Origin of the sequence: Paraburkholderia steynii, assembly GCF_900100565.1 — a bacterium.
GTDB lineage: Bacteria > Pseudomonadota > Gammaproteobacteria > Burkholderiales > Burkholderiaceae > Paraburkholderia > Paraburkholderia terrae.
Window position 1 is genome coordinate 56,264 of record NZ_FNDI01000028.1, and the last position, 57,671, is coordinate 113,934.

Sequence of the window (57,671 nt, forward strand, 5' to 3'; positions counted from 1 at the left end):
GACTCGCGATCATCTTCGCGCTGCTGATTGCGGCGGGCGCGTTCGCGATGACGTTCGGCGCGGCGCGTGGCGGTCCGATGAAGCACGCGTTGGCCGGTCTCTTGCACCTCGCGTTTCATCCGCGTCAGGAGCGTTTCGCGGCGCAAGGCGACGTGCGTCGTGAAGCGGTCGTTCCGCCGACTGCGCTCAAAGCGCCCGTGCTCGAACAGAACGAATACGGCGTCGGCAAGCCCGTCGAGTTTCGCTGGAACCAGCTGCTGAGCTTCGATGCGTGCGTGCAGTGCGGTAAGTGCGAAGCGGCGTGTCCCGCGTTTGCGGCAGGCCAGCCGCTCAATCCGAAGAAGCTGATTCAGGATCTCGTGACAGGCATGGTCGGCGGCACGGACGCAGCGTATGCGGGCAGCCCGACGCCTGGCATCAAGGTCGGCCAGCATGGCGGCGATCCGCAGCGTCCCATTATCTCCAGCCTGATCGAAGCCGATACGGTGTGGTCATGCACGACGTGCCGCGCTTGCGTCCACGAATGCCCGATGCTGATCGAACACGTGGACGCGATCGTCGACATGCGTCGCAACCAGACGCTCGTACACGGCACGGTGCCGGGCAAGGGGCCCGAAGTGCTCGCGAATCTGCGCGAGACGGGCACGATGGGCGGCTACGACAAGGCGGCGCGCTACGACTGGTCAGTCGATCTGAGTTCGCCTGTCGCGCAACCGGGCAAGGCTGTCGATGTGCTGCTCGTCGCTGGCGAAGGCGCGTTCGACATGCGCTATCAGCGCACGTTGCGCTCGCTCGTCAAGGTGCTGAACAAGGCGGGCGTCAATTACGCGGTGCTGGGTGGCGAAGAAACGGATACGGGCGATGTCGCGCGTCGTCTTGGTGACGAAGCCACATTCCAGCGCATGGCGAAGCAGATGATGGGTACGCTCGCGACGCTCGATTTCAAGCGCATCGTCACCGCCGATCCGCACGTGATGCACAGCCTGCGCAACGAATATCGCGCGCTCGGCGGCCGCTATGACGTGCTGCATCACACGACGTTCCTCGCGGAACTCGTCGCAAGCGGCAAGCTGGCGCCGAAAGCCATCGCCGCGTTCAACGACAAGACGATCACGTATCACGATCCCTGCTATCTGGGCCGCTACAACGGCGAAACGGAAGCGCCGCGCCAGTTGCTGAAGACGATCGGCATCAAGGTCGTCGAGATGGAACGGCATGGCAAGCGCGGCCGTTGCTGCGGCGGTGGCGGTGGCGCGCCGCTGACGGATATTCCCGGCAAGCAGCGCATTCCCGATATCCGCATCGCCGATGCGCGCACGATCGGCGCGGACGTGGTCGCGGTGGGCTGCCCGAACTGCACGGCGATGCTCGAAGGCGTGGTCGGTCCGCGTCCCGAGGTGCTCGATGTGGCTGAACTCGTTGCGGCCGCGCTGGAGTGAACGATGAATACGACTATCAAACGTATCGATCCGCGCCGGCCCTTCGTCATCACGGCAGCAGGACTGAAGCGCATCACGCTCGGCGCGGAGCATGTCGCGGGTGCATCGACTGATCACGCGCTGCATGCTGGCGGGCACGGCCATGCCACGGTCAAGACGCTGCGCACCACGCAAGCGCCGCAACGTACGCTGCTTGTCGTTGCGCACAGCGACCGTGGCGGTCTCGACGATCACGCACGTCAGGCGCTGGCAGCTGCCGCGCTGATCGCGGACGCGGCGACGCAAGTTGCGCTGCTGGTGCTCGGCGAACTGAAGGATGACGCCGCCGCGCTTGGCGCGGACAAGGTGATCGAACTGCCGTCGTTTGACCGCCGCACGTTCGCGCCTGAACGCGAAGTGCAAGCCGTGGCGGCATGCGTCGCGCAACTCGCGCCCGCGCACATTTTCATGCCCGACAACGCGACGGGCGACGGCGATCTCGGCCGGCGCTATGCGGCGCTGGCGGGCGCAAGCATCGCGACGCATGTGGTGCAGATCGACGCGAAGCAGGTGTCGACGTATGCGCAGGCGAAAAAGGCCTACGCGACGCGCGCACTGCCCGACGTGATTTTGCTTGCTGCAGGCGCGGTCGATACGCGGCTGCCGTTTATCGGCGCAGGCGAGCGGCTTGAACTCACGGCATTCGCTCAAACGAACGACGCGTCGAACGGCGCATACCGTGATCTGGGTATCGAGGAAATCGACGCCGCGCAGGTCGCGCTCGAAGAGGCGGACTTCATCGTGTCGGCGGGTAACGGCGTGACGGATGTTGCCGCGTTCGAAAAGCTCGCGAGCACGTTCGGCGCGGCAATCGGCGCGAGCCGCGTCGCCGTCGACAACGGCATGTTCACGCGCGACAAGCAGATCGGCGCGACGGGCAAGACCGTCGAGGCGAGCGTCTACATTGCGTTCGGCATTTCGGGCGCGGTGCAGCACTTGCAGGGCATCAAGGATTGCCGCCACGTGATCGCGGTGAATCTGGATGGCAGCGCGCCCATCGTCAAGCGCGCGAACCTGACGATCATCGGCGATACGCAGGCGACCATCGCGTCGCTGATCGACGAGATCGACCGGGCGCGCTCGGGCCGTGGCGCGGGCGCTGCGCCCGTTGTGAAGCAGATCGTCGAAGGAGTCGCGGCATGAACGGCAAGCTCGAAAAAATCGCGGTGCTCGTGTCGGTCGGCAAGCATCCTGTCAGCGGCGTCGCGCGCTATAGCCGTAACGATGCCGCCGCGCTGGAAATCGGCCGCCAGCTGTCGAGCCAGCACGCCGCGCGACTCGACGTGCTGCATGCGGGCGATCCGGGTAATCCCGCACTCGAAGAGTACCTGGCGCTCGGCGCGGAGCGCGTCGAAGTGCTGACGTGCGCAGACAACGGAGACGCCGTGGGCCTGCTCGCAGCCCGGCTCAAAGGCTATGACCTCGTGCTGACGGGCACCTGTGCCGAAGGCGCGTTCGACAGCGGCATGCTGCCCTACCGGCTCGCGGACGCGCTGCAGGTCCCGCTAGTCGGCACGGCTGTCGAAGTGTCGATTGCAGGCGGCCGCGCGACGGTGCGGCAATTCTTGCCGAAGGGCGTGCGCCGCCGCGTCGAGGTCGCGCTGCCCGCCGTCGTCGCCGTGCATCCGCTCGCGACTGTCACGCCACGCTATGCGTACGCGCGGCTACGCGCCGGCTCGATCGCGCCTCAGCGCGTGGAGGCGGGCGCCGACGCGGAAGCGGCGCAATGGACGCTCGCGCCCGTCACGCGCAAGCCGGTCCGGCTCGCGGCCGCCGAGAAGCGCACGGGCCATGCCCGCATGCTGTCCGCGACGACCACGGAAAGCCGGGGCGGCAGCGTCGTAATTGAAGGGACTTCGGTCGAAAAAGCACAAGTGATACTCGATTATTTGCGCGAGCATCAACTCATCGAATACTGATTTTGCGCCGCACCCACACGGCCTCGGAACCCGGAGCACACATGAAAGTATCGGCAGACATTCGCGCGCTCGTCGATCGGCGCAAGAAGGGTTACAGCCTCGAAGCACCGTTTTATCTGAGCGAAGAAATTTTCTCGCTCGATATGGACGCGATTTTCCGTCAACACTGGATTCAGGTCGCCGTCGAGCCGGACATTCCCGAGCCGGGCGATTACGTGACCGTCGAACTGGGCAACGATTCGATCCTGATCGTGCGCGACGACGACATGCAGGTGCGCGCATTCCACAATGTGTGCCGCCATCGCGGCGCGCGTCTGTGCAACGAGGACAAGGGGTCAGTTGGCAATATCGTGTGTCCGTATCACAGCTGGACATACAACCTCGCGGGCGAGCTGATGTTCGCCGAGCACATGGGCGAGAAGTTCGACCGCTGCAAGCACAGCCTGAAGAGCGTGCATGTCGAGAACCTTGCCGGTCTGATTTTCGTGTGCCTCGCGCAAGAGCCGCCCGTCGATTTCGCCGTGATGCGCGCCGCGATGGAGCCGTATCTGCTGCCGCACGATCTGCCGAACTGCAAGATTGCCGCGCAGATCGACATCATCGAGAAAGGCAACTGGAAGCTCACGATGGAGAACAACCGCGAGTGCTACCACTGCGTCGCGAACCATCCCGAGCTGACCATTTCGCTCTACGAGTACGGCTTCGGCTATCAGCGCTCGCCCGCGAACGCGGAAGGCATGGATGCATTCGAGCGCACCTGCATCGAGCGCGAGAAGCAGTGGGAAGAGATGGGTCTGCCTTCTGTTGAAATCGATCAGCTGTCGGACGTGACGGGTTTTCGCACGCAGCGTCTGCCGCTCGATCGCAGCGGTGAATCGCAGACGCTCGACGCGAAGGTCGCATCGAAGAAGTTGCTCGGCGGATTCGAGCAGGCCGACCTGGGCGGGCTGTCGTTCTGGACACAGCCGAATTCGTGGCATCACTTCATGAGCGATCACATCGTGACGTTCTCGGTGATTCCGCTGTCGGCGGGCGAAACGCTGGTGCGCACCAAATGGCTCGTACACAAGGACGCGGTGGAAGGCGTCGATTACGACGTAGCGAATCTCACGGCCGTGTGGAACGCGACCAACGACCAGGACCGTACGCTCGTCGAATTTTCGCAGCGCGGCGCATCGAGCAGCGCATACGAGCCGGGTCCGTATTCGCCGTACACGGAAGGGCTCGTCGAGAAGTTCAGCGACTGGTATGTGCAGCGCCTTGCGGCGCATGTCGAGAGCCCGGTGGCGGAGCAACGCACGATCAACATCAAGGCCGTTTAAGGCCGGCTGCAGATAAAACCAACCGGATGCCTGGCGGCAAGTGGAGCAAGCAATGATGCGCGATGCAGCAACCTTCGGACCCGTCGAAAGCCGCGTGACGAAGCCCGAATTCTGGAGCGCGTTGCCGGCGCGCTGGACGAGCGATGTCGAGGAAACGCTGGTCTGCTGCCAGGTTCGTCAGGAGACGCACGACGTGAAGAGTTTTTTCTTCCGTTCGCCGGAAGGCCGTGCGTTCGTGTTCGAGCCGGGGCAGTTCATCACACTGGAGCTGGAGATCGACGGCGAGACGATCAATCGCTGCTACACGATTTCATCGTCGCCGACGCGGCCGCATACGATTTCGATCACGGTGAAGCGTGTGCCTGGCGGCAAGGTGTCGAACTGGCTGCACGATAACCTACAGGCGGGTGCGCGCGTGCGGGTGCTGGGGCCGGCGGGTGAGTTTACGTGCGCGCGGCATCCGGCGCGGAAGTATCTGTTTTTGTCTGCTGGTTCCGGCATTACTCCGTTGATGTCGATGAGTCGCGCGCATCATGAGTTGAGCGAGGATCGCGATATCGTGTTTGTGCATAGCGCTCGCACGCCGGATGACATTATCTTCTCGCGGGAGCTTGATCTGATTGCTTCTAATCAGGTTAATTTCAGGACTTCGTTTGTTTGTGAGCGGGTTGGGAGTCGGACTAACTGGCCAGGTGTTACCGGGTTTTTGACGCTGCCGCTGCTGAAGCTGATTGCTCCGGATTTTATGGAGCGGGAGATCTTTACCTGCGGTCCTGCGCCTTATATGCAGGCTGTGCGCAATCTGCTCGATGAGGCGGGGTTTGATCGCAAGCAGTATCACGAAGAGAGTTTTTCTTTCGAGACGTTGATCGAGAATGAGCCTGAAGTTGCGGCTGAAGTGCTTGAGGCTGAAGAGAAGGCTAATGGTGCTGCAAATGGCACGCAAATGTTCTCGGTGAGCTTTTCACGCAGTAATCGTTCGATTGAATGTGGGTCGTCGCAACATGTGCTGGATGCGGCCCGGCAGGCCGGAGTGCGGTTGGCCGCTTCCTGTACACAAGGGATGTGCGGCACCTGCAAGGTGAAGCTCGTGTCTGGCCAGGTGGAGATGAAGCATAACGGTGGGATTCGGCAGCGGGAAATTGATCAGGGGATGGTGTTGTTGTGCTGTAGTAAGCCTTTGAGTGATCTCGTGGTGGATAAGTGAGTTTTTTTGTCTGCGACGGCTGATTGGTTTGCTTGATTTTCTTCTGGCATCCGCGAATTGTTGGCTTGCTTCAAGCGTCGCCCCTGTGCGGGGCGGCACCTACTTTTCTTTGCCGCCGCAAAGAAAAGTAGGCAAAAGAAAGCGGCTAACACCGCTAATTCTTGTGTTTGCCTGAGGGCCCCCAAAGGGTCTTACGCTTCGCACGGCAGCCTTTCTGTTTGCGTGCGTTGCCAACGCTTCGAATGAACGCCTCACCCGCCTCGAATGCCCGTACCCGGGCAAGCGGCAGCGAACGGTATGTGCCGCCCAGGTGGCAAACTGTGTGTAGGTTGTCGCGTCGTACACGTTAGCGCTCTTACTGGTGGGACGCATGCGCTATCGGTCCGAAGTGTGGCGTGTGTGGCACTACGCCCTACACACAGTTTGCCACCTGGGCGGCCGTGGAACATCTGGCATGGCGTGTCGCAACGCGAGCGCGTGAAGCGGGTGAGGCGCACCGCAAGAGCGTTGGCAACGAGTATGGGTCACGTGATTGCCGTGTGAAGCGTAAGACCCTGTGGGGGCCCTCAGGCAAACACAAGAATTGGCGGTGTTAGCCGCTTTCTTTTGCCTACTTTTCTTTGCGGCGGCAAAGAAAAGTAGGTGCCGCCCCGCACAGGGGCGACGCTTGAAGCACGCTAACAAAACGCGGATGCCAGCGCAAAGGCAAAGAAACCAAACTGGCCGCGCCACGAAGGCATAACGCGGATGCCAGCGCAAACCATAGCGAACCACCCAGCGTCGCAGACAAAAAAACCATGCGTCGCATACAGACAAGTAAACGTCGCAAACCCGACCACCTGATGCATTCTGGTTAGCGATTCTAAAGCCACACCGCGGCAAGCGGCCACAAGGAGATCGACCATGAAGCACCTTAAAAAACTGATGTTATGCGGGGCGCTACTCGCCGCAATGAGCGCAATCGGCACGGGCACCGCGGCAGCGGACACCAAACCGACGATCAAAATCGGCTACGTCGAAGGCTGGGACGACAGCGTCGCCACATCGAACGTCGCTGCACAGATCATCGAAAAACGCCTCGGCTACCCAGTGCAACTCGTGCCCGTAGCGGCAGGCATCATGTGGCAGGGCGTGGCGCGCGGCGACCTGGACGCGACTCTCTCGGCGTGGCTGCCCGTCACGCACGGCGCGTACTGGGATCAGTTCAAGGGCAAGGTGCAAGACCTGGGCGCCAACTTCAACGACGCAAAGATCGGCCTGATCGTGCCCGCCGACGTGCCGGAAAAAACCATCGCCGATCTGCAGGCGCATAAGGCCGACTTCGGCGGACGCATCGTCGGCATCGACGCCGGCGCAGGCGTCATGAAGAAAACCTCGGATGCCATCAAGGCCTACAACCTCGACTATCAACTGATGCCGAGTTCGGGCAGCGCAATGACCGCGGAACTCGCGCGCTCGATGAATGCCAATAAACCCGTGATCGTTACAGGCTGGATTCCGCACTGGATGTTTGCCAAGTGGAAGCTGAAGTTCCTCGAAGACCCGAAGAAGGTGTACGGCGAATCCGAACACGTGGATAGCGTCATCAATCCGGGCCTCGATACGAAGGCACCGCAAGTAGTCGCGTTTCTGAAGAAATTTCAATGGAAGCCGGGCGAAATCGACAGCGTCATGCTGGCGACAGAGAACGGCGCCAAGCCTGCCGACGCAGCCGGATCGTGGATCGCCGCACACGGCGACCGCGTGAACAGCTGGGTAGGCGGAGCACAATAACCGTCCTTCCCTAACGCGTTCTGACGAGCGTTTTGTGATGGTGCAGGTGCGCTGCGCGCGCATCTGCATCACCGATGTATGTTTCGGTTGTTCGTGTTCCAGCCAGCGCGCAGGCTCCTTCTTACTACAGATGGAGACACTGGATGGATCAGGCAAGACTGCGTACCCGCAGTATCGAAGGCGCTAACGACGGCGCCGCGCATGAAGGTCATTCGCTGCAACGCGGCCTGACCTGGAAAGACGCTTTCTGGGTGACGAGCGGCGTGCCCGGCGGTGTGCTGTTTACGATCGGCGGCGTATCCGCAACGATCGGTCAACCCGCGTGGGCCATATGGGTCGCGGCGATCCTGATGGGCCTGATTCAAAGCGCGACTTACGCCGAAATTTCAGGGCTTTTCCCGCACAAGTCGGGCGGCGCGTCCGTATACGGCGCGATGGCCTGGGTGCGCTACAGCAAGACCATCGCGCCCGTTTCCGTGTGGTGCAACTGGCTCGCCTGGTCGCCGATGCTCGCTTTGGGCACGGGCCTCGCCGCCAATTACGCGCTCTCCAGCCTCTATGCGCCCGATGCCGCGATCAATACGTGGCGTCTGACACTGCTCGATCTCAGCTTCATCAAACAAGGGCTGTCGCTGCGCATCAACGCGACGTTTATCATCGCAGCGATCTTTCTGCTGATCACATTCAAGCTGCAGCATAGCGGCGCGTCGAAAGCCGCGAAGACGCAGCGCATTCTCGGCATTGCATCGCTTGCACCCTTGCTGATCGTCGGTATCGTGCCGTTCGTGACGGGCGACGTGCCCGCGGTGCATCTGTGGCCGCTGCTGCCGCTCGGACACGATGCGCAAGGCAACGTGACGGCGTCGACGTTCGGCTCGTGGAATGGCGCGGGCATCACGATGGCGTTCGGCGCGATGTTCATGGCGGGCTGGGCCGCGTACGGCTTCGAGACGGCCGTCTGCTACACGCGCGAGTTCCGCGATCCGCGCAGCGACACGGTAAAAGCAATCTTCTGGTCGGGCATGGCGTGCCTGGTCGTGATGACGCTGGTGCCGCTCGCGTTTCAGGGTGTGTTGGGCACGAAGGGCATGCTCGATCCGAAGATCGCCGACGGCACGGGCGTGGCTGCCGCAATGGCGCATATGGTCGGCGGCGGCGCGCTGATGTTCGACGTGGTCGTCATCATGCTGATGCTGACCATCCTGCTGATCGTGATGACGTCGATGATGGGCTCGTCGCGCACGCTGTATCAGGCATCCGTCGATGGCTGGCTGCCGAAGTATCTGTCGCACGTCAACGAGCACGGCGCGCCGACGCGGGCGATGTGGACCGACCTCGGCTTCAATCTGATCCTGCTGCTGATGTCGGACTACATGACGGTGCTGTCGATCTCGAACGTCTGCTACATGATCTTTGTGTTCCTCAATCTGCAATCGGGCTGGATTCACCGGCTGGATCGCGCGGATGCGGATCGACCGTTCCGTTGTCCGGCGTGGCTGCTCGCCGCGGGCGCGCTGTGTGGCTATCTGGATCTCGCGTTCATCGGCGCGGGTGCGGACATGCAGGGCGTGGGAACGATGCGCAATGGACTGATCGCGATGCTGCTGATCGTGCCCGTGTTCATGTTCCGCCACTACGTGCAGGATCGCGGGCGTTTCCCCGCGCGCATGCAGCAGGATATGGAGTGGAAAGGCGGATTGCGGCCCGCTGGCCTGCGTGGTTTGCTGCCGTATGGCGCTTTACTGCTCGCCGTGTTCGTCGTATGGTTCTCGCACTATCTGGCGAAGCCGTTCCTTTGATAGCCTTTAAGTGATGCCGCCGCCGCGTCCGTCTTGCAGCGCGGCGGCTTCTGTTTTCAGAGCACGACAGTTCGGTCGCCGTTGATGAACACACGCCGTTCGACGAACGCCTTCACGGCGCGCGCCAGCGTGATGCATTCGACGTCCCGGCCCACGGCCAACAGGCGCTCAGGCCCATACGAATGGTCGACGCGCTGCACTTCCTGCTCGATGATTGGGCCTTCGTCGAGATCGTCGGTGACGAAGTGCGCCGTCGCGCCGATCAGCTTGACGCCGCGCGCGTGCGCCTGATGATAAGGCCGCGCGCCCTTGAAGCCGGGCAGGAACGAGTGATGGATATTGATCGCGCGGCCCGCGAGCTTGCGGCTCGTTTCGTCGGAAAGAATCTGCATATAGCGCGCGAGAATCATCAGTTCCGCGCCGCTCGATTCGAACAGGTCGAGAATTTGCGCTTCCTGTTGCTGCTTCGTTTCAGGCGTCACAGGCAAATGATGGAACGGCAAACCATGCTGCACGGCAAGCGGCTCGAAGTCGGGATGATTCGATGCAATGCCGGCGATGTCCATTTTCAGTTCACCCATTCGCCAGCGGAATAGCAGGTCGGCGAGGCAATGCTCGAGCTTCGACACCATGATCAGTACTTTGGGCCGCGTGTCGAGATCGTGCATCGCCCATTGCATATCGAAGTCGGCGGCGATGGGGTGGAACTCGCGCCGCAACGTATCGATATGCAGCGCCGCTTCGGGCGCGCTCGCCACGCCATGAAACACGCAGCGCACGAAAAAGCGCTCGCTGATGTCGTCGTCGAACACCGTGAGTTCGTCGATATAGCAGTGATGCCGATCGAGAAAGCCGACGACGGCAGCAACCTGGCCGGCGGCGCTCGGGCAGGAAAGGGTCAGCGCGAACTGATGCGGGCGATCGGTGGTGGGCATGCGGGTCCTCTGTCATTCGATATGGGATTCCCGCATGACCGTGCCATTGAACCTGTAGCGCAGCGCGACGCGGCAAGCGGGATGATCAAGTAAATCAGCCCAATTTGCGCGCGCATAGAACCGATGCGCCGTGCTCGTGGTATCGGAACGTCAGGCGTGCGCGTGCTCGCCGACGTCGATCAGTTCGTTGAAAAGCCAGCGCCGGAAGAGCGGCACGGCGGCCGGCGCGGGGCGCGCGGGCGGGCAGACGAGGTAATAACCGCGCTCCGTGGTCACGGGCGTGTCGAGCAGGTGTACGAGCAGGCCGGATGCGATGAGTTCGTCTGTCAGCGGCGTCCAGCCGAGCGCGACGCCCTGGCCCATCAGCGCGGCCTGCACGACGAGCGAATAACTGTTGAACATCATCCCCTGGCTGTCTTCCGGCGCTGGCAGACCGTGCGCGGCGAACCATGTGTTCCAGGCAAGCCAGCGCTCGGGGTCGGTGGGCTGCACGTGTAGTAGCGGCAATGCGGCGAGATCCGCGGCAACGCGTACGGATGCGTGAAGTTCGCGGAACGCGGGCGAGCAGACGGGCGTGACGGCTTCGGCGAAAAGGCGCGTCGACGTGCAGGGCGGCCAATGGCCGTCGCCGAATGCTATGGCGATATCCGCGTGGTCGCGATGCGGATCATAGCCGAGTTGTGAGGTGACGATCTTCACGTTGACGCCGGGCATCGACGCCTTGAGGCGTGCCAGGCGCGGCATCAGCCAGTAGGTGGCGAAGCCGGCGTCGGTGAGGATCGTCAATGCGCCCGTTGCGCGGCGCGCGCGGATGTCGGCTGTCGCTTCGCGGATCGTGTCGAGACCGCTGCGCACGGCTTCATAGAGCAACGCGCCTTCGGGCGTGAGCGTCACGCCGCGATGGCCGCGCTCGAATAGTGGCGCGCCGAGGTCTTCTTCGAGCTGCACGATGCGCTGGCTCACGGCGGGCTGCGTCGAGCCGAGCTCGCGCGCGGCGGCCGTGAAGCTCGCGAGGCGCGCGGCCGATTCGAAGGCCGATAAGGTCTGCATCGGCGGAAGACGGTCTGGTCCCGGCATAACATCCCCTTATGGGCCGATAAGCGCACGCCGCCTTCACAACGGTTTAATGAGCGGCAATAGTGACATGCAGGCGGCGCTCGTTGCACTGCAAGCGCCCCACCTCGAAGCGTAACCCCACGATTCTAATCCGCCCCGCCCATGAGCCTTAATACAAAGCAGAATATCGTTATCCTGATGGCGGACCAGATGACGCCGTTTGCGCTGCGCGCATATGGCAATCAGGTCTCGCTGACGCCGCGCATCGATGCGCTGGCGAAAGAAGGCGTCGTATTCGATTCCGCGTACTGCGCGAGCCCGCTGTGCGCTCCGTCGCGCTTTTCGATGATGGCGGGCAAATTGCCCGCCGCAATCGGTGCTTACGATAACGCCGCCGAATTGCCCGCGCAAACGCTGACGTTCGCGCATTACCTGCGGGCGGCGGGCTACCGGACGATCCTCTCGGGCAAGATGCATTTCTGCGGCCCCGACCAGTTGCACGGTTTCGAGGAGCGCCTGACCACCGACATCTATCCCGCCGATTTCGGCTGGGTGCCGGACTGGGATCGTCCGGACGTGCGGCCAAGCTGGTATCACAACATGAGTTCTGTGCTGGACGCCGGCCCATGCGTGCGCACGAACCAGCTCGATTTCGACGACGAAGTGACCTACACGACGCGTCAGAAGCTATACGACATCGTGCGCGAGCGTGCGGCGGGCGGCGACGCGCGGCCGTTTTGCCTCGTCGCGTCGCTCACGCATCCGCATGATCCTTACGCGATTCCGCAGCAATACTGGGACCTGTACCGCGATGAAGAGATCGACATGCCGCGCGTAACACTGACGCGCGAAGAGAGCGATCCCCATTCGAAGCGTCTGCGCGATGTTTACGAAGCGGATATCACGCCGCCGACTGAACAACAGGTTCGCGACGCACGACACGCGTACTATGGCGCGCTCTCATATGTCGATGCGCAATTCGGCGCGATTCTCGACACGCTGAAAGCAACCGGCCTCGCCGACGATACGATCGTCATCGTCACATCGGATCACGGCGAAATGCTCGGTGAACGCGGGCTCTGGTACAAGATGACATGTTTTGAAGGTGGCGTGCGCGTGCCGCTGATCGTGCATGCGCCAAAGCACTATCGTGCGCATCGCGTGGCTGCATCGGTCTCGCACGTCGATCTTCTGCCGACTCTGGTCGAAATGGCAACGGGCGCCCGGTGCGTGGAATGGCCCGATTCCGTGGATGGACAGAGCCTTATCCCGCATCTGCACAACGACGGCGGCCACGACGAAGCGATTGTCGAGTACTTCGCGGAAGGCGCAATTGCGCCGATGGTGATGATCCGGCGCGGCAAGTACAAGTTCATTCATACGCCCGTCGATCCCGATCAGCTCTACGATCTTGCGGACGATCCACAGGAGCGCGTGAACCTCGCGCAAGATCCGAAGAATGCCGCGCTCGTCGACGCATTTCGCAAGGAGATCGCGCAGCGCTGGAACATTCCCGCACTGTATCAAGCGGTGATCGCGAGCCAGCGCCGCCGGCGCTTTCATTTCGAAGCGACGACGCAAGGCACGATCCGCTCATGGGACTGGCAGCCATTCAACGACGCAAGCCAGCGCTACATGCGCAATCACATTGAACTCGATACGCTCGAAGCGATGGCGCGGTATCCACGCGTCGTCAGCGGCTAATGACAGGCAAGAGAGAGAAAACTTCAATACGGGAGTCCACGATGAACATACGCTGGAGAAGTTCGCTTGCGAAGGCCGCATTGATACTTGCTGCATGCGGCATTGCTTTGACAGGTTCGTCGCATGCAGCAGAGCCCCAAAGCTGCACGCAAGTCCGGATGGCCGACCCCGGCTGGACCGATATCGATGCGACGAACGCAGTCACGGGCGTGCTGCTGAAGGCGCTTGGCTATCAGCAGAACGTGTCGAACCTGTCGGTGCCGATCACGTATCAGGGTCTGAAAAAAGGGCAAATCGACGTGTTTCTGGGCAACTGGATGCCCGCGCAAGGTCCGCTCGTCAAGCCGTTCGTTGATGAACGTTCGATCGACGTGCTGCATGCGAATCTGACCAATGCGAAGTTCACGCTTGCCGTTCCCGACTATGTCGCCGCCGCGGGCGTGCATTCATTCGCCGATCTCGTCAAGCACGCCGACCAGTTCAACGGAAAGATCTATGGCATCGAGCCAGGTGCGCCTGCCAATCAGAACATCAAGAAAATGATTTCCGATAAGGCATTTGGTCTCGGCGACTGGAAGATCGTCGAGTCGAGCGAAACGGGGATGCTGACGCAGGTCGAGCGCGCGGTGCGAGACAAGCAATGGATCGTGTTTCTCGCGTGGGAACCGCATCTGATGAACACGAAATTCCATTTGACCTATCTGTCGGGCGGTGACGCGTATTTCGGCCCGAACTACGGTGGCGCGACGGTGAATACCGTAACGCGTGCGGGTTTTTCCGGCCAATGCACGAATCTCGCCAGGCTCTTTCAACAATTGACATTCAATGTTGATCTGGAAAACCAGATCATCACGAATGTGCTGCAAAACAAGGTGGATATCAATACCGCGGCGTCGAATGCGCTGAAAGGCAATCCCGCTTTGTTAAATACATGGCTCAAAGGCGTGACGACCACGAATGGCGGCGACGGATTGCAGGCAGTGCAGGCGCAACTCGGCATTCATTGAATCGGCATTGTCGAGACTGTCAAATGGCGCGCGGTTCCGCAAGGGGCCGCGCGCTTTTCTTATGCGGTATGCGTGTTCGTTTTGTTGCGTGTGTCGCTAACAGACCAAAGTACGTCGTGTTTGGTCGAGTTGCCTGAAAAATGGATTTGTACTGTGCATTCATCGTCGTGCGAATTGCACAAGCCGCGAAGTCCGGTTCGCATCCCTATCCCCCTCAGACTCAGGCAAGAGAGAACCACACAATGAAAAAGCTGAATGCCGCCGCACTGACAGGCGTCGCGCTCGCGCTCGCTGGAATGTCGAACGCGAGTCACGCGCAGAGCAGTGTCACGTTGTATGGGATCATCGACGCGGGCATTACCTGGGTCAACAATACAGGCGGCTCGCACGTCGTGAAGTTCGACGACGGCATCTCATATGGCAACCGCTTCGGCATCAAGGGCACGGAAGATCTGGGCGGCGGCTTGCAGGCGGTGTTCGTGCTCGAAAGCGGCTTTCACCTCGGCAATGGGCAACTGGGCTTCGGCAGTGCGCTGTTCGGGCGTCAGGCGTATGTGGGGCTGAAGAACCAGTGGGGCACGCTGTCGTTCGGCAATCAGCTGGATATGACGGAAGAGATGGTGTACCTGTACAACATCTCGGCGTGGGGGAGCGGCTACGCGATTCACCAGGGCGACTTCGACCGCTTCAATGGCGACCGGCTGCCCAATTCGGTGAAGTTCCTGTCGAATGAATTCGCCGGCTTCATGTTCGGCGGCATGTACTCGTTCGGCAACGTTGCAGGCGATTTCCACCAAGACAGCGCATGGAGCGTCGGCGCACACTATGCGAATGGACCGTTCACGATGGGCGCGGCCTATACGCAACTGAACAATCCGCACGGCATCTACGCCTTCGATCCGTACGCGATGCTCGGCGTACACACTTTTCTCGGCCAGCAGACGGTTACCGTCGATCCGGCGACAGGCGCGAGAACCGATCTCTTTTCGAGCAACCCATTTCCTGTCGACAAGCAGGGCACATTCGGCGTCGGCTCGAGCTACGCGATCGGCGACGTGACACTGATGGGTAACTTCACCTATACGACGATCAAGGGCCTGGGCGTCACGTCGCACATGAAGGTGGGTGAAGGCGGCGCGAGCTGGCAGGTGACGCCGGCGTTCAGCGTGATCGGCGGCTACCAGTATACGAACTTCGAAGGACATCACTGGAATCAGGGTTCGCTCGGCGCGCACTATCTGCTGTCCAAGCGCACGGACGTCTATATTTCAGGCGATTATCTGAAGGCGTCGAGCGGCGTGGATGCGGTGATCGGCTATAGCTTCACGCCGTCCACCACGACGACACAGGCCGATGTACGTATCGGCATGCGGCACTCGTTCTGATGCCTGTTTGATTTGCCTTGTCCGCAAAGGGCAAGGCAAATCGATCAAAAAGACACTACATTCAAGGCACTGCGGTCTCTAGTGTCGTATTCGCATTGCCACCGGCAGTATGACGCAGCGGACTCCGGTCGCTGCGCGGACTCGCGCCGAACCGCGCGCGATAGGTCCGCGAGAAGTGCGACGGCGACTCGAATCCGCACGCAACACAGATGGCCGTAATCGACATATCAGTCTGCCTCAAAAGCTCGCGCGCGCGATCCAGCCGCAATTGCAGATAGAAATGGGTCGGCGTGTCCTTTAGCGACGAACAAAAAAGCCGCTCCAGCTGTCTGCGCGTGACGCCGATTTCCTGCGCGAGATCGGCGGGCGCAAGCGGTTCTTCCATGTTCTGTTCCATTACGCCGATCACCTGAATCAGCTTGCGGTTATGCACGCCGTAACGCGCGGCGATTTCCATACGCTGATGATCGGAGCGTTGGCGAATGCGGCTCACGACGAATTGTTCGGAGATCGACGAAGCGAGCGCCGCGCCGTGACTGCGCGAGATCAGGTCGAGCATCATGTCGATCGAAGCGGTGCCGCCCGCGCACGTGATGCGCCGCGCGCCGATCTCGAATAGCTCTTCGCTCGCATCCACCGACGGGTAGCGCTCGCGGAATGCGGAGAGCGCTTCCCAATGCAGGGTCACGCTGTCGGTTGCGCGCAGCAGTCCCGCTTCGGCCAGAATAAAGGCGCCCGTGTCGATGCCGCCGAGCGTCGCGTGCGCGTGGTCGAGCCGTCGGAGCCAGTCGCCGAGCGTGCGGTTGTAACACGCAAGCGGATCGAACCCCGCGACGATAAAGACCGTTCGCGCATGATCGACATCGCCGAATGCGGCTTCGGCATTCATCGAAATGCCGTTGCTCGCGGCCACGGGCGCGCCGTCCACGCTCAGGATATGCCAGCGATAAAGGTTCTCGCGAAAGCGGTTCGCGACGCGCAAAGGCTCGATAGCCGACATGAAGCCAAGAGCCGAAAAGCCCGGCAGCAGCAGAAACGAAATGTCTTCGGGCATCGCTCGATCTTCTGGATGTCAGGTTGGCCGGATTCGTCGAATCCGGCGAGCGTAGCAAGCAGCATGCAATGCGGCAAGCCGACAAAAATCCATGCTCGTATGGCGCAGCGCACCAATCGTGCCGACGCATGCTGGTTTTCCCTCATGGTCGCGCGCAAGCAAGAACGGGTCGCTGATAGTCGATTTTGCCGGAATATGGATTTGTACCTTTAATGCACGTCGCGTCTTTCCAGGGTCGTCTCACTCGCCGCCTGCCACGCGGGCGTTCTAGAACATTACGAGCTGTGTCGAAGGGGATCGTCATGAAGTTGATCATCAAAGCCGTTTCCGCATGTCTTGCCGGCCTTCTGGCCGCACTGTCGCTGCCCGCTCTCGCGCAGGACCCGCCGAGCTGCCGCGCCGTCCATTTCGCGGATATCGGCTGGACCGACATCACGTCGACGACGGCACTCGCGTCGACGGTGTTCGAAGGGCTGGGTTATCAACCGGTGACGACGGTGGCATCCGTGCCGATCTCGTTTGCCGGATTGAAGAGCAAGCAGCTAGACGTCTCGCTCGGGTACTGGTGGCCCGTACAGGAAAAGGCGATTGCGCCGTTCGTCGACGCGAAGTCGATCAACGTCTTGCAGCCGCCTAATCTGACGGGCGCAAGGGCGACGTTTGCCGTGCCCACTTACGAGTACGACGCGGGACTGAAGACTTTCGCCGATATCGCGAAGCATCGCGCGGAACTCGACGGAAAGATCTATGGCATCGAGCCGGGCAGCAGCGCGAATGCCGCAATCCAGAAGATGATTGCGACCAATCAGTTCGGTCTGGGCGGATTCAAGCTGATCGAATCGAGCGAGGCGGGCATGCTCGTGACCGTCGACCGCGCGGTGCGCGAGAAGAAATGGGTGGTCTTTCTGGGTTGGCAGCCGCATCCGATGAACATTCAGCTCGATATGAAATACCTGAGCGGGAGCGAAGGCGTGTTCGGTCCGAACGATGGCGAAGCGCGTGTCTATACGCTGACTTCACCGGACTTTCTGACGCGCTGCCCGAACGCTGGAAAGCTCGTGAGCAATCTTCGCTTTACCACGCAACTCGAGAACGTCGTGATGCAGTCGGTGATGAACAAGGAGAAACCCGCCGAAGCCGCTAAAGCGTATTTGAAAAAGAATCCGCAAGTACTCGACGAATGGCTCGCAGGCGTCAAGACGTATGACGGCAAGGATGGCTTGCCTGCCGTGAAAGCTTATCTCGGTCTTTGAGGTTCGACATTCGAATACGGAAAGTACTTTTCCATTGCAACTAATCAGACACCACAGTTAACAGGAATTGCACGCATGAACCATGAAGTGATCGTGACCTGCGCCGTCACGGGTGCAGGCGACACCGTCGGCAGGCATCCCGCCATTCCCGTCACGCCGAAACAGATCGCCGATGCCGCGATCGAAGCCGCGAAAGCAGGCGCAACCGTCGCGCATTGCCATGTGCGCGATCCGAAAACGGGACGCGGCAGCCGCGATCCGAATCTGTATCGCGAGGTCGTCGACCGCATTCGTTCCGCGGATACGGACGTCATCATCAATCTGACGGCGGGCATGGGTGGCGACCTGGAGATCGGTCCCGGCGAAGATCCGATGCGCTTCGGCGCAGGCACCGATCTGGTCGGCGGTCTGACGCGGCTTGCCCACGTTGAAGAGCTTTTGCCGGAGATCTGCACGCTCGATTGCGGCACGCTCAATTTCGGCGACGGCGACTATATCTACGTATCGACGCCCGCTCAATTGCGGGCGGGCGCGAAGCGCATTCAGGAACTCGGCGTCAAGCCGGAACTGGAGATCTTCGATACGGGCCACCTGTGGTTCGCCAATCAATTGCTGAAAGAAGGCCTGCTCGATGCGCCGCCGATGTTTCAACTGTGCCTCGGCATTCCGTGGGGCGCGCCCGCCGACACCACGACGATGAAGGCCATGGTCGACAACTTGCCGCCAGGCGCGCAATGGGCGGGCTTCGGCATCGGCCGGATGCAGATGCCGATGGTCGCGCAGGCGATGCTGCTCGGCGGTCACGTGCGCGTGGGTCTCGAAGACAACATCTGGCTCGACAAGGGCGTGCCTGCGAGCAATGGCTCGCTGGTCACGCGCGCCGTTGAAATCATCGAACGGCTTGGTGGCCGCGCGCTGACACCGGCGGAAGGCCGCAAGAAACTCGGCTTGCCTGCACGTGGCGAACGGCTGCTTGAAAAGCGTGCCGCGGAACAGTTCGCATAACGCGTTGAACTATTCGAGAGGATCATCGGCAATGGCAGTGATTACGGATATCAAGACTTTTGCAGCAATCGGCGCAGGTGTGATCGGCAGCGGCTGGGTGGCGCGTGCGCTCGCGCATGGGCTCGACGTTATTGCGTGGGACCCGGCGCCGGGCGCGGAGAAGCAGTTGCGCGACAACGTCGCGAATGCATGGCCCGCGCTCGAACGCGTCGGACTCGCGGCGGGTGCCTCACAGGAGCGTCTGCGTTTCGTTAAGACGATTGAAGCGTGCGTCGCGGATGCCGACTTCATTCAGGAAAGCGCGCCTGAACGCGAGGAATTGAAGCTCGCGTTGCATGAACAGATTAGCCGCGCGGCGAAGCCCGATGCGATCATCGCATCGTCGACATCGGGCCTGCTGCCGACTGATTTCTATGCGCGCGCGTTGCACCCCGAGCGCTGTATCGTCGGACATCCGTTCAACCCCGTGTATCTGTTGCCGCTTGTCGAAGTGCTGGGTGGTGAGCAAACCGCGCCTTCGACCGTCGACGCCGCAATGAGCATCTATCGCGCGCTCGGCATGCGGCCGCTGCATGTGCGCAAGGAAGTGCCGGGCTTTATCGCCGACCGGCTGCTCGAAGCGCTGTGGCGCGAGGCGCTGCATCTGGTCGACGAAGGCGTCGCGACGACAGGGGAAATCGACGATGCGATCCGCTTTGGCGCGGGCATCCGCTGGTCGTTCATGGGGACGTTCCTCACCTATACGCTCGCTGGCGGCGACGCAGGCATGCGGCATTTCATGCAGCAATTCGGGCCCGCGCTGGAATTGCCGTGGACGAAACTCGTCGCGCCGAAGCTGACGGATCAGTTGATCGATCGCGTGGTGGACGGAACGGCGGAGCAGGTCGGTCCGCGTTCGATCAAGCAACTCGAACGCTATCGCGACGAATGCATCACAAACGTGCTGTCCGCGATTGCGGAAACGAAAGCGCGTCATGGCTTGAGGGCCGACGAATAAGGTCGGGTAATATCTGTGCGTGTGCGGGGCATCGAAACAGATGTCCCGCGCGTGCAGTACCTCATTCAAAGCGACGGAGACATTCGCCATGCCGCGACACGCGGAATTGCCTGCGTATCACGACGTCGTGCGCGCCGAGTGGGTCGACTACAACGGCCATCTGCGCGACGCGTTCTATATGCTGATTTTCAGCTTCGCCACCGATGCGCTGATCGACCAGATCGGCCTCGACGACGCGGTGCGCAAAGCGCGTGGCCGCTCGATCTATACGCTCGAAGCGCACATCCACTATCTGCACGAAATCAAGGAAGGCGCCCGAGTGCGAGTCGAGATGCGCGTACTCGCGCATGACGCCAAGCGCATGCACCTGTACCTCGAAATGTTCGCTGGCGATGGCGCTGAAGCTGTCGCGGCGGGGGAGCAGATGCTGTTGCACGTCGACACCAGCGGGCCGCGTTCAGCGGTGTTCGACAGCGATGTCGAGGCGCGCGTGCGCGCGCTCGTCGATGCGCAAGCGGCGCTGCCTGCGCCGCGATACGCGGGGCGCGTGATTGGCTTGCCGGGGCAAACGCGCAAATAGCGCCGCGCGCATTCGCGTGCATGATCAGAAAAACACAAGCGGAGCACGCGACATGCTCGAACCTGAGATGGTTGCATTCGTCGAGCGCACGAAGGGGCTTTATCCGCGCGATCGATCTGCGTCGACGTTTGGCGAACAGCGGGCGGTGTACGAACGGTACGCCGCCGCGTTCACCCCGCCATTGCCCGATGGCGTCACGACTCACGACGCGCCTTTCACATCGCCCGATGGGCACACGTTCGGCGTGCGCCTGTATGCGCCCGCTGAGCACGCGCGGTCGGCGGGCACCGTGCTGTATTTTCATGGCGGCGGGTTCGTCGTCGGATCGCTCGACAGTCACGACCTGATCACGGCGCGCATCGCGGCGGATACCGGGTTGTGCGTGGTGGCCGTCGATTATCGGCTTGCGCCAGAGCACGCCGCGCCGGCCGCTCACGACGATTGCCTCGCCGTCACGCGCGCCGCGCTCGATGACCGCCTGCCGTTCGGTCCGCTACCGCGTTCGCTGCAACTGGCAGGCGACAGCGCGGGCGGCACGCTCGCGGCGAGTGTCGCGATGCGTCTGCGTGATGAGGGGAAAGCGGGTGTGCGCAGCGTCGCGCTGGTTTATCCGATGCTGGGCATCGAACCGCAATTGCCCGCGCGCAACTCGGAAGCCGATGCGCCCATGCTCACGCTTGCGGATGTGCGCCGCTGCGGCGCGCTGTATTGGGGCGGCCGGGCACACGGTTACGCGTGGACCGTTCCGCTCGAAGCATCACGCTATGATGGATTTCCGCCGACGCTTGCGATCGGCGTCGAGCACGATCCATTGCGCGACGATGCCCACGTCTTTGCAGAACGCATCCGTGCCGCGGGAGGGCAGGCGAGTGCGCCTGTCGGCATTGGCCTCGTCCACGGATCGTGGCGCGCGCTGGCGACGAGTCCCGGCGTGCAATGGATGCATCGCGAAGTGTGCCGCTTCCTCGTCGAACACGCTGGCGGTTGACGTCGGGAACCCCGACGATTGCCGATTGTTGCAAGAAACGTCGGTTATGCAGCGAATGCGTGCTCGAGCACTTCGGCCGCGATCATGGCAGAGGCGTTCGCGGGAGCGGGGCGTTCGGCTGGCTTGAAGACGGCGTCGCCACGCCGGATCTTTCTGCGTGAAACGGCGCACGTGCCGGACGTATGCGCCGAGCGGCGGCGCCAGCGTTGCTCGCCATAATGGCAGCGGCCGGGTTCGATCCAGCGGATCACCAGCGTCGTGTCAGAGTGTTCGAGAATCTCGATGCGCAACCCGTTAGCGCCCATCAACGGTAAACACTCCAGCGTGGTCATGGTCGGCTCCGTATTTGTGGTGTGCCGAATTTAGACCCGCGCGCGCGTGAGAGCCATTGTGCTCGCGTAGAAACACTGTTCCCGATTTAGCAATAATCAGGTCTTGGGTATGCACGCGGACGGTATAAAGCCGTTTTGCGGCTCGTTATATCGATTGCACGCAAATATGCAACGAACTGTTGTACGAACGGCAGAAAAGGGCCGGACCGTTTGCCTGGTCTGCCGGCAATCGTTGCATCCTTTAAGATGAACGGCTTGGCAACGCCGTGGCGAGCGTGCGCAGGCATTGCGCATGCGCCTATCCGCTGACGATGTTTGCCCGCCCCATCATTGCGATTCGCGGTCGTTGAACGCGCATCGAGTCCATCACGAGGTCACATGAATCAGCGCCCGCCCGACGTTCCACCCGAGGCCGACATCCCGAATCGCCGCAAGATGCAGCGGATCGCTTCGGCCGCGCTGTATGCCGTGATGGTGGCGCTGGCGATCTGGGTGATCCGCGATTTCGTGCCGGCCATTGCGTGGGCTTGCGTGATCGCAATTGCGCTGTGGCCGGCGTTTCACCGGATCGAAGAACACAGCCTGTTCAAGGGGCGTTCGACGCTTATCGCGACCGTTCTGACCATTGCCATCGGCTTGCTGTTTCTGCTGCCTGTCGGGATCGGGATTGCGCAGGCGGCGGCCGAGGCGCACGACGTGATCGAATGGGCGCGTGACGTGCAGGAGAACGGCATTCCGTTGCCGGACTTCATCCAGCATTTGCCGTTTGGCGCAGCGCAGATCGGGGCCTGGTGGCAGGACAACCTGACCCAGCCGCTGCGCGATTCGCCTGCGATGAAGGGCTTGCACGGCGGAGCTGTCGTCACGTTCGGCAGGCATTTCGGCGCGCGGGCCGCGCACGCGCTGATGCTGTTCGGCTTCATGCTCGTCACGCTGTTCGTGATCTTTCAGGCTGGGCCGAAGCTGTCGGGCGAATTGATGAAGGGCATGCGGCGCGCGTTCGGCTATGACGGCATGCATCTCGCCGAGCGGATGGCGGCGGCTGTGCGCGGGACGGTGTCGGGGCTGGTGGTCGTCGGGATCGGCGAGGGCGCGCTGCTGCTGCTTGCCTATATGCTGACGGGGGTCCCGCACGCGGCGCTGCTCGGGTTCGTCACGGCCGTCGCCGCGATGTTGCCGTTTTGCGCGCCGATCGTATTCTGCGGCGCGGCGCTTTGGCTTTTCATCGAGCAAGGCGCGCTCGTTCCTGCGATTGGCCTTGCCGTGTTCGGCTTCGTCGTTGCGTTTGTCGCCGAGCACTTCGTGCGGCCGGTGCTGATCGGCAGTTCGGCGCGGCTGCCGTTTCTGCTCGTGCTGTTCGGGATTCTCGGCGGCGCGGAGACGTTCGGGCTGCTCGGGCTATTCGTCGGCCCGGCGCTGATGACGGTGCTGATGGTGCTATGGACCGAGTGGGTCGAGCGCTGATGCGCCCTTTCTTGATGCAGTGTCTGGTTGAGTGAGGCTCGCGGAACTACCTGATCGCGAACTTCAGGCGGGGCCCGAGCCGCGTAGGCGCAGCGTCAGTACGCGCGAGATCGGCACCGATACTTTGGCGACGGCGAACAGCGAGCCGATCGCGACGGCGTCGGCGACGAGGCCGAGCGGTATGTTCAGATAACCGTCGGTGGCTGTGTAGAGCAGCGAGTCGACGACAAGCGAGATCACCGTCCCCGCGACGAAGCACAAGAGGCCTTTGCGCCCGACGAGTCCGACCCACGGCAGGCGCTGCGCGAGCGCTCTCGCCCAGCCGATGCGCACCATGTTCGCGACGAGCCATGCGATCGCGAGGAAATTCACCGCGCGCAGCCACGACAGATTCTGTTTCAGGCTGCTGTCCAGCGGCCCCACTTCCACGAACAGCTTGAACCAGGCGGCAGCTGCGATGATGCCGCAGGCGAGTACAGTCAATAGCCACCCGTGGCGGTGCGCACTTGCGCGCTGATAGACGGGCTGCGTCTGCGCGATCACGCCGAGCACGAACATCAATTGCCACGCGAAGGGATTGAAGTCCCATTGCGCGTCTTCCGCGACGGGCAGATGCGGCAGCAGCGACGGCGCAATCGACCACACGGCGAGACTGCCCGCCAGCAGCAGCCACGGCTTGCTGCGCGCAAGCGGCAGGATGGCGGGCACGGCAAACGCGAAGAACGCGTACATGGGCAGCACCGATGCCAGATACGGCTGGCGACGGAATAGCAGGATGTCGCGCAGGACCGCGGTGGGCGTGTCCATCATGTCGTCGAGATCGGTCGTGGCCATGTTGGGCGCGTCGATGCTGAACGCGCTCATCACGGCGCTTACGAGCAGCATCAGGACGGCCGTAATCAGAAACGCCCTATACAGCTCGAGCGAGCGCTTGAAGAAGCGGTTGCGCGCATCGGCTTCCGTGTGGCGCTTCGCGAGCGACGCGTAGGCCGTGGCCGTCGCGAATCCACCGAGGAAGACGAAGACTTCGGCCGCGTCGCACAGCGCGTACGCGTGCAGCGTCGCGCGCGACAGGATGCTGCCGCCGATGTGGTCGACGACGATAAATATAAGAACTAGCCCTCGGAAGAAGTCCAGTTCGATTAGACGGTTTTTGGATGTCTGCATGCGTTTTTTCGGCGAAAACGCCTCCCAAGACGGTGCGCGGGTGACGCGCAGCGCGAGCTCGGTGAGGCTGGAATTTGGGGTGTTGCTTTGTGACTGTTGCGCTGGTCGCGGTCCCTGCGGTGGGCGTGGGAGGGCTTTGGCGCGGTAGCACGGCGTTGGTTCGTGGCGGTTTCTATGGGGCTTTGCAGCATAGGAACCGAACGTGGAATCGCCGCACGACCTCATGTGGACCGACATTATCTCTCAGAGTTCCTCCGGATTGTGTTTTTCTTGGGAACGTGGTTGGCGTCCGTGAGGTCTGGTCCGAAATATGAGATGGGGGTTGGCGAAAACGGTTCGGGTATTGGCGGGAAAGGTGGTGGGTGGGTTCGTATGCTTGCGGGTCGCTGAAATGCAGCACGTTTTGAGATGCGTGCGCGGAAGCGGTGAGCCAACCGTCCACATAGACCACCTCAGGATGAATCCTGGTCGATCGACGGAAGGATACGCATCGACGCCTTGGGCTCGATGCGACAAGCCGCGGCGCGATCGCCTGAGGGCGGGTGCGAGCGAAAATAAAAGGATGGGCAATGAAAGCGGTTTTGAATACGCCGCGCAATCGTTCGAGCTTGAACTGCTGGCTTGTAGCAGTGATCGCGGCGTGTGCGGGATTGTCGGGTTGTGCAATGGCGCCTGGAATGAAGATGACTTCGCCAGTCGAATCGTCGACGAGCGAGACGGGTGCTCAACCCGGCGTTCAGGATTCGCGCGTGCCCATCTCCACCATAGATGCCGCGCTGATCGCGCGGATGAAGGAAGGCCTGTCGCGTACAAGTTCGCGCCAGATACAAAGCCTTTTGACAACAGCCGAACCCTACACGCTCGGCAAGGGCGATGTTCTTCAGATTACGGTTTGGGATCACCCGGAGTTAGTGCAGGCGCAAGGTCCCATCGGGCAAGCAGCCATACGACCTTCCGATCCCGTACCCGGATTCGTGATTGACCAGGATGGCAATCTGGATTTTCCGTACGTCGGGCCGATTCATGTCGAGGGTCTGAAACCTGAGCAGGTTCAGCGGCGTCTTGCCGTTGCGCTGGCGCAGGTGTTCGTCAAGCCGCAAGTCACGGTGCGTGTTGCGTCGTTTCGCGCCAAGCAAATCTACGTCGATGGTGAAGTACACGCGCCGGGTGCGCTGCCGCTCAACGACATCCCGATGACCCTTTATGACGCAGTCAACAGGGCGGGTGGCTTCGCGTCTACCGCGGACCAGAGCCGGATGGTTCTGGTCCGCGGCGGGCGCTCATATTCAGTGGATTTGACCGGGATGTTGGACGAAGGTCTTAATCCAGCGAAGATCCTTCTGAAGAACGGCGATCTTCTTCGCGTAGTTGCACGTGATGAGAACGGGGTATTTGTAATGGGCGAGGTGAACAAGCCCGTTACAGCAGTGCCGATGAAAAGTGGACGGCTGACCTTGAGCGAAGCGATCGCCCAAGCTGGAAGCCTGAACAACTCGACGGCAGACGCATCGGAAGTTTATGTCATTCGCGACTCCATGAGTCCGATTCCACAGATATTCCATCTTGAAGCGAAATCCCCGGTTTCGATGATTCTCGCGAATCAGTTCGAGCTCAATCCCCGTGACGTGGTGTATGTCGATAGTAACGGGCTTGTGCGCTTCTCTCGAGTGCTGAGCCTGCTGTTGCCCGCCGTTAACGCGGCGCTAACCGGTGCGATCGTGACCAAATGATCAAGTCGATATTGGTCGTATGCGTCGGCAACATCTGCCGCAGCCCAATGGCGCAGTACCTGATCAGTCGCGAAGTCTGCGGCGTCACTGTGGTGTCTGCCGGGCTCCACGCCGTCATAGGTTCGGCGCCCGATCCGATGGCGACACGCGTTGCAGGCGAAGCGGGACTCGACATCGCATCGCATCGAGCACAGCAGTTGAACGTTGAACTCGTTCGGTCCGCCGATCTGATCCTGGCAATGGAAGCGGCGCATAAGCACAAGATCATGCGCCAGCACCCAGGCGCATCGGGCAAGGTGTTTCGGATCGGCGAGATCGGGCGCTTTGACGTGCCCGATCCGTACGGAAAATCCTTGGAACACTTCCACGATGCGTACGAGTTGATCCGGATCGGCATCGGCGCATGGGTACCACGCATAAAAGCAATGGCATAACGAGAAAACAAGATGAACAAGCAGTCCGGCCTGATGGTCGAGGATCACACTGACGAGGATGATGACCTCATTCGCTACCTGGACATACTGATTGCCAGTCGCTGGCTTATCGCGAGCGTCTTCGCCGTCGTTGTGCTGCTGGGGGTCGCTTATTCATTTCTAGCGAAGCCGTCATACGAAGCGGACATCATGGTCCAGGTCGAAGAGGATAACCCGACGAGTGCGAGTTCTCTGCTCGGCGACGTGTCATCGCTGTTCGCCGTGAAGACTCAAACTGAGGGCGAGTTGGAGATCCTGCAATCGCGGACGGTGGTCGATCAGGCAGTGAATAGCATGCGTCTTTATATCGATGCGCGGCCACGTTATTTTCCGCTGATCGGCTGGCGTGTCGCTCAAAACGCAAAATCGCTCTCCACTCCGGGTCTGGCTGGGTGGGGTGGTTTCTGCTGGGGAAACGAATCGATCGACGTACGTGAATTCGACGTGCCAAAAGAGCTTGAAGGCGAACGTTTTCGGCTAACGCTACTGGGAAACCAACGCTTCCGTTTGACGCAGTCAGACCTTGATTCACCGATCGAAGGCATCGTTGGCAAGCCACTGGACATCGAGCAGAGCGTTGGCCATCTTCACCTCCTCGTCGCGGGCGTGCACGCGAAGCCGGGCGCCGCATTCTATCTGACTCGCGAATCAAAGCTCAAGACGCTGACTGATCTGCAGCAAATGCTCAAGATGCAGCAGAAAGGCAAGCAGAGTGACATCATTATTGGCGCGCTGCGTGGCAGCGATCCGCAGCAGATATCAGATATTCTCAATCGGATAGGAGACGCGTACGTTGCGCAAAACGTGAAGCGGAAAACTGCCGAAGCGGACAAGTCATCGCAGTTTCTTGAAGCATTGCTGCCGGGGCTGAAGCATGATCTCGAAGTCGCGGAGAAGCGATACAACGCCATGCGGAACCAAAGCGGCATGTTCGACGTTAGCGTCGAGGCGCAAACCTTTCTACAACAAAGCGTCGCCGCGCAAAGTGGCCTGCTCGACCTCCAGCAAAAGCGCGCCGATCTCGCAACACGATACGCGGCGGCTCATCCCGCCATTGTCGCGCTTGACGCACAGATCGATGCGATGAAAGCCAAGGCGCGCGACTTGAATGACCGCATGAAGCTCTTGCCGAATCGCCAGCAGGACGCGGTTTCGCTGATGCGTGATGTGCAGGTCGCTCAAGACATCTACGTCGGAACGCTAAACAACATTCAGCAGTTGAAGCTGGTGGCAGCGGGCAAGGTAGCCAGCGTTCGTCAGGTTGACGAAGCACGCGTCCCGGAAGATCCGGTATCACCAAAGAAGCCACTCTTGATCGGGATTGCTGCAATCGTGGGTTTAATGCTCGGCATCGGCGCCGCGTTTGTACGGGAAATGCTGTACGGCGGTGTCACGGACGCGCAGGACATCGAGCGTTTTGCTGGCCTCAACGTATACGGCACGATTCCACTCTCACAGGTTCAGAAATCGCTAAACGTGGGCATGCAGTCAGGTAGGCCGGGTAAGTATCTGCTCGCTGAGTCGCATCCCGACGAGCCGTCGATTGAAAGTCTGCGTAGCCTGCGCACCGCTTTGAGCTTCGCGATGCTCGAAGCGCCGAACAATCGTTTGCTGCTGACCGGCCCTGCACCGGGCATCGGTAAGTCGTTCGTTTCTGCCAACCTCGCGAGCGTGCTTTGCGGTGGTAACAAGCGGGTGCTGCTCATCGACGCGGACATGCGGCGCGGGCACCTCCATCAGTATTTCGGCCAGGAACGTGGTCAGGGTCTGTCAAACGTGCTTGCAGGCCACGCCGCGGCCGAAGCTGTCATTCAGCGCGAGGTGTCGCCGGGTCTCGATCTGCTGACAACTGGCAGCATTCCACCTAATGCGTCGGACCTTCTGCTTAGCGATCGCATGAACAATCTGATGGAATTGCTTGGTTCGCGATATGACATGGTAATCATTGATACGCCGCCGGTGCTTGCGGTCTCTGACACTCCAGCAATGGCTGCCCTCGCGGGTACGGTCTTCCTCGTCGCACGCTTTCAAAAGACGGTGCTCGGTGAGATCACTGAAAGCGCGCGACAACTACAACGTGCAAACGCACCGCTCAAGGGCGTGATATTCAACGGGGTAGATGCGCGTGCATTTGGATATCGATCGAAGCATGGTGCGTATCGTTACGTTGCTTATCAGTATCAGAGCCCGAAGTGCGTAAAGAGATGAGCGGAATGCGCGCGAGCCGGCGTCGAGTTCCGAAGATGCCGTTCCTCTGGCTGCTTCTGGGCGGCACCGCGATAGCGGGGCTCTTTGCCGCGCTCTATCTCGGTGGTGCCGAGACGTTGACGGTCTGTCTTCTGCTGCTTGTCGCCGCGAGCATCTGGTGCATCAAGGCCGATACCGAATTGCTCCGCCTATGGCGGCTGTTCGCGCTCGCGTATTTCTGCGTACTTCCAGCTGGCCAGTTGATCGCGCGCGACGAAATCTATCTGACGCTCTTGTCTCAGCAGAACTCCGCGACGATCGAATGGTTCGTGTTAAACATCATCGGAATCTGGGCGATGAACTTTGCGCTTATCGCAATGCGTGGCAAGCGCACGGCGTCGAGCGCTGTCCCGGACATGCGACCGTCCGTCGCCGTCGTGAGCCGCTGGGTTTATGGTTATGCGGTGCTCTCTCTGGCTGCACTCGCGTTCATTTACCTGAAGCTCGGCGGCTATGCTCAAATCGCGCAGCTCTACGCGGTTCGCCTCGAAACGTCGGTGACGAAGAATGATCCCCTGGAGGGGCTCGGTGTCGTGCAGGCATTCGCCAATACCGCTCCGCTCTGGGTTTTCGTGTGCGTCATGCTTAGGCCGTGGCGCAGTCGTCTGATAAGGATTTTTGCCTTCGTCCAGCTGATTGTGCTCGGATGGCTATCGTCCGGCGTGTTCGGTAACAGGCAAGGCATTGTGTTTGTTGTGCTATTCGCATGTCTCACCTACCACACGCTTGTTACGCCTATTAGCCGGCGCGCAGCGAAGATCGTTGGCATCTGTGTCGCCGTTGGCGGTCTGGCAATGATTCCAATGAAGTTCGGCATTGACTATTCGCAGATTGAAAATCTGTCGAAAAATTTTGCGGACCAGCGGATGCTCCAACTGTCGATGGGGCCGCTCAGCTTTTTCCTGTTTCGAGATCTCTCGCGTTTCGATGTGCAAGTGCAGGCACTCGATTCGGTGTCGAAGCCGGGATACACATTCGCCATGGGCCGAAGTCTCATTGGCGGCGTGGCTGCAATTATTCCGAAGGCAATCTGGAAAGATAAACCTGAAACGTTTGCCCGCGAGAAGAGCGATATCGTTCGAGAAACAGAGACCAACCAGTCCGACGAGACGACACTGCTGTTTGGAATGCCGGGGGAATTACTCGTTAATTTCGGTATGTTTGGCTATCTTCTGTCGTTCGTGGCACTCGCATGGCTGATCACGAGGATCACGATGATGGGCCTCGGCACGGGCTGGCGCTGGATACCCGTCAAGATTGTGTCGTACCCACTGCCTTTCCTGTTTCTCCTGTTCGATTTGAACGTCCTTGCTTACTACGGAATGCGATGGATCGTGTTGTTCGCATTTCCGATGGCACTGCTGCTGAGACAAAAAAAGTTCGGAACACGTCGTTTCCATCGAAAGGTAGAGGTACGCGTTGAAGATAGTCCACGTAGTTGAAACTTGGGTGGGTGGCATCGCCAGTTACGTGACGGCGCTGATGATCGAACAGCGCAGTTGCGGGCACAACGTGGTGCTTGTATGCGATCCAGATAACATGGATGTCGCAAAGCTCGATGTCGATGGTATTGACATCGTGCCATACCGGTCGAGTCGCAATCCGCTCAGATTTGTTGCGATCTCGCGGGCAGTACGCAAGATTATCAAACTGCTGCATGCGGACGTAATTCACTGTCATAGCTCCTATGCGGGCGTATATGTACGCCTGAGCTACTTCGGCGAGGAGAAGGTACTGTACACACCGCACGCGTGGTCGTTCATGAAGAAAGACATCTCACGCATGACCGCGTTCGCCTTCGCGCTGGTTGAGAAGTGGCTGGCGCGCCGTTGCACACGGATTCTCTGCATGTCGTTCGACGAAGTGCGCGCGGCAAACAAGTATGGTATTGGGTCGGACAAGCTGGAACTTGTGTATACGGGTATCCCGACGGACGTCGCGGCCGAGCGCATCGACGTCGAAACGGAAGCCGCCACGCAGCCCGCGCGGCACATTCATGTTGGCTATTTCGGGCGGCTTGACTATCAGAAGGGCTTTGACATCCTCGTCGACGCCTTGCCGCTGCTTAAGGACCACCTCCAGGTCCATGTGTTCGGGACAGCAGTACGCGGCGGCGTCGCGATGCCGGACGGAGCGCCGTGCGTTACGTATCACGGCTGGGTTGGCCCGGAAGATGCGAGGCGCGCGATGCGGAGGATGGATGTAATCGTGGTTCCGTCTCGTTGGGAAGGGCTTGCGCTCGTACCGATCGAAGCTATGCGAGCCGGAAAGGTGCTGGTCGTCTCGAGCGAAAGCTCGCTACCGGAGCAGGTCATTCATGGCTACAACGGTCTAATGCTGCGTCAACTCACGGGTGCTTGCCTTGCCGAGCAGCTCAACTCACTGTCCATTGACGAATGCCGTCGCATGGGCGCGAATTCGCGTCACGTGTTCGACCACGCATTCAATGCGGAAAGATTTTTCAAGTCCTTGATGAACTACTATGAGAGTGTCTGACGTCTATCTGTTGCACGCCTACAGCTCACGAAACAGTGGCGACGGGCTGTTGGTCAAACTGAGCTTGCGCGCCATTCGCGAGGCCGGTTTCAGGCAGGTCGTCACTGTCGTTTGTCTGGACCCGGAGTCGTTCGTCGACTATCTTGATGAGCCGCAAATCAATTTGATTTCACTTGATCAGTTCGTTATACGAACGATTACACATGCGTGGCGCCAGCGCGGGGCAGTATTTTTCGGCGTGGGCGGCGGCTATTTGCGCGCCGGGACGTGGAAAGAGGGCTGCAAAACGCTAATTGCGCATGGATTGCAGATATTCTGCGCGTCCCTATGGAGGCCCCGCACGCGGATCTATCTCCCACAAAGCGTCGGACCTTTTTCGACGGCGCCGGGCTACATGCTCAAATGGCTTGTGCGCCGTCATGTTGATACCATCTTTCTGCGCGACGACAAAAGCGTGCGCGAGTTGAATCATCGGCATGCGGTGCGGATCGGGGATCTTGTCGTGTTGGAAATAAGCAAGCGGCCGCATGCGATTGAACTCGCTGCCAGCAAATGTTTGACACGGAGCGCGCGACGGAAGGTGTACTTTGTATTTCGCGACCTGGGTGACAAGCCGTATTCGGACGCCTATATCGCGAAACTGCGACATCTGATCGAACTGACGCCGGACGCAAACCTCGCATTACAGAGCGCGGGGCGTGGGAATAGCGACGACCTGTTCTATCAGCATGTGTTCGGCGTTGACTCGGCGCCTTCATTGCGCGATGTTATCCGCTGTGAGGATGCGATCGTCGTGTCTGTGCGGCTGCACGGCAGTCTGGAAAGCGTGCTTGGAGGGCTGCCAAGCATTCATATCGCTTACGAGCGAAAAGGGCAGGCAGCGTACAGCGATCTGGGGTTGTCCGAATACGCGTTCCATGCGGAAAGCTTCGATCCCAATGCTGTCGCTGCTGCAATCGAAGAACTCAGGTGTGACCCAGCCCCTTTCTGGCAGAAGTTGGCTGGCTCGTCGGCGAATCGCTACGGGGAACTGGTGAAGTTACTCCAGGACGAAAGCAGTCCGTCAATCACGTTTCTGATCGATGGTAACTTCCAGAAGGTCGGCGATCAGATATATAGCCCACACATGGGATACCGCAAGTTCGCGGCTCGATTCACGGAGAGCTTCGCAAGGGTGCAAGTCGCGGCCCGGTCGTTTCCGGCGCCGCACGCACGGGGAGAACTCGTTACAGGTGAAGGCGCGCAATTCATTGACGTTGGCAGTCCACGCGGCGTCACGGCGTGGATCGTGCAGTTGCCGAAGCTGATAGGGCGCATCTGGCGTGTCATTCACAATGCGGATCTTCTGGTATTGCGTTTTCCGGGAAACCTTTCGTCGATAGCGATGTTGCTCTGCCGTGCAAGTGGCAGGCCGTTTTCCGCGGAGATCGTCGCCGATCCGGCCGACTATTTCAGTGATTCTGCTTCGCGTCATCCGCTCCGCCGTGTCGCGCGCTGGGTGCATTGCGGAGCTACGCGTCATGCGGCCAAGTACGGCCGGACCGTGCGCTACGTCACCGACCGTGCGTTGCAGATGGCTTATCCACCGCGAACGCGGGCACGCTCGTTCGGTTTCAGTGATGTGTATCTGCCGGACGAGTCGTTCGATAGCCGCGACGATGCGCGCAACACGCACGACGACGGCGGCGTGTTCCGCATCGTAAACGTCGCAATGATGCACAACGAAAGCAAGGGCCACGAGATTTTGCTGCGTGCGGTGGCCGCGCTGCGTCAACGGGCGCTGAACGTCGAGCTCACGCTTGTTGGCGATGGTATGTTGCGCACCGATTTCGAACAATTGGCAGTGCGACTTGGCCTTGAGGACGTCGTACATTTCGATGGCGCATTGAATGGGGACGATGTGCTTCGTACGGTGAGCCGACATGAACTCTTTGTGCTGCCGTCGCTACAGGAAGGTATGCCGCGAGCGCTGCTCGAAGCCATGGCCGTTGGCGTTTCCGTCATTGCGACACACGTAGGCGGCGTCGCGGAGGTGCTTGATCCCACGAGTCTCGTGCCGCCGGCTGACATTGATGCCCTGACCGAAAGAATCGCGAGTGTCGTCACGGATGCGAAATGGCGTGAGCAGCAGAAACAACGGCAGCGCGAAGCGGTGCTGCGGTTTCGCTATACGGAGTTGCAAGCACATTACAGCCGCTATTGCGAAGCACTGAAAGCGTATGGCTGACTTGAAGCGAGATGTTGTTTACGTGATGCTTACGTCTGCGTTGCCCGCCGTAGGAAATTTCGTAGCGGTGGCACTTGCGCTGCGTTATTTGGACGCAGAATGGCTGGGCAAATCGTACGCACTTCTGGCGTTCTTTTTCGTTGCGATCGACCTTTTCAACTTCGGCTCGCCTCGCATCTTCACCGTCGAGAAAGTGCGATCGCGTGTATCAACATTGATCTTCCTCGATTGTTTCAGCGCAGTCGGTTCGACTGCGGTGTTCTCGATTTTCGGCACGCTGCTCGCATATTGCGGTGTATTTGCGCGGACGCAGCTTGGCGTGCCGATGGTGCTGGCGCCGATGTGCTATGGGCTGTCGCATTACGCGCTAGGCGTTATGCGGTTTTACGGACGCAGCGGTACCATCTGCTTGATCTCGACGGTATCCGCAGTGAGCCGAGTATTGATCGTCGTGCTGCTGATCACGAATCGCTCACTTGAGCCGTTTTTCCCAGACCTGCTGTTGCTTGTGGAGGCGATCTATGGGGCGATGCTGCTCATCGCGTATCTGCATTCGACACGTCGCGGGCCTCCGTGCGGATCTGAATTCTTCCGTCCTCAAGCGGAGAATTTCAACTTTCGCACTTTCGACTATAAGACATTTTTCTTGGAGAATCGCAAAGAGATTCTAGGTAGTTGGTACGGGAACGCGATATTTTCCGGGGCAAAACACATTGACATCATGATCGTCACCTTCATCCTCGGGCCGGCGTCGGGATCTCTGTATCGCGGTGTTAAGAGCGTGCATAACCTCGCATTCAATTGCGGCCAAGGAGTCGCGCTTGTACTTACGGGCGGCTTTAAACGGGTGATGGCTGCGCTCCTGTATTTGCCGCAACGCCACGTCATGGCAGTGGGTGCTCTGGTCTTCATTGCGTTCGTGTCGATGGCGAGCTGGTTTGCATGCCGCGTTCATCTGTTTCCGACCGCAGCCCTCGGCTCCCATGTGATGCAGTTGGCCTTCATGTTTGTTGCGTTCCTCGGCGCCACGCTGATCTTCTTGTGCCGTGTGCTATCAATCATTGTGTTCTCCGCGGACCGCGCATCATTCGTCAGGATCTCAACGTTTGAAGTCGGTGCGTCGCTGCTTTTGGTTTCGGTACTATCGTATGGCTTCGGGTTAATCGGCGCGCTGGCGGGTATTGTGATCACAGGTATGCTAGTGCTGATTCTGTCGTTGCTTTTCAGTCGCCGCGTAGCGAGGCGCTCGCTCACAACGCTATAGGCAGACGCCGCGCCGACGCTCCTCACTTCCTGACCTCGCAGAAATGAAACGTAGAACCTTGCTTTTGGGATGCCTGAGTGCCCCGTCTGCGTGGATGGCTTCACGTGTATCGGCTGTGCAACCCATGGGCAAGAGAGTGTTTGCACACTACATGGTTGCGTGGCCGCGCGGTGGCCCGAACGCGAGCGTCGACGATTACATTGCTGAGTTCCGCGACGCACAGGAACGTGGCATCGACGGCTTCGCCCTGAACTGTGGCGGCTGGAATCGCAGCGAACCGCTTTATCGCGCACGCGTTCTGAAGATGTATCGTGCCGCCGAGCAATTCGGCAACGGTTTCAAGCTTTTCGTATCGGCAGATGGAAAAGCTCAAGACGAGCTGGACGACATTGTGCAAAGCACCGCCGGTCTCCCCGCGCAATTGAGGGTCGCCGGGAGGTCGGTGGTTTCGGCATATGCGTTAGGCGGCAAGAATCCTGCGCGCTGCGAAGCGCTGATCGAGCAAGCGAAATCGCTTGGCGTGTATTTCGTTCCTCACTTCGTACCTTCGACTGGCGAAGCGGAAATCAATGGTCCCGTCGCGAGGGAGGTCGCGACTCGCTGTTTTGCCGCGCAAGGGTATTTCTATTTCGGCGCAGCCGGTGCACCGGATTCGCTGGCAAGCTCCGTCAAAAATCTGAGTGCCTCGCTGAAGTCGGCCGGCAAGCTGTTTATGGCGTCTGTCACGCCGTATTACCGAGGCTTGCCCAATGGTACGAACTACCGTGCATTCGAAACCAACGGTTTCTCGGGCATGGCGACCGAATGGCTCTCTGCGATTCACTCGAATACCGATTGGGTGCAGATAGTGACATGGAACGACTGGGCAGAATCAACATACGTCGCCCCGATCAGCAGTAATACCCGCGCGCAAGTCTATAACCCGCGCTTCGGTGCTTTGCTGAACCATCGTGCGTACCTTGATGCGAGTCGCTATTTCATAGAGTGGTTCAAGAGCGGCGCCGCGCCTGAGATTAATCAGGATAAGTTCTACTACTTCTATCGCTTACATCCGGTGGGTGTAGGCGTGGGCATCGGCGCATCCTTTGGCAGTGTCATCGCCCCACGATCCCACACCAGATTGACCGAGAAAGTTCACGTAACATTGTTCCTGACCGGGCCTGCGACCCTCGCCATCGGGCAGGGCAACACGTGTACGGTGCATGATTTGCCGGCTGGCGTCAGCGAAGTCACCGCACCATCAATGCCCGGAGTACCACGCTTCACGCTTACTCGCAACGGCAGCACCATCGCCGAAAAGAAGGGCGAAGAGCCCATTCGCAAAGATGACTTCAGCGGCGCATTCAACTACTTCAGCGGTTCATGGGATCCGAACGATGTTTGACGCGCGAGCGTATCCTTTCCCGTGCCTTACCCATACTCCAGTCGAGCAAGAGCAAGGGTATCCCAATCGCCGTCACAGTATTTCGTTTTGGTCTGGTATGGGATTCCGATTCACTTACATATCTAATAGATAAATAATAACCGCATAAGAAAGTCACGGGAAGAAAGGTTGTTTTTTCGAAATAACAAGTTAAAACAAGGCATGTATTAGTACGCGCTCTTGCCAACGAACCCCTTGACGATTGTCAACGCAATAATCTTCATATCCATCCAAAACGTCCAATACTGGATGTAATGCATATCGAACCTGACCCGCGCTTCCATCTTTTCGATCTCTGCCGTCTCACCCCGATACCCGTTTACCTGCGCCCACCCCGTGATGCCTGGTTTAATCCGATAACGGAACATATAGTGCTGTACGAGATCCTTGTAGTACTCGTCATGTTCCACGGCATGCGGACGCGGTCCAACAACCGACATTTCCCCCTTGAGCACATTGAGAAATTGCGGAAATTCGTCAAGACTTGTACTCCGCAGAAAGCGTCCCACTCTGGTGACGCGCGCGTCGCCCTTGCGCGCCTGAGCAACAGTTCCGGGTTTGTCAGCCCCCTGATACATGGTGCGAAACTTATAGATCGAAAAGACATCGCCATTCATACCTTTGCGATACTGCCGGAACAAGATGGGACCAGGCGACGACAACTTCACGGCAACAGAAACTGCTAATAGCACCGGAGAAATTGCAAGCAACACGAACAGAGCAAAGATGCGATCAAATATTTCTTTAGGCAAGATATCCCAGCCACGTTCAGGCGTAGCCATTACATTCAAGACGGGGACGCCGCGATAGATGCCGACCACGTTCTCGGTGGATGGGCTACCCTCCAGAACAGGCAGTACACGAATATTGACGAAATCGTTCCGAAATGTTTCGAATAGATGCTCAACAGAGATTGGTTGAAATGGCGGATTGATAATCCAGATTTCCCTGAGGTTCTGCGCCCGCATTATCTGTTTGAACGCATTCATCTTGTGTACGACCGGGATTTGATCGACGAACGTATCGCTTGGTAGAGACGGATCGAAAATCACTTCTGGAACGAACGCGTTTCTGGTCTGTGAAGCTATCCGTCCCAAGAGATCGGTTTTGGCACCCCGTGGCGCGACGATTGCAACGCGTGTCGGTGCGAATCGCCAAGAGCGGAGGATTGACGGCAGCGCATGGATAGCGCAACGCCCCGCAACCAGCGCGAAAACTGCAATCACGGTCCACCATAGCAGCCAGCGGTTTCGCAGGTCGCCATTGGGATAGGGCTGGGATATTGCGACCAGAACTAGCTGAGCGCAGACCCAGGCAAACAGGACGCGCATAACGCTACTGAACGCCGAATCGTTGCGGAAGGGTTGATAAACCTTCGTCAATCGGAACGTTAGAAAAGGAAGCATGAGCCCAACAAGACCCACGAGACCATCAATATGCGTGAACGTAGTACTGTCGCGAAAGACGATGCTTTGCGAAATATAGGCAGCGCCCGAAATGCAGAGAAAATCCGTGGCTTTAGAAATGGGTGTCAGCATCGATTTTTATGCGCCAGTGACATTCGAAAGTAGCGGATGGACGCGAATGAATTCACGCGCTTCTGTGTGTTGAGAACGCAACCGGTTCCGATACTCCGTCGGCGAAATATCCCAAACCTGCCGAAAGAGTCTTGCAAGACATTCCCCACTCGTCAGTCCGCAGCGCCGAGCAATTTTGTCGACCGGCAAGTCACTTGATGTGAGCATGGCCGCGGCCAGCTCAACGCGCGACCGTCGCAGATGCTCGGACGGCTTCACTCCGATTTCCGCTCGAAAATGCCGCAAATACGAGCGGTCGCTCATCCCTGCGGTCTGTGCGGCGACCGTGATCGAAATTGGCCTATTGCAGTTGCGCGTGATCCACCGCGCACTCTCGTGAATCCTCTCCTTGATCGACTTGGCACCATTCGCTGCGATCGCATTGAATTCCGGCAATCCAGTATCAGGAAGATGTTCGAGTACTCGTCGCAACACGGACAAACCAAAGTCCTGCCTGATCAATCCAAGCGAGTGCCGCACTGCTGACCGCGATGCATGATCGGATGTGTTGTTGCCTGTCGGATCGACAGGTTGGAGGTCACCGGCAAAAGTTTGGCCGGACTCACTGATGTTAGACAGCGCAGCATCGCTATTTCCAATAACGAAAACCTCATCAATCTGTGACGTTGTCCCGCGAACCCATTCACTGAACTTCACATCTCTTGTAATGTCCACAGCCATTTCTCCGCTCGCGACGAAGACCGCCCGAGCGGAGCAAAACTGCTCAGCCGGTTGTGTCAACACGTCGATGCGCGCGGAACTGGACACACAACCACCGTGGCTCGAAACAAAAACCGTCCTGTAGCGGGGCGCGTCATCATGCCCACCAGCCAGGACCTGATTCGCCTTGTCGAATACGTCGGCGACTTCCACTGCCGGCAACATCGAAAACCCGTCGAAAACGAAGATCCCGATAACGTGCGTACCAAGGCTCGCAGCCTGATTTGGAAGAGCGCGGTTCGGATTACGCGAAACCTCGTAGTAAGTCGTCTTCATCAATGCCTCCCGGCCGCGTATCGGTGAGCCTTGGCGCGAAGCGTAGTTGAGCATTGAGACGAACGGTCCGGTTCGAAGCTCTGTCACTAGCTTAAGCACGCGCTACATAGAGGCGCAGAGAATACGAATCCATTTCTGCAAGTCCTATCGGACAATTCCGATTCGCGGTGTAGAAGTTTCGTGCAGGAGAGCTTTAGCGAAAATACGCGACGAGACGTCGAATTCCCCCTACAGACACATTCAATCCCACGAATTGATGCACCATTCGTGGGCATTTCACAACGAATTTCAGCCCTGTCCTGACTTCAACTAGACGACGCGATGGCGCTCGGGCAGCATCACGTCCGTTGCACGCACCCCTAACCGGAAGTGCGTGCATACAAAACGGCAAAAAGCTGAACAAATAGTAAGCATGCCGAACAAAAAATGTTAAATCCAGAACACACGCCAACCACCATATCTACCAAAATCGGAGATCGTCCAATGAAGAAACAGGTCATCGCGCTGGCCGCTACAGCCGCCTTCACCGCTCCCGTTTTCGCGCAAAGCAGCGTCACGCTGTACGGCGTGATCGACGAAGGCGTCAACTATACGAATAGCGTCAACGGCCACAGCGTCGTCGAATTGCAAAGCGGCTACGCGCAAGGCAGCCGTTGGGGCTTGAAAGGCGCAGAAGATCTGGGCGGCGGCAACAAGGCGATCTTCCAGCTCGAAAACGGCTTCGACCTGAATAGTGGCCGTTTGGGGCAGGGTGGCCGCATGTTCGGCCGTCAGGCGTACGTCGGCGTGTCGAACGACCGGTTCGGTACGGTCACGTTGGGCCGTCAATACGATTCCGTCGTCGACTATCTTGCGCAAACGACGTCGAACGGCAACTGGTCCGGCTATCTGTTCTCGCACCCGTTCGATAACGACAACACGGACAACTCGTTCCGCGTCAACAACACGGTCAAGTACGCAAGCCCGGATATCGCCGGCTTCCAGTTCGGCGGCACGTATAGCTTCAGCAACGACGTGAATTTCGCCAACAACCGTCAGTACAGCTTCGGCGCGCAATACGCGACGGGCGGCTTGTTGCTTGCCGCCGCTTACCTGCAGGCGAACAACACGGGCGCAACGTCGGGCGGCGCGATCGCAACCAACGACGCCAGCTTCCTCGCCCAGCGTATGCGTGTATTCGGCGGGGGCATCAACTACACGTTCGGCTCGGCGACGGTCGGCTTTGCCTACACGAACTCGGACTACCACAACCCGACCGGCAACGGCTATCTCGGCACGCCTGGCGCGATCGTCGCGGCTGGCTCGACGCTCAATCGCCTGCGGTTCCAGAACTTCGAACTGAATGCGAAGTACCAGTTGACGCCCGCGTTCTATGTCGGCGGCGAATACGTGTACACGCTGGAGAACTACGATTCATCGACGGGCGGCGTCAAACCGAAGGTCCATACGGTCGGCCTGATGGCGGACTACAACATCTCCAAGCGCACGGACTTCTACGTTCAGGGCGTGTACCAGAAGGTCGCGGGCGACAAGACGAATTCGATCATGGACAACGCGTTTATTCTCGGCACGCAGGCTCCGTCGTCGACGTCGAACCAGCTCGCGTTCCGCGCAGCGATTCGCCACAAGTTCTGATCGCGCATGTAGCAAGCGACATTCGTGTCGTGAGATTTCCACGCATTTCCCGTCGCGCTTCATTTGAAGCCCGACGGGTTTTTTTATTCGCGCATCTCGTTCGCCGCTGCGCATTCATTCACAAACAGATGAAGCGCCGCGTACTGCAGCAACATGATGGTCTTGCCGTCCATGATCTCGCCGCACGCGACCATCGCTAGTGCATCGTCGAAGGGCAACTCGAGTACTTCGATATCTTCGCCCTCGTCGGCGATTCCGCCGCCATGGCTGATGCGCGCATCGGTATCGTATTCGGCGACAAAGAAGTAGAGCTTCTCGGTCACCGAACCCGGACTCATGAACGCCTCGAACACCTTGCGCACGCGCTCCACGCGATAGCCCGTTTCCTCTTCGACTTCAGCGCGAATCCTTTCCTCCGGCGATGCCTCTTCGAGCAGACCGGCGGGCGTTTCGATCAACATCCCTTCGTGTCCATTGACGAACGCAGGCAAGCGGAACTGCCGCGTCAGCACGACGGTCCGTCGCCGCGGATCGTAGAGCAGCAGCGTCGCGCCGTTGCCGCGATCGTAGGTCTCGCGGCTCTGTCGCTGCCAGCTGCCGTCGGCGCGCTGGTAGTCGAAGGTGTTCTTCTTCAGCACGTACCAGTCGTCGGATAGCACCTGCACATCGACGAAACGCACGCGGTCAGCCGTGTTGCCCATGAATCCTCCTTGTCTCGAACGGAATCATGGTATCGTGCAGATTCGTGCAATATCAAGAAAATTCGTGCAATTCCGAAAAAGCGACACCATCAGACAAATAGATGCTGACTTCCCAACGTAAGAATCTGATTCTCGATGCGCTTCAGCGCGACGGCCAGGTGCTCGCCAAACCGCTGAGCGAGGCATTCGGCGTCTCGGAAGACACGGTGCGCCGCGACCTGCGCGAACTCGCCGCAGAAGGCAAACTGCAGCGCGTCCACGGCGGCGCATTGCCTTCATCGCCAGCGGTGGCGAATCTGGCGGGGCGCCAGGCGATCGGCTCGGAAGCGAAGGCGGCGATCGGTCGGGCCGCCGCGCGGATGATCGCGCCCGGCCAGATCGCCTTCATCGACGGCGGTACGACTGCCATCCAGCTGGCGCGCCATCTCTCCGCCGACCTGCGCGCGACGATCGTGACGCACAGTCCGAGCGTCGCCGTCGAACTCGCGGCGCACGAAGCGCTGGAGGTCGTGATCATCGGCGGGAGGCTGTTCCGTCATTCGATGGTGACGGTAGGGGCGGCCGCGATCGAGGCGCTCGGCCACATCCGCGCCGATCTGTACTTCATGGGCGTGACGGGCGTTCATCCCGAGGCGGGGTTGAGCACGGGCGATCTCGAAGAGGCCTACGTGAAACGCGCGCTGGTGGCGCGCGCGGCGGAGACGGTCGTGCTCGTATCGTCGGAAAAGTTGAATGCCGCGTCGGCGTACATGATTGCGGGCATCGACGCGGCGAGCACGATCATCGTCGAGAAGGGCGCGCCCGCGTCGACCACGGCGCCGTTCGAAGCGCTCGGCGTGACGATCGTGCGCGCGTGAATCGAGCGGACTCTATTGCTGCTCGAGAAAGCGCTTCAGTTCAGCGAGATCGCGTTCGACCCACTTTGCGTCCGCGGCGAATTGTGCGTCGCTCATGCCCGCTGTCCGGAACAGCGTACACAGCACTTCGCTGCCTTCGCGGTTCGCGACCACGCGCATCGGTATATAGATCTCGTTTCCCTGTCCGGTGCTCACATAATGATCGAGCACGCCATACGGATTGCGCGGCGTGAAGCGCACGTCGACGGATTTGCCGTCCGCGCTTTCGAACGTCCATCGCGTGCCTTCGCCGCGCAACGGCTTGCCGAGCCCCGACGCCCACTGTGCGAAGGACAGCGGATGCTCCATGAACGCGTACACCTCGCGCGAGTCGCGCGCGATCGCCACGCTGATCGTTTTCGATTCGCTAATGTCGGCCATTGACGTCTCCATGCTGTTGAAACGGCGGGGTACTTCTCAAGTTTCGCGCGCGCGGTGCCGATATGAGATAGAGCGGCTTTATGACGCGTGGTTTAAAAGGCAGTCGATAGGCTATCGATCTACCTGCCATCCACCGAAAATTACCGCGATTAAACATTTTGTATCAGAGTGTTCGCGCGCCGCGTTTTCCGGCGCCTGCACTTTACAATGCGGCTTTAATTTAGAAGGCTATTCCGACCCCTTTAGCGGAAGATCGCATCAGATATGACGCGGCTCCGAGCGAGATGACGGATTGGCCCCGGCAACGCGCCGGACGGTTGAGGCCGCAACGAGGCGGCATGCTGCGCGCCTCCCGCGGGTGTCTTTCGACATCCGCTGATTGGGCGAGCCGCACGCATCCGGTCTTTGAACGAATCATGCGGGAGAGCATATGTCGAAGAATGGATTCGACAGGACCTGGGCCAGTTTCGCGAGCTTCACGCTCGCCTTGATGTTGGGCGCCTGCGCGCATGTCGGCGAGCAGGACGCGAAAAAGAACGATGCGGCATCGGCCGCGCAAACGGCAGCCGATCCGGCGCCCGCGGCGCCTGCGACCCAGATGGTCGCGCAGCCGGTTCCGCCCGTCGTCTATAAGGTGCGTCGCGGCGATTCGCTGGCGCGCATCGCGCGCAGCCACAACGTCACGGTCAAGCAAGTCCTCGCGTGGAATCATCTGAAGCCGTCCTCGCGCTTGCATATCGGGCAGGCGCTGAAGGTGTCGTCGCCGGATGCGGTGAAGATGGTCGCCGTTCCGAACGGTCCAGCCGGTCCGGCTCCGGCGCAGGGCGCGACGCCGCTCAATGCAAATGGCGCCGCAGCGGCTTCGAGCGGCACGTCAAGCGCATCGAGCAGCACGGCAAGCGGTGCTGCCAGTAAAACGACCGCCACTTCGAACACGACGGCATCGGCACCCGCAACAGGCGCCCCTGCGCCGAGCCCCGCCGACGCCCGCGAAGTGAACGCCGAACTGGCGCGCCACGCGAAGGGCGTGTCGCTGATCTGGCCAGCGCAAGGCAATGTCGTCGAAGGCTTTCAGGCTGGCGAGACGCGCGGCATCGAAATCGGCGGCAAGCCGGGCGACCCGATCCGCGCGGCCGCCGACGGCAAGGTCATGTACGCCGGCACGGGGCTGAACGAGTACGGCAGTCTCATCATCGTCCAGCACAACAAGGATTTCCTGACGGCCTACGCGCACAACCGCAAGTTGCTCGTGAAGACGGGCGATATCGTGCGCAGGGGTCAGCAGATCGCCGAGATGGGCAGCGAGAACAACTCGCGCGTTTCCGTGCTGTTCGAACTGCGCCGCGACGGCAAGCCGATCGATCCGATGCCGTTCCTGCCGCATCAACGCGGATAAGGCTCGCGTCGGCCTAACCCGCCGACGCTCAGTCTAACCACCGCAACACTGCGGCGACGATCGCTTCCGGCGCGTCTTCCTGCATCAGATGCCCGGCATTCTGCACCGGCTGAAAACGCGCGTCCGGAATCACGCTGGCCAGATGTCGCCCGCGTTCGATGGGAATCCACTGGTCGTCTTCGCCCCACAGAATCTGCGTGCGGCAGCGTATCTGCGGATAACGCGCTTCGACCTCATCGGTGTAGCGCTGGTCCATCTGCGCGATCTGTCGGTAGAACGCCGGTTGTCCCACGTCGCCGAGCCACGGCGTGACGTAGGGCGCAAGCCCGTCGTCGGTGATGGTCCTTGCCACCGCGCCGCGTATGTACGCGTTGACGACGGCTTCATGGATATACGCGGGCAGCCCGGCAAAAGCCGCCGCATGCTCGCGCACATGCCGCACGAATGGCGAGCCCCACGGCGCGACCGCGACAGGATCGATCAGCGTAAGGCTTCTGTAGTCGCAACCGTCGATCAGATGCGCGCGCAATGCCGTCGCGCCGCCAAAATCATGTGCGACGACATCGGCCGCATCGAGTCCCCAATGTTCGAGCAGCGCAGCAAGCAAGCCGTTCTGCACGCCGAGCGACACATCTGCGCCTTCGCGCTTCTCCGATTGTCCATAGCCGAGCAGGTCGTACACATGAACCGTGCGGTCATGTGCGAGATACGGCGCGATCCGGTGCCATACCCATGATGAAAACGGCGTGCCGTGATCAGCACGATGGGCGGCCCGTCGCCGAAGACCCGATAACGAACAGTTTGGTCGCGATACGTGAACTGCTGATCGAGCGTCCAGTGTGTCATGCGTGTTCAACTCCGTTCGACATTCGTGCGAGTGTGGTTCGTTTTTGAGTCGATAACGCCAGGTGTGCGCTGCAGCGCAATGTGCGCTCCTGCAGATTCTCACCTTTGCGGATCTGCCACCTGCCGAAAGTCATTCAGGCGTACTGCATTCCGCGTTTCATCGCACATGAAGCGGACTATGCAAAGGTGAGGCAATGCAGGAGCCCATGCCAGTTTCCGTTTCTCATACATCGACTCAAATGCGAAACAAACGAGTCGATTAATCAACCCGCTTCAAGCGATTTCAATATCGGCGCGATTTGTCCATGCGCATGCAGTATGTCAGGACTGTTCTGCAAAATTTGCCGATAACGCGGCAGGAAAATATTGCCTGGTAAGTCTTCTGAGAAAAGACCGACAACAGATTCAACGGCGCCAAAACGATCGGCGCTGGTTGCTTCATCGTCATCGAGAATCTCGTCGACATTCGCGATCATCACCGACAACGGATTGAGCCAGCGAAAGCCCGATCCATTGATCAGCACCTGCAGGAACGCCGCGGGCGTCACGGGGCCAAACTCCTTCTCATACAAGGCGCGCTCGTGATCGAGTATCGCCTTATGCAGCACGAGTAGCGGCTTGCGTATCTCGCCAAGAAACTGAATGGCGCGCTCGTCGTTGATCTTCATTGTTTGACTCCGGAAGCAGTAATGCATTGAAAGAAACGTGAAGCTGGCTTGCATGTATGAGATGGAAGAAAATGCGCATTTCGAATGAAGCATTTCAATGAACTGCCCAGAGCCGAAGCGAAAGAGCAAGCGCAAAATAATCGTTTCGTCGTCTGCGTTCCACATCAGAAACCACGCCGGTTGCTTTTTTATAGGCAACTGAACGATGCTATGCTGGCGGCGCCCATTATGAAGATTCGCTGAACATAGCAGTCTGTCTGCGTGACGGTGTCCGATAGTGGAAGCAGCGTCTTCCGGTCAAACCCCAGGCACACGTCATCAACCTCCCGGACATGCAAGACGAACACACGGCAACCTTGCTCGACTATTACACGCGACATCAGACTTCCGTGCAATGGCGCGGCTTTCTGACCGCGCTCGCCGAAGAGTTCGAGACCCAGATTGATACGTCGCAGTTGCGCGAGCTGATGTCGCGCATTGGCGCGCGCTTTGCTGCGAAGCACCCGGCGGGCGACTGCGCGACGCTGGACGATCTCGCTGCGTTTCTCAACAGCATATGGTCCGGGCTCGACTGGGGCTTCGTTCGCCTTGCCGAACGGGACGACTATCTGTCCATCGAACATTGCTGCGCGCCGCTTGCCGCGTTCGGCGAACGGGCCGCGCCGTGGGCTTCCGCTTTTCTCGAAGGCGCGTATCAGCACTGGCTGCACGAACTGGGCGCGGGCTCGCTGGCACTACAGGAATATCAAAGCGCCGACGCGCACACATACGAATTCAGACTGTTGAAGGCGCCCTGACTAAACTAGACCCCAACGACGACGTTAACCATATAGTGAAACAGTGGGCGGACAGCTAGCGCTGTCGCAGTACAGGGATGCGCAGGACAAGCAGAGGAAACATCATGAGCGTTTCAGACGACGTCGGTAATCTGTTCCGGCGCTTCGGTGGCGACGCCGGGCAATATCAGGAGGTGACGCGTGACGACGACGCGAAGCATGCCGCGCTACGCTGGCCATTGCTGAACGCGCTCGACATCGCGCACGTCGGGCCCGTGCCGGACGCGGGCCGTCCCGCGTCGCCGGCGGTGCGCGCCGAACCGGCACCTCAGGCGTCGCCCGCACCCGCGGCGCAACGGGCAGACACGGTCGCCACGCCCGCCGGCTCCGAATCCACTGGACCGGCGCGCCCGCCGCTATTCGCGCGCGGCCATCGCCATGCGTCGATGCCGCCGCCCGTCGCTCCCGCGCAAATGGGCGCGAATCGCTTCAGCCCGCCGCCCACCGTCGCCGCTACTGCCGATCGCACCAATGCCGCAGCCAATGCGCCGAGCATGTCGGCCGCGCCCGCTGCTCAAACACCCGCGTCCGTCCCGCCTGCATCGACGGTTGCCGCAGCGCCTGCAACGCCCCCGGCTTCGCCGGCGTCGCGCGATGCCGCGCCGCAGCGCGAAGCACAACCCGTCCAGGTCGCCCCTTTTTTCGCACAAGGCCAAACGTTTGCTCGTGCCCCATTTGAGAATCCCGCCGTGGAAGCCGCGCGTGCCAAGCCGCAGGCGACCGCGCGGCAGCAGGGCGGTTCGATCCTCTCGGGGCTGTTCGGCGGCACGAATACGTCCCAGCCGGAGGCGCCCGCCAATGCGCCATCGAAAGACCTGACATCGCTCTTCGCCCGCCTGTCGCATGGCTCGGCGGCGCCTGGCCGTGTACTGCGCGACACCTTCAGATCGCGCTTCAAGGCGGATGGTGACGCATGAGAGTCGTTTCGGTTGTTTCGGCTAAAGGTGGTGTCGGCAAGACGACGCTCGCCGCGAATCTCGCCTCGGTGCTGGGCTCGAACGGACGCCGCGTGATCGCCGTCGATTTCGATCCGCAAAACGCGCTGCGTCTGCACTTCGGCATTCCCATCGACAGCTACGACGGCGTCGCCCGCGCGACGCTCGCGGGCGCATCGTGGCGCACGGTGATGTTCGACGGCATCGACGGCATTACGGCACTGCCGCATGGCGCGCTGAACGAAGACGACAGGCGCGTGTTCGAAGCGCAGCTCGACGCCGATCCCTATCTGATCCGCGAATCGCTCGACGCGCTCGCCCTCGATGCCGAAGACATCGTGCTGATCGACACGCCACCGGGCGCGACCGCCTACACGCGCGCCGCGCTGGTCGCCGCGGACTTCGTGCTGAACGTCGTGATCGCGGATGCCGCTTCCTATGCGGCGATTCCGCAGATGGAGCGGCTAATCCAGACTTACGCGTTGCCGCGTCAGGACTTCATCGGCTACGGCTACGTGATCAACCAGGTCGACCAGAGCCGCAGCCTCACCAAAGACGTCGTCAAAGTGTTGCGCGATGCGCTCGACGACCATCTGTTCCCTGGCGTGATCCATCTCGACCAGGGCGTGAGCGAATCGCTTGCGTACGACACGACCGTGATCCACTACGATCCGCACAGCCAGGCGGCCGCCGATCTGCGCGCATGCGGGGACTGGCTGGGCACGCGCCTGAACGGTCAGGCCAGGCTGCCGAGGAACGTCGCATGAGCACCGCTCCCGAAGACATCCTCGACGCCGCCGACAACGCGGCGCCGCGCCGCTCGCGTTTCGATCGCCTCGCGTCGCATCTGATCGACGGGCGCATTCTGGGCAGCAAGCCCGTCACGATCCTGCTCGTACTGTTCGCGCTGGCGGCGCTGTTCTTCGTGTTCACGGTGCCGCTCGCGTTCGGCGAGCAACTCACCTTTGCGATCTGCTGCTTCGTCTGCGCGCTGCTGTTTCGCCGCGCGCAAGGGCACTACGCGACGCTGGTGATGATCATGTTGTCGGTGATTGCGACGGGCCGCTATATGTACTGGCGTCTGACGGAGACGACATACTGGGAGCGGCCGCTCGACGCCGTATGGGGTCTGCTGCTGGTGTCGGCGGAAGTGTATGCGGCGCTCGTGCTGATGCTCGGATACTTCCAGACCGCGTGGCCGCTCAGGCGCAAGCCGATGCCGCTGCCTTTGGACCGCAGCGCCTGGCCGACCGTCGATATTTTCATTCCCACTTATAACGAGCCGCTGTCGGTGGTGAAGCCGACCATCTATGCGGCGATCGCGCTGGATTATCCAAAAGACAAATTGTCCATTCACGTGCTCGACGATGGCCGCCGCCCAGAGTTCAAGGCCTTCTGCGAGGAAGTGGGCGTCGCGTGGACGATCCGCTCGCACAACCGCCACGCGAAGGCGGGCAACATCAACGAGGCACTGAAGATCACCGACGGCGAATACTTCGCGATCTTCGACTGCGACCACATCCCCACACGCTCGTTTCTGCAAGTGGGCTTAGGCTGGTTCCTGCGCGACAAGAAACTGTCGATGCTGCAGACGCCGCACCATTTCTTCTCCGCCGATCCGTTCGAGAAAAACCTTGGCACGTTCCGCAAGGTGCCGAACGAAGGCGAACTGTTCTACGGTCTCGTGCAAGACGGCAACGACCTGTGGAACGCGACGTTCTTCTGCGGTTCGTGCGCGCTCTTGCGCCGCACGATGGTCGAGGAGATCGGCGGCATCGCTGTCGAGACCGTGACGGAGGACGCGCATACGGCGCTCAAGCTGCACCGCCGCGGCTACACGACCGCGTATCTGTCGATCCCGCAGGCAGCGGGCCTGGCGACGGAAAGTCTCGGTGGCCACATCGGCCAGCGCATCCGCTGGGCGCGCGGCATGACGCAGATTTTCCGCATCGACAATCCGCTCACGGGGCGCGGTCTGTCGTTCGGCCAGCGGCTGTGCTATCTGAACGCGATGATGCACTTCTTCTACGGCATCCCGCGTCTGGTGTTTCTCACCGCGCCGTTATCGTTTTTATTCTTCAACGCGCACATCATCCAGGCGGCGGCGGGCACGATCGCGATCTTCGCGCTGCCGCACATGTTCCACGCGAACATCACGAACTCGCGGATGCAGCAGAAGTTCCGCCATTCGTTCTGGTCTGAAGTCTATGAATCGGTGCTCGCGTCGTACATCACGGCGCCGACGCTGCTCGCGCTGATCAACCCGAAGCTCGGCAAGTTCAACGTGACGGCGAAGGGCGGGCGCATCGACGAGCAATACTTTGACTGGGGCATTTCGCGTCCTTACCTGATTCTGCTGGCGCTGAACCTGCTCGGCTTTATCGTCGGCTGCGTGCATATCGCGCTGAATTCCAGTTCGCATAGCGAAGTGCAGACAACGGTGCTGAACCTCGCGTGGACGGGCTACAACATGCTGATCCTCGGCGCGAGCGTCGCGGCGGCGCGCGAGCAGCGCCAGGTGCGCTCGACGCATCGCGTGGCGATGCGCATTCCGGCATCGCTGCGCTTCTCGACGGGCCGCACGCTCGTCTGCGAAACGGTTGACTACGCGGAAGGCGGCGTCGCGCTGCAATTGCCTGCCGCCATCCAGGTGCCGCTGCACGAGAGCGTGGTCGTGTCGCTGTTTCGCGGCCACGAAGAGTTCGTGTTTCCCGCCGACGTCACGTACTCGGTGCCGGGCCGCGTCGGCCTGAAGTTCGCGCCGATGACGCGCGAGCAGGAACTCGACTTCGTGCAGAGCACGTTCGCGCGCGCCGACGCCTGGACCGGCTGGGCCGAAGGGCGCGAGGTCGACACGCCGCTCAGGAGCCTGTCGCATGTGATGCGGGTTGGCGTGGGCGGTATCGGCGGGCTGTTTGAACATCTGTACGCCGACCTGCGCACATGGAGCGGTAGACGCAAGACCGCAGCAAACGACACGAAGAATGGAAAATAACGTATGGGGATCTTGCGATACGACGCCGCTCGTTCAGCGACGAAGCGGGCGGGTTTGCGTCGAACCGTGCGTTCGCTGACGCGCAACGGCTTGCGCTTGCCGCTGCGCGCGACGCTGGCCGCGTTGCTGTTTGCGATGACGCTGCCGACCGCGCAGGCCGCATCCGATGCCGCGCCTTCCACCTCGCCGGGCGCGATTCCCGCCACGCGCGCCGAACTTGCGGCGAAGCCGGGAACGACGCCCAGCACGACGCCGCTCGTGCCGTCCGCGCCCGCCAGCAATGGCTTGCCGCCGCTGCCGTCCGCGAAGCCCGTCGATCCGCGTGCGGGGCAGCAGCCCGCGTTCGCCGAGCCGGCGCCGCAACCCTTTGCCGTCGTGCGCGGCGGCCGCGACACGATGCCGACCACGGCCGACAACGGCACGGCCGTATCGGGCGGACGCCGTCAGACGTTCACGTTCGCGCAGTTGGGCGCGCTCGATCCGCTGCAACTGCGCGGCGTCGACGGCCAGAACGGCGTGCCGTTCTCGGTGCGCGCCGATGAAGTCGTGACGGGCGCGAACCTGCATCTGATCTATAGCTACTCGCCGTCGCTGCTGTCGAACCTGTCGCATCTGAAAGTGCTCGTGAACGGCGAAGTCGCGGCGACGCTGCCGTTGCCGCGCGAGCAGGCGGGCACGCTGCTCGCGCGCGACATTCCGCTCGAACCGCGCCTGATCACCGAGTTCAATCACCTGAACGTCCAGCTGATCGGCCATTACACGCAGGGCTGTGAAGACCCGGCGAGCAGCGCGCTGTGGGCGACCGTCAGCAACGCAAGCACGCTCGACCTCACGTTCGCGTCGCTTGCAGCCAAGCCTGATCTCGGCGCGCTGCCGCTGCCGTTCTTCGACCGGCGCGACATTCGCCGCCTCGAACTGCCGTTCGTGTTCGCCGCCAAGCCTTCGCCGCAAGCGCTCGAAGCGGCGGGCGCGGTCGCTTCGTGGTTCGGCTCGCTGGCCGGCTATCGCGGCGCGCTGTTTCCCGCGCAACTCGACAACGCGCCGCTGTCGGGTAACGCGGTCGTATTCGCGACCAACGACGAACGGCCCGCAGGCGTCACGCTGCCCACCATCAACGGCCCGATGCTCGCGGTCGTCGATCGCGAAGCACCCGCGCACGGCAAGCTGCTGCTCGTGCTGGGCCGCGACGCGCGCGAGTTGAAGATCGCCGCGAACGCGCTGTCGCTTGGCGAGGCGGCATTGTCGGGCACCGTGCAGACCATCACGCACGTCGACGCGCCGCGCGCGCGTCAACCGTACGACGCGCCAGGCTGGCTGCCGACCGATCGCCCCGTGCGCTTCGGCGAACTGGCCGTGCCGAAAGATCTGTCCGTGCGCGGCTATAACGGCGACGTCGTGCGCGTGGACCTGCGTGTCGCGCCCGATCTGTTCACGTGGCGTACGAAGGGCGTGCCCATCGACCTGCGTTACCGATTCACCGTCCGCCCCGCGCCGGACCGTTCGACGCTCAACATCAGCGTCAACAACAACTTCGTGCAGGCGCTGCGGATTCCCGCGCAGTCGTCGTCGATGCTCGATCTCGGCCGTTATCTGAACCGGATGCTGCCCGACCACACGGCGCCCGCGTCGAAAGAGATCTACATTCCGCCGCATCTGCTCGCGTCGCAGGCACAGCTGCGCTTCCACTTCTACTACGACATGCCGAAGACGGGCGAATGCCAGGGGCAGGTGCTCGACAACGTGCGCGGCGAGATCGATCCCGATTCGACCATCGATCTGTCATCGTTCCCGCACTACATGGCGCTGCCCGACCTGGCCGCGTTCGCGAACAGCGGCTGGCCGTTCACGAAGCTCGCCGACCTGTCGCAGACGGCCGTGATCCTGCCCGTCAACGCGAACCCGAGCGACTACAGCGTGTACCTGACGGTGATGGGCCGTATGGGCGCGTCGACGGCATATCCCGTCACGGCCGTCACCGTCGCGACGGCCGCCGACGTGCAGCGTCTCGCCGACAAGGATCTGCTCCTGATCGGCGCGCCCGGCCAGCAGCCGTTGCTGACGACATGGGAAAAGGACATGCCGTTTTCCACCGCCGACGACTCACGCCGCATGCAGTTCTCGAACGTGTCGTTCCGCATCGCCAACTGGTGGCACGGCGATCGCGGCGGCGTGCGCACGGCGGGGCGCGCGGACCTGTCGCTGGTGAATTCGTCGGGCGACGCGATCATCACCGGCTTCCAGTCGCCGCTCGAAAAAGGTCGTAGCGTGGTCGCGCTGATCTCGGCGCCCGGTCAGTCCGACACCGATCTGACCAACGCGATGCTCGACGCCGATCTCGTCCAGTCGATCCAGGGCGGCTTGACCGTGGTGCGCGGCAGAACACTCGAAGTGGTGTCGAACGGCGACGTGTATTACGTGGGCCACCTGTCGCCAATCGAGTACATGCGCTGGGCGTTGTCTGTGCATCCGCTGCTGTTGCTGCTCGCCGGGCTGATCGCGGCGCTGATCATCGCCGCTGTGTTCTACCGGCTATTGCGCGCGGTCGCTGCACGCCGGCTGAAGGATTGATATGCGGGCGTCGTTTTTCTCACGCCCGTTGCACGCTGCGCTCGCGTGCGCGGGTGTCATGGTTGGCATGACGGGCCACGTGCAAGCCGCGACGTGCGACGACTGGTCAGCGTATCGCGCGTTCGTGTCGCGCTTCGTGCAGCAGGACGGACGCGTCGTCGATTTCTCGACGCCCACGCAGCAGACCACGTCGGAAGGCCAGTCCTACGGCATGTTCTTCGCGCTCGTCGCGAACGACCGCGCGACCTTCGAGCGCGTGTTGCGCTGGACGCGCGCGAATCTGTCGGCGGGACGTTTCGACGGCGACGACGTGAAGCTGCCTTCATGGCAGTGGGGCAAAAAGCCGGATGGCGCGTATGGCGTGCTCGACCCGAACTCGGCGGCGGACTCGGACCTGTGGATCGCCTACGATCTGTTCGAGGCGGGCCGTCTGTGGCATGAACCGGCGTACACGAAGCTCGCGTATGCGCTCGTCACGCAGATCGAGAAGCAGGAAGTCGCGGATCTGCGCGGCCTCGGTCCGATGCTGCTGCCCGGTCCGCAAGGGTTCCGCAACGGCGGCACGACGCGGCTGAATCCGAGCTATCTGCCGTTGCCGTTGCTGCGCGCGCTCGCCGCGCAGTCGCCGAACGGGCCGTGGGCACGCGTCGCGGACAATGCATTCAAGCTCGTGAAGACGACTGCGCCGCTCGGTTTCGCGCCGGACTGGGCCGCTTATCGTGATGGGCAGCGCGATGGCCAATTCATCGTCGATCCGCAAAAGGGCGACGTGGGCAGCTACGATGCGATTCGCGTCTATCTGTGGGCAGGGCTGACTGCACCCGCCGATCCACTCGCGAAGCCGTGGCTCGCCGCATTGCACGGCATGCGCGACCGGATCGCGCAGACGGGCGTGCCGCCCGAGAAGGTCGCGACAACCACGGGCAACGCGAGCGGCGAAGGCCCAATCGGTTTCTGGGGCGCGCTGCTGCCGTATTTCCGCGCGCTCGGCGACACGCGCGCGGCGGGCCTCGCGCAAACGCATCTGGCCTCGCTCGCCACACCTACACCCGCGCCCGCACCAGGTGCAGGCCAGGCCACTCAAAACCAGCCTGTCTATTACGACGAGGTGTTGATGCTCTTCGGTACAGGGTCCGCAGACGGCCGCTACCGCTTCGATGAAAACGGCCGTCTCGTGCCGCGCTGGGAGAACTCATGCCAATCCGCCAACGCGCGCTCGTAATCGGCGTCGCACTCACGCTCGGCGCGGGCGCGGCGGCGTCGGCATTCGCGCAGGCGCAGCCTAACGATCCGATGAGCGTCCTGATCGATCAGGGCAAATACTGGCAGTCGCACAAGCGCGGCGATCTCGCCGAGCAGGCGTGGCTGAAGGTCTTGCGCATCGATCCGAAGCAGCCCGACGCGCTGTATGGCATGGGCATCGTGATGTCCGACCGCAAGGACGGCGCGGGTGCGCAGCAGTATCTCGCGCGCTTGCGCCAGGCCGCGCCGAACTATCCGAACATCGACGAACTCGCGCGGCGTCTCGGTCAATCGAGTCCCACGGACCAGGCCGTCAACGACGCGCGGCGTCTCGCGCAGGCCGGGCAGCAGGCGTCGGCGGCGCAGGCTTACCGGCAGGCGCTCGGCTTGAAGCCGACCAATCCGCAGCTCGCGCTGGAGTACTACCAGACGCTGGGTTCGTCGCCGCAAGGCTGGGAAGAGGCACGTCGCGGGCTGGAGCAGTTGGCGCGCGAGCATCCAGACGACCCGCGCTTCGCGCTTGCCTATGCGCAGCATCTGACGTATCGCGAAGCGAATCGGCGCGAGGGTATCGAGCAGCTTGCGCAGTTGTCGAAGGATTCCGTGGTCGGCGCGCAGGCGAAGGCGGCCTGGCGCCAGGCGTTGTTGTGGCTCGGCGTGCGCGCATCCGATGCACCGCTCTTTCAGGCGTATCTGTCTGCCGTTCCCGATGATGCCGCCGTCAAGGCGCGCGCCGATTCGATTGCCGAGCAGGACCGGCGCGCCAGCGAGCGCGCGCAGCAGAACGCGGGCGCAGACGTTCGCGGCCGCACGATCGCTGAAGGCTTTGCAGCGCTCGATCGCGGCGATCTCGTGACGGCGAAGGCACGCTTCACGTCGGTGCTCGCCAGTGCGCCGAACGATGGCGACGCGCTCGGCGGCATGGGTGTTGCGCTGCTCAAGCAGGAGCAATTCGCGCAGGCGCGCGACTATCTGCTGCGGGCATCGCAGCAAGGCGGCGCGGGCCGCTGGCGAGAGGCGCTCAATAGCGCGACCTACTGGATGTACACGAGCGAAGGTCTCGGCGAGCAGAGCAACGGCAATCTCGCGCAAGCGAAGGCGTCGTTCGAGAAAGCGATTGCCGTGAGTCCCGGCGACGTCACGGCGCAAACCGCGCTCGGCGATCTGCTGATGCAAAGCGGCGACCCGCGCGGCGCGGAAGCGGCGTTCCGGATGGCGTTGCGCCGCCAGGCCGACAATCCCGATGCGATCCGCGGCCTCGTCGGCGCGCTCGCCGCGCAGGGACGCGGCAACGAAGCGCTCAGCTTCGCGAACCAGTTGACTGACGAGCAGCGCAAGAAAGTGGGCGGCGCGGACCGTCTGCGCGGCGAGGCGCAAGCTGCGCAGGCGCGTGCCGCCGAAGCGCGCGGCGATCTGGGCAATGCGCGTAGCCTGTTCGAAGACGCGCTGCTGAGCAATCCCGACGATCCGTGGTTGCGGCTCGACCTCGCGCGCATCTATGCGAAGCAGGGCGCGTATGCCAATGCGAAGAGCATCATGGATGGCCTGATCGCGCTGCATCCGGACATGCCCGACGCGTTCTATGCGAGCGCGCTGCTCGCGGCGGATATGCAGGACTGGCGCTACGGTCTGTCGCAACTCGAACGCATTCCGCTCAACAAACGCACCGATGCGATGGCGGTGCTGCAGCATCGGCTGTGGGTTCATCAGCAGTGCGACGAAGCGGTGGCGCTCGCGAAGAGCGGGCGCGTCGCGCAGGCGCGCGGATTGCTGCAGAACGCGGAACCCGTTGCGGGCACGAATGCCGAGCTGATCGGCGCGATCGCGTCAGCTTATGTGAACACGGGTGACACGCCGCGCGCGCTGATGATGGTGCGCAGCGCCGTCGCGCGCGCGCCGAACGATCCGGGGCTGCTGCTCACCGACGCGGGCATTCTGCTGAACGCGGGCCAGGACATCGAACTGGGCGAGGTGATGCGGCGGCTCGCATCGATGCAGCTGACGGGCCAGCAACGCAGCGACTTCGAGAAGATCAACGTCGCGATCGTCGTGCGCCGCACGGATGCGCTGCGCCAGGCTAACGACCTGGCGAGCGCGTTCGACGTGCTGTCGCCGTGGCTTGCCGCGCGGCCGAACGATCCCGACATTCTGGCGGCGCTCGCGCGTCTGTACACCGCGAACAACGACAACGCGAATGCGCTCGCGACGTATCGCCTCGCGCTCGCGCAGAATCCGACCGACATGGGCCTGCTGCTCAACGCGGCGGGCGCGGCGACGCAGATCCGCAAGTTCGACTTCGCCGAATCGACGTTGAAGCAGGCGTTGCGCATCGCGCCGAACAATCCGGATGCGCTCGCCGCGATGGGGCGCATGTATCGTGCGCAGGGCAGGAACAGTCTGGCCGCGCAGTATTTCCAGCGTGCGCTGATTGCGCAGAACGCGCCGCTTGCGCGTCCCGGCGCGACGGCGGCGGACGCCAATGGTCAGCCCGTGCCGAGCGGCTGGGATGTGCCGTTGCGCCCGAGAGGGCCGATTCCGTTGCCTGGCACGAATCCTTTTGCGAACCGGGCGTCGGCGGATGCGTCGAACAGTGTGCCGTTCCCGGCGCAGAATACCGGTCTCATGACCCAACCGTCTCCGATGCCAGCCATGCCTGCCTATATTCCGCCGACGCAGCCGGTCAGCGCGCCTAATGCGCCGTACGTCGCGCCGCAGCCGCAGCCGGCCTCGCAGATCAACTCGCTGGAAACGCTCGCGCCGCAAGCCGCGGTGACGGGCAGCGGAACGTCGGACGCGGACGGCTACGGGCCCGATCAATATGGCTCGTCGCAGTCGGGCGGCGGGCTCGCGCTGGGACAGGCGTATCCGGCGCAAGGCTATGCCCAGCCTTATCAGCAACCGTATCAGCAGGGCTATCAGCAGCAGGCGCCCGGGCAGCAATATCAGCAACCGGTGTACGCGCAACCGGCTGACATCAGTACACCGTGGCCGATGTCGCCTCAGTCGCAGGCCGCCGCGCAGGCGCAGGCGACACAGGGAATGAACGCGCAGCCGGCTTCGAAGAAACGGACGACGAAGAGCGCGCGTACGTCGAACAGCAATGCGGCGTATGCGCAGCAGCAGGGCGGTTATCAGCAGGGCAGCGTTCCGCAGGGCGGCGCTCTGCAGCAGGGTTACGCGCAACCTTATCCGCAGCAACAGGCTTATCCGCAGCAACCATATCCACAACAGCCGTATCCGCAGCAGCGCACGTACGCGCAGCAGCCGTACCCGCAACAGCAGGCGTATCCGCAGCCTTACCAGCCGCAACCGCCGCAGCAGCCGTATGCGCAGCAGGGCTATACGAACCAGGGCTACGGACTCGTGCCCTACGTCCCGCAACCGCCCGCGCCTTATCCGACGCGCAATACGCAGATGCAGGACGAGCAGAACCGGCAATATCCGCAGCCCACCCAGCCGCAGCCGCTGACCGTCGAGGAAGAACTCGCGCAGATCAACCGCGAACAGACCAGCACGGTGAGCGGTGGCATCCAGTTCCGCAATCGAGACGGCGAGAACGGCCTGTCGAACCTGACGGATATCGAAGTGCCCGTGCAAGGCCGCATCCGCGCGGGCGATGGTCACGTGACGGTCGAAGTCACGCCCGTCACACTCGATGCGGGCACGGCGAGCAGCAATTCGAACACGCTGGCCCGCTTCGGCTCCGCGCAAACC

The 57,671-nt window shown here is 61.1% G+C and carries 45 protein-coding genes and 1 pseudogene (2 of these 46 running past the window's edge); 35 read left to right on the forward strand and 11 right to left on the reverse strand.

Annotated elements, in window-relative coordinates:
- From BLT65_RS36165 to BLT65_RS36195, 7 genes are all read left to right on the forward strand, one after another.
- On the forward strand, positions 1–1,439 hold the 3' portion of the coding sequence (locus BLT65_RS36165; protein ID WP_091787378.1) for a (Fe-S)-binding protein. Its footprint begins 481 nt before the window's first position; the window shows 1,439 of its 1,920 coding nt (coding positions 482–1,920); the start codon falls outside the window, past its left edge; it ends in the stop codon at positions 1,437–1,439.
- 3 nt (positions 1,440–1,442) lie between these two features.
- Positions 1,443–2,621 (forward strand): electron transfer flavoprotein subunit alpha/FixB family protein, encoded by a 1,179-nt coding sequence (locus BLT65_RS36170; protein ID WP_091787381.1) that lies wholly within the window; start codon positions 1,443–1,445, stop codon positions 2,619–2,621.
- Entirely contained in the window at positions 2,618–3,397 is a 780-nt protein-coding gene (locus BLT65_RS36175; protein WP_091787384.1) for a drug:proton antiporter, read from the forward strand. The genes BLT65_RS36170 and BLT65_RS36175 overlap by 4 nt, the downstream gene beginning before the upstream one ends.
- A gap of 41 nt (positions 3,398–3,438) precedes the next feature.
- Complete coding sequence (locus BLT65_RS36180; protein WP_042314041.1) at positions 3,439–4,719, forward strand: aromatic ring-hydroxylating oxygenase subunit alpha; 1,281 nt, start codon at positions 3,439–3,441, stop codon at positions 4,717–4,719.
- A 52-nt stretch (positions 4,720–4,771) separates the two neighbouring features.
- Positions 4,772–5,926, forward strand: a complete 1,155-nt coding sequence (locus BLT65_RS36185) for an FAD-binding oxidoreductase (RefSeq protein ID WP_042314044.1) — start codon at positions 4,772–4,774, stop codon at positions 5,924–5,926.
- A gap of 903 nt (positions 5,927–6,829) precedes the next feature.
- On the forward strand, positions 6,830–7,699 hold the full coding sequence (locus BLT65_RS36190) for a glycine betaine ABC transporter substrate-binding protein (RefSeq protein ID WP_042314288.1): 870 nt from the start codon (positions 6,830–6,832) through the stop codon (positions 7,697–7,699).
- A 143-nt stretch (positions 7,700–7,842) separates the two neighbouring features.
- Positions 7,843–9,498: a trimethylamine N-oxide permease gene (locus BLT65_RS36195; protein WP_091787387.1), complete on the forward strand. Its 1,656-nt coding sequence runs from the start codon at positions 7,843–7,845 to the stop codon at positions 9,496–9,498.
- A gap of 56 nt (positions 9,499–9,554) precedes the next feature.
- Here the strand turns inward: BLT65_RS36195 and purU are convergent, their stop codons facing one another.
- Positions 9,555–10,433: a formyltetrahydrofolate deformylase gene (gene purU / locus BLT65_RS36200; RefSeq protein ID WP_042314286.1), complete on the reverse strand. Its 879-nt coding sequence runs from the start codon at positions 10,431–10,433 to the stop codon at positions 9,555–9,557.
- Positions 10,434–10,583: 150 nt separating this feature from the next.
- The gene (locus BLT65_RS36205; RefSeq protein ID WP_091787390.1) at positions 10,584–11,510 is read right to left on the reverse strand and encodes a choline sulfate utilization transcriptional regulator; all 927 of its coding nucleotides are present in this window, start codon (positions 11,508–11,510) and stop codon (positions 10,584–10,586) included.
- 141 nt (positions 11,511–11,651) lie between these two features.
- Between BLT65_RS36205 and betC the strand changes: the two genes are divergently transcribed.
- The 3 genes from betC (at position 11,652) to BLT65_RS36220 (ending at position 15,585) form a co-directional block, all read left to right on the forward strand.
- Complete coding sequence (betC, locus tag BLT65_RS36210) at positions 11,652–13,193, forward strand: choline-sulfatase (RefSeq protein WP_091787393.1); 1,542 nt, start codon at positions 11,652–11,654, stop codon at positions 13,191–13,193.
- A gap of 41 nt (positions 13,194–13,234) precedes the next feature.
- A complete protein-coding gene (locus tag BLT65_RS36215) occupies positions 13,235–14,200 on the forward strand; it encodes a choline ABC transporter substrate-binding protein (protein ID WP_091787396.1) in 966 nt (321 codons plus the stop codon).
- Positions 14,201–14,442: 242 nt separating this feature from the next.
- Positions 14,443–15,585, forward strand: a complete 1,143-nt coding sequence (locus tag BLT65_RS36220; protein WP_091787399.1) for a porin — start codon at positions 14,443–14,445, stop codon at positions 15,583–15,585.
- A gap of 61 nt (positions 15,586–15,646) precedes the next feature.
- Here the strand turns inward: BLT65_RS36220 and BLT65_RS36225 are convergent, their stop codons facing one another.
- Positions 15,647–16,639, reverse strand: coding sequence for a GlxA family transcriptional regulator (locus BLT65_RS36225; RefSeq protein ID WP_091787402.1), 993 nt, complete (start codon positions 16,637–16,639; stop codon positions 15,647–15,649).
- 302 nt (positions 16,640–16,941) lie between these two features.
- Here BLT65_RS36225 and BLT65_RS36230 point away from each other — a divergent pair, with 302 nt between their 5' ends.
- From BLT65_RS36230 to BLT65_RS36250, 5 genes are all read left to right on the forward strand, one after another.
- Entirely contained in the window at positions 16,942–17,892 is a 951-nt protein-coding gene (locus tag BLT65_RS36230) for a choline ABC transporter substrate-binding protein (RefSeq protein WP_091787489.1), read from the forward strand.
- Positions 17,893–17,967: 75 nt separating this feature from the next.
- A complete protein-coding gene (gene cdhC / locus BLT65_RS36235) occupies positions 17,968–18,897 on the forward strand; it encodes a 3-dehydrocarnitine:acetyl-CoA trimethylamine transferase CdhC (RefSeq protein WP_042314279.1) in 930 nt (309 codons plus the stop codon).
- Between the two features lie 31 nt (positions 18,898–18,928).
- Positions 18,929–19,894, forward strand: coding sequence for an L-carnitine dehydrogenase (locus BLT65_RS36240; RefSeq protein ID WP_091787406.1), 966 nt, complete (start codon positions 18,929–18,931; stop codon positions 19,892–19,894).
- A gap of 88 nt (positions 19,895–19,982) precedes the next feature.
- Positions 19,983–20,474, forward strand: a complete 492-nt coding sequence (locus BLT65_RS36245; RefSeq protein WP_042314277.1) for a thioesterase family protein — start codon at positions 19,983–19,985, stop codon at positions 20,472–20,474.
- A gap of 52 nt (positions 20,475–20,526) precedes the next feature.
- On the forward strand, positions 20,527–21,462 hold the full coding sequence (locus BLT65_RS36250) for an alpha/beta hydrolase (RefSeq protein ID WP_091787409.1): 936 nt from the start codon (positions 20,527–20,529) through the stop codon (positions 21,460–21,462).
- A 44-nt stretch (positions 21,463–21,506) separates the two neighbouring features.
- Here BLT65_RS36250 and BLT65_RS36255 read toward each other — a convergent pair whose 3' ends face one another.
- Positions 21,507–21,794 carry a DUF3331 domain-containing protein gene (locus BLT65_RS36255; RefSeq protein ID WP_007749046.1) on the reverse strand — a complete coding sequence of 96 codons (288 nt, stop codon included), beginning with the start codon at positions 21,792–21,794 and terminating at the stop codon, positions 21,507–21,509.
- Positions 21,795–22,172: 378 nt separating this feature from the next.
- On the opposite strand from BLT65_RS36255, the gene BLT65_RS36260 reads away from it, so the two are divergent.
- On the forward strand, positions 22,173–23,258 hold the full coding sequence (locus tag BLT65_RS36260; RefSeq protein WP_091787412.1) for an AI-2E family transporter: 1,086 nt from the start codon (positions 22,173–22,175) through the stop codon (positions 23,256–23,258).
- A 63-nt stretch (positions 23,259–23,321) separates the two neighbouring features.
- Here BLT65_RS36260 and BLT65_RS36265 read toward each other — a convergent pair whose 3' ends face one another.
- The gene (locus tag BLT65_RS36265; RefSeq protein ID WP_091787415.1) at positions 23,322–24,425 is read right to left on the reverse strand and encodes an OpgC domain-containing protein; all 1,104 of its coding nucleotides are present in this window, start codon (positions 24,423–24,425) and stop codon (positions 23,322–23,324) included.
- Between the two features lie 569 nt (positions 24,426–24,994).
- Here BLT65_RS36265 and BLT65_RS36270 point away from each other — a divergent pair.
- The 8 genes from BLT65_RS36270 to BLT65_RS36305 all read left to right on the forward strand — a co-directional run bounded on the left by BLT65_RS36270 (position 24,995) and on the right by BLT65_RS36305 (position 36,246).
- On the forward strand, positions 24,995–26,155 hold the full coding sequence (locus BLT65_RS36270) for a polysaccharide biosynthesis/export family protein (protein WP_091787418.1): 1,161 nt from the start codon (positions 24,995–24,997) through the stop codon (positions 26,153–26,155).
- Positions 26,152–26,589: a low molecular weight protein-tyrosine-phosphatase gene (locus BLT65_RS36275; RefSeq protein ID WP_091787421.1), complete on the forward strand. Its 438-nt coding sequence runs from the start codon at positions 26,152–26,154 to the stop codon at positions 26,587–26,589. Before BLT65_RS36270 ends, BLT65_RS36275 begins: the two co-directional genes overlap by 4 nt.
- 12 nt (positions 26,590–26,601) lie before the next feature.
- Positions 26,602–28,836, forward strand: a complete 2,235-nt coding sequence (locus tag BLT65_RS36280) for a polysaccharide biosynthesis tyrosine autokinase (protein WP_091787424.1) — start codon at positions 26,602–26,604, stop codon at positions 28,834–28,836.
- A gap of 35 nt (positions 28,837–28,871) precedes the next feature.
- Entirely contained in the window at positions 28,872–30,317 is a 1,446-nt protein-coding gene (locus BLT65_RS36285) for a hypothetical protein (protein WP_091787427.1), read from the forward strand.
- A gap of 7 nt (positions 30,318–30,324) precedes the next feature.
- Positions 30,325–31,371: a glycosyltransferase gene (locus BLT65_RS36290; RefSeq protein WP_279634508.1), complete on the forward strand. Its 1,047-nt coding sequence runs from the start codon at positions 30,325–30,327 to the stop codon at positions 31,369–31,371.
- The gene (locus BLT65_RS48150) at positions 31,358–33,598 is read left to right on the forward strand and encodes a glycosyltransferase (RefSeq protein WP_091787433.1); all 2,241 of its coding nucleotides are present in this window, start codon (positions 31,358–31,360) and stop codon (positions 33,596–33,598) included. The genes BLT65_RS36290 and BLT65_RS48150 overlap by 14 nt, the downstream gene beginning before the upstream one ends.
- The gene (locus BLT65_RS36300) at positions 33,591–34,862 is read left to right on the forward strand and encodes a hypothetical protein (protein ID WP_244186901.1); all 1,272 of its coding nucleotides are present in this window, start codon (positions 33,591–33,593) and stop codon (positions 34,860–34,862) included. The genes BLT65_RS48150 and BLT65_RS36300 overlap by 8 nt, the downstream gene beginning before the upstream one ends.
- Positions 34,863–34,986: 124 nt before the next feature.
- Positions 34,987–36,246 (forward strand): glycoside hydrolase family 71 protein, encoded by a 1,260-nt coding sequence (locus BLT65_RS36305; protein WP_244186903.1) that lies wholly within the window; start codon positions 34,987–34,989, stop codon positions 36,244–36,246.
- A gap of 206 nt (positions 36,247–36,452) precedes the next feature.
- Here BLT65_RS36305 and BLT65_RS36310 read toward each other — a convergent pair whose 3' ends face one another.
- Together BLT65_RS36310 and BLT65_RS36315 are read right to left on the reverse strand one after the other, a co-directional pair.
- Positions 36,453–37,823, reverse strand: coding sequence for an undecaprenyl-phosphate glucose phosphotransferase (locus tag BLT65_RS36310; RefSeq protein ID WP_091787438.1), 1,371 nt, complete (start codon positions 37,821–37,823; stop codon positions 36,453–36,455).
- Positions 37,824–37,829: 6 nt separating this feature from the next.
- On the reverse strand, positions 37,830–38,858 hold the full coding sequence (locus BLT65_RS36315; protein WP_091787495.1) for a helix-turn-helix domain-containing protein: 1,029 nt from the start codon (positions 38,856–38,858) through the stop codon (positions 37,830–37,832).
- A 483-nt stretch (positions 38,859–39,341) separates the two neighbouring features.
- Here BLT65_RS36315 and BLT65_RS36320 point away from each other — a divergent pair, with 483 nt between their 5' ends.
- On the forward strand, positions 39,342–40,493 hold the full coding sequence (locus BLT65_RS36320; protein WP_091787441.1) for a porin: 1,152 nt from the start codon (positions 39,342–39,344) through the stop codon (positions 40,491–40,493).
- 83 nt (positions 40,494–40,576) lie between these two features.
- On the opposite strand, the gene BLT65_RS36325 is transcribed toward BLT65_RS36320, so the two are convergent.
- Complete coding sequence (locus BLT65_RS36325; RefSeq protein WP_091787444.1) at positions 40,577–41,194, reverse strand: NUDIX domain-containing protein; 618 nt, start codon at positions 41,192–41,194, stop codon at positions 40,577–40,579.
- Between the two features lie 101 nt (positions 41,195–41,295).
- Between BLT65_RS36325 and BLT65_RS36330 the strand changes: the two genes are divergently transcribed.
- Positions 41,296–42,051 carry a DeoR/GlpR family DNA-binding transcription regulator gene (locus BLT65_RS36330; RefSeq protein WP_091787447.1) on the forward strand — a complete coding sequence of 252 codons (756 nt, stop codon included), beginning with the start codon at positions 41,296–41,298 and terminating at the stop codon, positions 42,049–42,051.
- A gap of 12 nt (positions 42,052–42,063) precedes the next feature.
- Here the strand turns inward: BLT65_RS36330 and BLT65_RS36335 are convergent, their stop codons facing one another.
- Positions 42,064–42,471 carry a polyketide cyclase gene (locus tag BLT65_RS36335; protein ID WP_091787450.1) on the reverse strand — a complete coding sequence of 136 codons (408 nt, stop codon included), beginning with the start codon at positions 42,469–42,471 and terminating at the stop codon, positions 42,064–42,066.
- A 430-nt stretch (positions 42,472–42,901) separates the two neighbouring features.
- On the opposite strand from BLT65_RS36335, the gene BLT65_RS36340 reads away from it, so the two are divergent.
- A complete protein-coding gene (locus tag BLT65_RS36340; RefSeq protein ID WP_091787453.1) occupies positions 42,902–43,867 on the forward strand; it encodes a peptidoglycan DD-metalloendopeptidase family protein in 966 nt (321 codons plus the stop codon).
- A gap of 28 nt (positions 43,868–43,895) precedes the next feature.
- Here the strand turns inward: BLT65_RS36340 and BLT65_RS36345 are convergent.
- Both BLT65_RS36345 and BLT65_RS36350 read right to left on the reverse strand, forming a co-directional pair.
- Positions 43,896–44,713: pseudogene (locus BLT65_RS36345) on the reverse strand (alpha/beta fold hydrolase).
- Between the two features lie 263 nt (positions 44,714–44,976).
- Positions 44,977–45,381: a hypothetical protein gene (locus BLT65_RS36350; RefSeq protein ID WP_425273191.1), complete on the reverse strand. Its 405-nt coding sequence runs from the start codon at positions 45,379–45,381 to the stop codon at positions 44,977–44,979.
- A gap of 84 nt (positions 45,382–45,465) precedes the next feature.
- Between BLT65_RS36350 and BLT65_RS47420 the strand changes: the two genes are divergently transcribed.
- The 8 genes from BLT65_RS47420 to BLT65_RS36385 all read left to right on the forward strand — a co-directional run.
- On the forward strand, positions 45,466–45,624 hold the full coding sequence (locus tag BLT65_RS47420; protein ID WP_167306606.1) for a hypothetical protein: 159 nt from the start codon (positions 45,466–45,468) through the stop codon (positions 45,622–45,624).
- A gap of 89 nt (positions 45,625–45,713) precedes the next feature.
- Positions 45,714–46,178: a cellulose biosynthesis protein BcsD gene (bcsD, locus tag BLT65_RS36355; RefSeq protein ID WP_091787455.1), complete on the forward strand. Its 465-nt coding sequence runs from the start codon at positions 45,714–45,716 to the stop codon at positions 46,176–46,178.
- Between the two features lie 104 nt (positions 46,179–46,282).
- Complete coding sequence (gene bcsP / locus BLT65_RS36360; RefSeq protein WP_091787458.1) at positions 46,283–47,134, forward strand: cellulose biosynthesis protein BcsP; 852 nt, start codon at positions 46,283–46,285, stop codon at positions 47,132–47,134.
- Positions 47,131–47,919 (forward strand): cellulose biosynthesis protein BcsQ, encoded by a 789-nt coding sequence (gene bcsQ / locus BLT65_RS36365; RefSeq protein ID WP_091787461.1) that lies wholly within the window; start codon positions 47,131–47,133, stop codon positions 47,917–47,919. The genes bcsP and bcsQ overlap by 4 nt, the downstream gene beginning before the upstream one ends.
- Positions 47,916–50,147, forward strand: a complete 2,232-nt coding sequence (gene bcsA / locus BLT65_RS36370) for a UDP-forming cellulose synthase catalytic subunit (protein ID WP_091787464.1) — start codon at positions 47,916–47,918, stop codon at positions 50,145–50,147. Before bcsQ ends, bcsA begins: the two co-directional genes overlap by 4 nt.
- A gap of 3 nt (positions 50,148–50,150) precedes the next feature.
- Positions 50,151–52,715 (forward strand): cellulose biosynthesis cyclic di-GMP-binding regulatory protein BcsB, encoded by a 2,565-nt coding sequence (bcsB, locus tag BLT65_RS36375; protein ID WP_091787467.1) that lies wholly within the window; start codon positions 50,151–50,153, stop codon positions 52,713–52,715.
- Between the two features lies 1 nt (position 52,716).
- Positions 52,717–53,937, forward strand: a complete 1,221-nt coding sequence (gene bcsZ / locus BLT65_RS36380) for a cellulose synthase complex periplasmic endoglucanase BcsZ (RefSeq protein WP_091787470.1) — start codon at positions 52,717–52,719, stop codon at positions 53,935–53,937.
- A protein-coding gene (locus tag BLT65_RS36385) for a cellulose synthase subunit BcsC-related outer membrane protein (RefSeq protein WP_091787473.1) crosses the window boundary here: on the forward strand, positions 53,910–57,671 show its 5' portion. It continues 948 nt past the right edge of the window; 3,762 of the gene's 4,710 nt are visible here — the first part of the coding sequence; it begins with the start codon at positions 53,910–53,912; its stop codon lies off the right edge, out of view. The genes bcsZ and BLT65_RS36385 overlap by 28 nt, the downstream gene beginning before the upstream one ends.

What these genes read in the sequence shown, in the direction of transcription:
- BLT65_RS36225 (WP_091787402.1), bottom strand. Translation starts at nt 16,639, where the DNA reads ATGCCCGAAGACATTTCGTTTCTGCTGCTGCCGGGCTTTTCGGCTCTT.
- BLT65_RS36170 (WP_091787381.1), top strand. Translation starts at nt 1,443, where the DNA reads ATGAATACGACTATCAAACGTATCGATCCGCGCCGGCCCTTCGTCATC.
- BLT65_RS36265 (WP_091787415.1), bottom strand. Translation starts at nt 24,425, where the DNA reads ATGCAGACATCCAAAAACCGTCTAATCGAACTGGACTTCTTCCGAGGG.
- BLT65_RS36275 (WP_091787421.1), top strand. Translation starts at nt 26,152, where the DNA reads ATGATCAAGTCGATATTGGTCGTATGCGTCGGCAACATCTGCCGCAGC.
- BLT65_RS36215 (WP_091787396.1), top strand. Translation starts at nt 13,235, where the DNA reads ATGAACATACGCTGGAGAAGTTCGCTTGCGAAGGCCGCATTGATACTT.
- BLT65_RS36185 (WP_042314044.1), top strand. Translation starts at nt 4,772, where the DNA reads ATGATGCGCGATGCAGCAACCTTCGGACCCGTCGAAAGCCGCGTGACG.
- BLT65_RS36190 (WP_042314288.1), top strand. Translation starts at nt 6,830, where the DNA reads ATGAAGCACCTTAAAAAACTGATGTTATGCGGGGCGCTACTCGCCGCA.
- BLT65_RS36180 (WP_042314041.1), top strand. Translation starts at nt 3,439, where the DNA reads ATGAAAGTATCGGCAGACATTCGCGCGCTCGTCGATCGGCGCAAGAAG.
- bcsD (WP_091787455.1), top strand. Translation starts at nt 45,714, where the DNA reads ATGCAAGACGAACACACGGCAACCTTGCTCGACTATTACACGCGACAT.
- bcsZ (WP_091787470.1), top strand. Translation starts at nt 52,717, where the DNA reads ATGCGGGCGTCGTTTTTCTCACGCCCGTTGCACGCTGCGCTCGCGTGC.
- BLT65_RS36335 (WP_091787450.1), bottom strand. Translation starts at nt 42,471, where the DNA reads ATGGCCGACATTAGCGAATCGAAAACGATCAGCGTGGCGATCGCGCGC.
- BLT65_RS36300 (WP_244186901.1), top strand. Translation starts at nt 33,591, where the DNA reads ATGGCTGACTTGAAGCGAGATGTTGTTTACGTGATGCTTACGTCTGCG.
- BLT65_RS36330 (WP_091787447.1), top strand. Translation starts at nt 41,296, where the DNA reads ATGCTGACTTCCCAACGTAAGAATCTGATTCTCGATGCGCTTCAGCGC.
- BLT65_RS36220 (WP_091787399.1), top strand. Translation starts at nt 14,443, where the DNA reads ATGAAAAAGCTGAATGCCGCCGCACTGACAGGCGTCGCGCTCGCGCTC.
- BLT65_RS36250 (WP_091787409.1), top strand. Translation starts at nt 20,527, where the DNA reads ATGCTCGAACCTGAGATGGTTGCATTCGTCGAGCGCACGAAGGGGCTT.
- BLT65_RS36305 (WP_244186903.1), top strand. Translation starts at nt 34,987, where the DNA reads ATGGGCAAGAGAGTGTTTGCACACTACATGGTTGCGTGGCCGCGCGGT.
- BLT65_RS47420 (WP_167306606.1), top strand. Translation starts at nt 45,466, where the DNA reads ATGAAGCATTTCAATGAACTGCCCAGAGCCGAAGCGAAAGAGCAAGCG.
- BLT65_RS36270 (WP_091787418.1), top strand. Translation starts at nt 24,995, where the DNA reads ATGAAAGCGGTTTTGAATACGCCGCGCAATCGTTCGAGCTTGAACTGC.
- BLT65_RS36230 (WP_091787489.1), top strand. Translation starts at nt 16,942, where the DNA reads ATGAAGTTGATCATCAAAGCCGTTTCCGCATGTCTTGCCGGCCTTCTG.
- BLT65_RS36255 (WP_007749046.1), bottom strand. Translation starts at nt 21,794, where the DNA reads ATGACCACGCTGGAGTGTTTACCGTTGATGGGCGCTAACGGGTTGCGC.
- BLT65_RS36285 (WP_091787427.1), top strand. Translation starts at nt 28,872, where the DNA reads ATGCCGTTCCTCTGGCTGCTTCTGGGCGGCACCGCGATAGCGGGGCTC.
- purU (WP_042314286.1), bottom strand. Translation starts at nt 10,433, where the DNA reads ATGCCCACCACCGATCGCCCGCATCAGTTCGCGCTGACCCTTTCCTGC.
- BLT65_RS36195 (WP_091787387.1), top strand. Translation starts at nt 7,843, where the DNA reads ATGGATCAGGCAAGACTGCGTACCCGCAGTATCGAAGGCGCTAACGAC.
- BLT65_RS36350 (WP_425273191.1), bottom strand. Translation starts at nt 45,381, where the DNA reads ATGAAGATCAACGACGAGCGCGCCATTCAGTTTCTTGGCGAGATACGC.
- BLT65_RS36260 (WP_091787412.1), top strand. Translation starts at nt 22,173, where the DNA reads ATGAATCAGCGCCCGCCCGACGTTCCACCCGAGGCCGACATCCCGAAT.
- BLT65_RS36320 (WP_091787441.1), top strand. Translation starts at nt 39,342, where the DNA reads ATGAAGAAACAGGTCATCGCGCTGGCCGCTACAGCCGCCTTCACCGCT.
- betC (WP_091787393.1), top strand. Translation starts at nt 11,652, where the DNA reads ATGAGCCTTAATACAAAGCAGAATATCGTTATCCTGATGGCGGACCAG.
- BLT65_RS36240 (WP_091787406.1), top strand. Translation starts at nt 18,929, where the DNA reads ATGGCAGTGATTACGGATATCAAGACTTTTGCAGCAATCGGCGCAGGT.
- bcsA (WP_091787464.1), top strand. Translation starts at nt 47,916, where the DNA reads ATGAGCACCGCTCCCGAAGACATCCTCGACGCCGCCGACAACGCGGCG.
- BLT65_RS36315 (WP_091787495.1), bottom strand. Translation starts at nt 38,858, where the DNA reads ATGAAGACGACTTACTACGAGGTTTCGCGTAATCCGAACCGCGCTCTT.
- bcsP (WP_091787458.1), top strand. Translation starts at nt 46,283, where the DNA reads ATGAGCGTTTCAGACGACGTCGGTAATCTGTTCCGGCGCTTCGGTGGC.
- BLT65_RS48150 (WP_091787433.1), top strand. Translation starts at nt 31,358, where the DNA reads ATGAGAGTGTCTGACGTCTATCTGTTGCACGCCTACAGCTCACGAAAC.
- BLT65_RS36245 (WP_042314277.1), top strand. Translation starts at nt 19,983, where the DNA reads ATGCCGCGACACGCGGAATTGCCTGCGTATCACGACGTCGTGCGCGCC.
- bcsQ (WP_091787461.1), top strand. Translation starts at nt 47,131, where the DNA reads ATGAGAGTCGTTTCGGTTGTTTCGGCTAAAGGTGGTGTCGGCAAGACG.
- BLT65_RS36280 (WP_091787424.1), top strand. Translation starts at nt 26,602, where the DNA reads ATGAACAAGCAGTCCGGCCTGATGGTCGAGGATCACACTGACGAGGAT.
- BLT65_RS36205 (WP_091787390.1), bottom strand. Translation starts at nt 11,510, where the DNA reads ATGCCGGGACCAGACCGTCTTCCGCCGATGCAGACCTTATCGGCCTTC.
- BLT65_RS36325 (WP_091787444.1), bottom strand. Translation starts at nt 41,194, where the DNA reads ATGGGCAACACGGCTGACCGCGTGCGTTTCGTCGATGTGCAGGTGCTA.
- cdhC (WP_042314279.1), top strand. Translation starts at nt 17,968, where the DNA reads ATGAACCATGAAGTGATCGTGACCTGCGCCGTCACGGGTGCAGGCGAC.
- BLT65_RS36175 (WP_091787384.1), top strand. Translation starts at nt 2,618, where the DNA reads ATGAACGGCAAGCTCGAAAAAATCGCGGTGCTCGTGTCGGTCGGCAAG.
- BLT65_RS36310 (WP_091787438.1), bottom strand. Translation starts at nt 37,823, where the DNA reads ATGCTGACACCCATTTCTAAAGCCACGGATTTTCTCTGCATTTCGGGC.
- BLT65_RS36340 (WP_091787453.1), top strand. Translation starts at nt 42,902, where the DNA reads ATGTCGAAGAATGGATTCGACAGGACCTGGGCCAGTTTCGCGAGCTTC.
- bcsB (WP_091787467.1), top strand. Translation starts at nt 50,151, where the DNA reads ATGGGGATCTTGCGATACGACGCCGCTCGTTCAGCGACGAAGCGGGCG.